Source organism: Winogradskya humida (assembly GCF_016862215.1).
In the GTDB taxonomy this organism is placed as follows: domain Bacteria; phylum Actinomycetota; class Actinomycetes; order Mycobacteriales; family Micromonosporaceae; genus Actinoplanes; species Actinoplanes humidus.
Genome location: NZ_BOMN01000031.1, coordinates 57,286 through 114,956, shown reverse-complemented (window position 1 = coordinate 114,956; position 57,671 = coordinate 57,286). Strand labels below are relative to the sequence as shown.

At 68.9% G+C, this 57,671-nt stretch carries 48 protein-coding genes and 1 pseudogene (2 of these 49 only partly in view); 13 read left to right on the top strand and 36 right to left on the bottom strand.

The genetic code is table 11. From position 1 onward, the window contains the following. Nucleotides 1–22: the 3' end of an amino acid deaminase/aldolase gene (locus tag Ahu01nite_RS13755; protein ID WP_203836877.1), read on the top strand. The gene continues 1,184 nt to the left of window position 1, outside the view; 22 of the gene's 1,206 nt are visible here — the last part of the coding sequence; its start codon lies off the left edge, out of view; the stop codon is at nt 20–22. Between the two features lie 7 nt (nt 23–29). On the opposite strand, the gene Ahu01nite_RS13750 is transcribed toward Ahu01nite_RS13755, so the two are convergent. Then, a complete protein-coding gene (locus Ahu01nite_RS13750; RefSeq protein WP_203836876.1) occupies nt 30–659 on the bottom strand; it encodes a TetR/AcrR family transcriptional regulator in 630 nt (209 codons plus the stop codon). A gap of 161 nt (nt 660–820) precedes the next feature. Here Ahu01nite_RS13750 and Ahu01nite_RS13745 point away from each other — a divergent pair, with 161 nt between their 5' ends. Further along, on the top strand, nt 821–2,110 hold the full coding sequence (locus Ahu01nite_RS13745; RefSeq protein ID WP_203836875.1) for a D-arabinono-1,4-lactone oxidase: 1,290 nt from the start codon (nt 821–823) through the stop codon (nt 2,108–2,110). Here the strand turns inward: Ahu01nite_RS13745 and Ahu01nite_RS13740 are convergent. The 8 genes from Ahu01nite_RS13740 to Ahu01nite_RS13705 form a co-directional block, all read right to left on the bottom strand. Further along, complete coding sequence (locus Ahu01nite_RS13740; protein WP_203836874.1) at nt 2,107–2,757, bottom strand: hypothetical protein; 651 nt, start codon at nt 2,755–2,757, stop codon at nt 2,107–2,109. The genes Ahu01nite_RS13745 and Ahu01nite_RS13740 overlap by 4 nt on opposite strands. Before the next feature lie 3 nt (nt 2,758–2,760). Beyond that, the gene (locus tag Ahu01nite_RS13735; RefSeq protein ID WP_203836873.1) at nt 2,761–3,402 is read right to left on the bottom strand and encodes a Panacea domain-containing protein; all 642 of its coding nucleotides are present in this window, start codon (nt 3,400–3,402) and stop codon (nt 2,761–2,763) included. A gap of 161 nt (nt 3,403–3,563) precedes the next feature. After that, complete coding sequence (topA, locus tag Ahu01nite_RS13730) at nt 3,564–6,416, bottom strand: type I DNA topoisomerase (protein ID WP_203836872.1); 2,853 nt, start codon at nt 6,414–6,416, stop codon at nt 3,564–3,566. Nucleotides 6,417–6,582: 166 nt separating this feature from the next. Further along, nucleotides 6,583–7,368 carry a hypothetical protein gene (locus Ahu01nite_RS13725; RefSeq protein ID WP_239158824.1) on the bottom strand — a complete coding sequence of 262 codons (786 nt, stop codon included), beginning with the start codon at nt 7,366–7,368 and terminating at the stop codon, nt 6,583–6,585. A 16-nt stretch (nt 7,369–7,384) separates the two neighbouring features. Continuing rightward, nucleotides 7,385–7,924, bottom strand: a complete 540-nt coding sequence (locus Ahu01nite_RS13720) for a hypothetical protein (RefSeq protein WP_438874779.1) — start codon at nt 7,922–7,924, stop codon at nt 7,385–7,387. Nucleotides 7,925–7,990: 66 nt separating this feature from the next. Continuing rightward, a complete protein-coding gene (locus tag Ahu01nite_RS13715) occupies nt 7,991–10,357 on the bottom strand; it encodes a sodium-translocating pyrophosphatase (RefSeq protein ID WP_203836870.1) in 2,367 nt (788 codons plus the stop codon). Nucleotides 10,358–10,692: 335 nt separating this feature from the next. Then, nucleotides 10,693–11,133 (bottom strand): ATP-binding protein, encoded by a 441-nt coding sequence (locus Ahu01nite_RS13710; RefSeq protein ID WP_203836869.1) that lies wholly within the window; start codon nt 11,131–11,133, stop codon nt 10,693–10,695. Then, the gene (locus Ahu01nite_RS13705) at nt 11,130–11,501 is read right to left on the bottom strand and encodes an STAS domain-containing protein (RefSeq protein WP_203836868.1); all 372 of its coding nucleotides are present in this window, start codon (nt 11,499–11,501) and stop codon (nt 11,130–11,132) included. The genes Ahu01nite_RS13710 and Ahu01nite_RS13705 overlap by 4 nt, the downstream gene beginning before the upstream one ends. Nucleotides 11,502–11,733: 232 nt before the next feature. Here Ahu01nite_RS13705 and Ahu01nite_RS13700 point away from each other — a divergent pair, with 232 nt between their 5' ends. Continuing rightward, nucleotides 11,734–14,007, top strand: coding sequence for a DEAD/DEAH box helicase (locus Ahu01nite_RS13700; protein ID WP_438874778.1), 2,274 nt, complete (start codon nt 11,734–11,736; stop codon nt 14,005–14,007). Nucleotides 14,008–14,519: 512 nt separating this feature from the next. Here the strand turns inward: Ahu01nite_RS13700 and Ahu01nite_RS13695 are convergent. The 7 genes from Ahu01nite_RS13695 to ssd form a co-directional block, all read right to left on the bottom strand. After that, the gene (locus Ahu01nite_RS13695; RefSeq protein ID WP_203836867.1) at nt 14,520–14,918 is read right to left on the bottom strand and encodes an Rv3654c family TadE-like protein; all 399 of its coding nucleotides are present in this window, start codon (nt 14,916–14,918) and stop codon (nt 14,520–14,522) included. After that, the gene (locus Ahu01nite_RS13690) at nt 14,915–15,274 is read right to left on the bottom strand and encodes a TadE family type IV pilus minor pilin (protein WP_239158823.1); all 360 of its coding nucleotides are present in this window, start codon (nt 15,272–15,274) and stop codon (nt 14,915–14,917) included. The genes Ahu01nite_RS13695 and Ahu01nite_RS13690 overlap by 4 nt, the downstream gene beginning before the upstream one ends. Nucleotides 15,275–15,330: 56 nt before the next feature. Continuing rightward, nucleotides 15,331–15,705 (bottom strand): DUF4244 domain-containing protein, encoded by a 375-nt coding sequence (locus tag Ahu01nite_RS52010; RefSeq protein WP_438874774.1) that lies wholly within the window; start codon nt 15,703–15,705, stop codon nt 15,331–15,333. A 22-nt stretch (nt 15,706–15,727) separates the two neighbouring features. After that, nucleotides 15,728–16,369 (bottom strand): type II secretion system F family protein, encoded by a 642-nt coding sequence (locus Ahu01nite_RS13680; protein ID WP_203836866.1) that lies wholly within the window; start codon nt 16,367–16,369, stop codon nt 15,728–15,730. A gap of 118 nt (nt 16,370–16,487) precedes the next feature. Then, nucleotides 16,488–17,192, bottom strand: a complete 705-nt coding sequence (locus Ahu01nite_RS13675) for a hypothetical protein (RefSeq protein ID WP_239158822.1) — start codon at nt 17,190–17,192, stop codon at nt 16,488–16,490. Beyond that, a complete protein-coding gene (locus tag Ahu01nite_RS13670) occupies nt 17,189–18,358 on the bottom strand; it encodes a TadA family conjugal transfer-associated ATPase (protein ID WP_203836865.1) in 1,170 nt (389 codons plus the stop codon). The genes Ahu01nite_RS13675 and Ahu01nite_RS13670 overlap by 4 nt, the downstream gene beginning before the upstream one ends. Beyond that, nucleotides 18,355–19,401, bottom strand: coding sequence for a septum site-determining protein Ssd (gene ssd / locus Ahu01nite_RS13665; RefSeq protein WP_203836912.1), 1,047 nt, complete (start codon nt 19,399–19,401; stop codon nt 18,355–18,357). The genes Ahu01nite_RS13670 and ssd overlap by 4 nt, the downstream gene beginning before the upstream one ends. A 211-nt stretch (nt 19,402–19,612) precedes the next feature. On the opposite strand from ssd, the gene Ahu01nite_RS13660 reads away from it, so the two are divergent. Next, nucleotides 19,613–19,969 carry an STAS domain-containing protein gene (locus Ahu01nite_RS13660; RefSeq protein WP_203836864.1) on the top strand — a complete coding sequence of 119 codons (357 nt, stop codon included), beginning with the start codon at nt 19,613–19,615 and terminating at the stop codon, nt 19,967–19,969. A 336-nt stretch (nt 19,970–20,305) separates the two neighbouring features. Further along, on the top strand, nt 20,306–21,106 hold the full coding sequence (locus Ahu01nite_RS13655; protein WP_203836863.1) for an HAD family hydrolase: 801 nt from the start codon (nt 20,306–20,308) through the stop codon (nt 21,104–21,106). A gap of 312 nt (nt 21,107–21,418) precedes the next feature. Here Ahu01nite_RS13655 and Ahu01nite_RS13650 read toward each other — a convergent pair whose 3' ends face one another. Both Ahu01nite_RS13650 and Ahu01nite_RS13645 read right to left on the bottom strand, forming a co-directional pair. Continuing rightward, nucleotides 21,419–21,895: a PH domain-containing protein gene (locus Ahu01nite_RS13650; RefSeq protein WP_203836862.1), complete on the bottom strand. Its 477-nt coding sequence runs from the start codon at nt 21,893–21,895 to the stop codon at nt 21,419–21,421. A gap of 57 nt (nt 21,896–21,952) precedes the next feature. Then, nucleotides 21,953–22,696, bottom strand: coding sequence for a Fic family protein (locus Ahu01nite_RS13645; protein ID WP_203836861.1), 744 nt, complete (start codon nt 22,694–22,696; stop codon nt 21,953–21,955). Nucleotides 22,697–22,886: 190 nt separating this feature from the next. Here Ahu01nite_RS13645 and acs point away from each other — a divergent pair, with 190 nt between their 5' ends. The 5 genes from acs (at nt 22,887) to Ahu01nite_RS13620 (ending at nt 31,529) form a co-directional block, all read left to right on the top strand. After that, the gene (acs, locus tag Ahu01nite_RS13640; protein WP_203836860.1) at nt 22,887–24,872 is read left to right on the top strand and encodes an acetate--CoA ligase; all 1,986 of its coding nucleotides are present in this window, start codon (nt 22,887–22,889) and stop codon (nt 24,870–24,872) included. A gap of 187 nt (nt 24,873–25,059) precedes the next feature. After that, nucleotides 25,060–27,426 carry an immune inhibitor A domain-containing protein gene (locus tag Ahu01nite_RS13635; protein ID WP_203836911.1) on the top strand — a complete coding sequence of 789 codons (2,367 nt, stop codon included), beginning with the start codon at nt 25,060–25,062 and terminating at the stop codon, nt 27,424–27,426. A 211-nt stretch (nt 27,427–27,637) separates the two neighbouring features. Continuing rightward, the gene (locus Ahu01nite_RS13630; protein ID WP_438874777.1) at nt 27,638–30,001 is read left to right on the top strand and encodes an immune inhibitor A domain-containing protein; all 2,364 of its coding nucleotides are present in this window, start codon (nt 27,638–27,640) and stop codon (nt 29,999–30,001) included. 105 nt (nt 30,002–30,106) lie between these two features. Further along, nucleotides 30,107–30,565: a hypothetical protein gene (locus Ahu01nite_RS13625; protein WP_203836858.1), complete on the top strand. Its 459-nt coding sequence runs from the start codon at nt 30,107–30,109 to the stop codon at nt 30,563–30,565. A gap of 43 nt (nt 30,566–30,608) precedes the next feature. After that, nucleotides 30,609–31,529 (top strand): alpha/beta fold hydrolase, encoded by a 921-nt coding sequence (locus Ahu01nite_RS13620; RefSeq protein ID WP_203836857.1) that lies wholly within the window; start codon nt 30,609–30,611, stop codon nt 31,527–31,529. Here Ahu01nite_RS13620 and Ahu01nite_RS13615 read toward each other — a convergent pair. The 4 genes from Ahu01nite_RS13615 to Ahu01nite_RS13600 all read right to left on the bottom strand — a co-directional run bounded on the left by Ahu01nite_RS13615 (nt 31,526) and on the right by Ahu01nite_RS13600 (nt 35,995). Beyond that, nucleotides 31,526–31,888: a UCP033725 family protein gene (locus Ahu01nite_RS13615; RefSeq protein ID WP_203836856.1), complete on the bottom strand. Its 363-nt coding sequence runs from the start codon at nt 31,886–31,888 to the stop codon at nt 31,526–31,528. The genes Ahu01nite_RS13620 and Ahu01nite_RS13615 overlap by 4 nt on opposite strands. Then, a complete protein-coding gene (locus Ahu01nite_RS13610) occupies nt 31,881–34,871 on the bottom strand; it encodes an SseB family protein (RefSeq protein ID WP_203836855.1) in 2,991 nt (996 codons plus the stop codon). Before Ahu01nite_RS13610 ends, Ahu01nite_RS13615 begins: the two co-directional genes overlap by 8 nt. A gap of 489 nt (nt 34,872–35,360) precedes the next feature. After that, nucleotides 35,361–35,654 (bottom strand): WXG100 family type VII secretion target, encoded by a 294-nt coding sequence (locus tag Ahu01nite_RS13605; RefSeq protein ID WP_203836854.1) that lies wholly within the window; start codon nt 35,652–35,654, stop codon nt 35,361–35,363. Nucleotides 35,655–35,671: 17 nt separating this feature from the next. Then, nucleotides 35,672–35,995: a WXG100 family type VII secretion target gene (locus Ahu01nite_RS13600; RefSeq protein ID WP_203836853.1), complete on the bottom strand. Its 324-nt coding sequence runs from the start codon at nt 35,993–35,995 to the stop codon at nt 35,672–35,674. A gap of 342 nt (nt 35,996–36,337) precedes the next feature. On the opposite strand from Ahu01nite_RS13600, the gene eccE reads away from it, so the two are divergent. From eccE to rarD, 3 genes are all read left to right on the top strand, one after another. Further along, a complete protein-coding gene (gene eccE / locus Ahu01nite_RS13595) occupies nt 36,338–38,188 on the top strand; it encodes a type VII secretion protein EccE (protein WP_203836852.1) in 1,851 nt (616 codons plus the stop codon). A 1,062-nt stretch (nt 38,189–39,250) separates the two neighbouring features. Then, complete coding sequence (locus Ahu01nite_RS13590; RefSeq protein WP_203836910.1) at nt 39,251–39,634, top strand: phage holin family protein; 384 nt, start codon at nt 39,251–39,253, stop codon at nt 39,632–39,634. Between the two features lie 638 nt (nt 39,635–40,272). Further along, nucleotides 40,273–41,211, top strand: coding sequence for an EamA family transporter RarD (gene rarD / locus Ahu01nite_RS13585; protein ID WP_203836851.1), 939 nt, complete (start codon nt 40,273–40,275; stop codon nt 41,209–41,211). An 18-nt stretch (nt 41,212–41,229) separates the two neighbouring features. On the opposite strand, the gene Ahu01nite_RS13580 is transcribed toward rarD, so the two are convergent. The 14 genes and pseudogenes from Ahu01nite_RS13580 to nuoE form a co-directional block, all read right to left on the bottom strand. Next, entirely contained in the window at nt 41,230–41,931 is a 702-nt protein-coding gene (locus Ahu01nite_RS13580; protein WP_203836850.1) for an anti-sigma factor family protein, read from the bottom strand. Continuing rightward, nucleotides 41,928–42,422: a sigma-70 family RNA polymerase sigma factor gene (locus Ahu01nite_RS13575; protein ID WP_239158829.1), complete on the bottom strand. Its 495-nt coding sequence runs from the start codon at nt 42,420–42,422 to the stop codon at nt 41,928–41,930. The genes Ahu01nite_RS13580 and Ahu01nite_RS13575 overlap by 4 nt, the downstream gene beginning before the upstream one ends. Before the next feature lie 86 nt (nt 42,423–42,508). Next, nucleotides 42,509–43,303: an IclR family transcriptional regulator gene (locus Ahu01nite_RS13570; protein WP_203836848.1), complete on the bottom strand. Its 795-nt coding sequence runs from the start codon at nt 43,301–43,303 to the stop codon at nt 42,509–42,511. Between the two features lie 597 nt (nt 43,304–43,900). Continuing rightward, a complete protein-coding gene (locus tag Ahu01nite_RS13565; RefSeq protein ID WP_438874776.1) occupies nt 43,901–44,893 on the bottom strand; it encodes a polyprenyl synthetase family protein in 993 nt (330 codons plus the stop codon). Between the two features lie 279 nt (nt 44,894–45,172). Beyond that, nucleotides 45,173–46,705, bottom strand: a complete 1,533-nt coding sequence (gene nuoN, locus Ahu01nite_RS13560; protein WP_203836847.1) for an NADH-quinone oxidoreductase subunit NuoN — start codon at nt 46,703–46,705, stop codon at nt 45,173–45,175. A gap of 2 nt (nt 46,706–46,707) precedes the next feature. Beyond that, nucleotides 46,708–48,249, bottom strand: coding sequence for an NADH-quinone oxidoreductase subunit M (locus Ahu01nite_RS13555; protein ID WP_203836846.1), 1,542 nt, complete (start codon nt 48,247–48,249; stop codon nt 46,708–46,710). After that, entirely contained in the window at nt 48,249–50,171 is a 1,923-nt protein-coding gene (gene nuoL / locus Ahu01nite_RS13550; protein ID WP_203836845.1) for an NADH-quinone oxidoreductase subunit L, read from the bottom strand. The genes Ahu01nite_RS13555 and nuoL overlap by 1 nt, the downstream gene beginning before the upstream one ends. A gap of 12 nt (nt 50,172–50,183) precedes the next feature. After that, nucleotides 50,184–50,483 carry an NADH-quinone oxidoreductase subunit NuoK gene (gene nuoK, locus Ahu01nite_RS13545; protein WP_023357573.1) on the bottom strand — a complete coding sequence of 100 codons (300 nt, stop codon included), beginning with the start codon at nt 50,481–50,483 and terminating at the stop codon, nt 50,184–50,186. Beyond that, on the bottom strand, nt 50,480–51,250 hold the full coding sequence (locus Ahu01nite_RS13540) for an NADH-quinone oxidoreductase subunit J (RefSeq protein WP_203836844.1): 771 nt from the start codon (nt 51,248–51,250) through the stop codon (nt 50,480–50,482). Before Ahu01nite_RS13540 ends, nuoK begins: the two co-directional genes overlap by 4 nt. Nucleotides 51,251–51,296: 46 nt before the next feature. Next, nucleotides 51,297–51,852, bottom strand: a pseudogene (gene nuoI, locus Ahu01nite_RS13535) (NADH-quinone oxidoreductase subunit NuoI); the annotation flags it as partial. 1 nt (nt 51,853) lies between these two features. Further along, on the bottom strand, nt 51,854–53,239 hold the full coding sequence (nuoH, locus tag Ahu01nite_RS13530; protein ID WP_203836842.1) for an NADH-quinone oxidoreductase subunit NuoH: 1,386 nt from the start codon (nt 53,237–53,239) through the stop codon (nt 51,854–51,856). Continuing rightward, nucleotides 53,236–55,710 (bottom strand): NADH-quinone oxidoreductase subunit G, encoded by a 2,475-nt coding sequence (locus Ahu01nite_RS13525; protein ID WP_203836841.1) that lies wholly within the window; start codon nt 55,708–55,710, stop codon nt 53,236–53,238. Before Ahu01nite_RS13525 ends, nuoH begins: the two co-directional genes overlap by 4 nt. Next, entirely contained in the window at nt 55,710–57,026 is a 1,317-nt protein-coding gene (nuoF, locus tag Ahu01nite_RS13520; protein ID WP_203836840.1) for an NADH-quinone oxidoreductase subunit NuoF, read from the bottom strand. The genes Ahu01nite_RS13525 and nuoF overlap by 1 nt, the downstream gene beginning before the upstream one ends. Further along, on the bottom strand, nt 57,023–57,671 hold the 3' portion of the coding sequence (gene nuoE / locus Ahu01nite_RS13515; RefSeq protein WP_203836839.1) for an NADH-quinone oxidoreductase subunit NuoE. The gene runs 464 nt beyond the window's last position; 649 of the gene's 1,113 nt are visible here — the last part of the coding sequence; its start codon lies off the right edge, out of view; the stop codon is at nt 57,023–57,025. Before nuoE ends, nuoF begins: the two co-directional genes overlap by 4 nt.

Below are 57,671 nucleotides of genomic sequence, written 5' to 3'. Positions count from 1 at the left end.
GGGGTATGCGTTCCTCGGCTAGCCCGCGCCTAGGCCGGCACGTGGCGGTGCAGATACTCGCGGATCAGCGCCTTGGCCTCGGTAAGGACGGCCTCGTCGCCGGTCACCTCGCGGCGGAACGCGAGCTTGATCAGCGCGTCCGCCGACTCCACCGCGATCAGCAGCGCGAACCGCAGCCGCGCGCGCTCCATCAGCTGGAACTGCTCCACGAGCAGCTCGGCCAGCCGGTCGGCGATGACAGCGTTGTTGTCCCGCTCGGCGTCGAGCAGGTGCAGGTCCACCACATCACCGAAATGCAGCGTCCGGAATCCGGGAACACTGCGGTGCATGTGAATGTAGGCGTCGATCGCCGCGTCGACCCCGTCCCACCAATGGGCGAAGGTCTCGTTGGCGAACCGCGCGGACAGGCTCTGCAGATACGCATCCATGTTGCGCATCGCAAGGGCCTGGACGATGGCCCGCTTGTCCGGGAAGAACTGGTAGACCGAGCCGATGGCTACCTCGGCACGCTCGGCCAGCAAGGTGGTGGTCAGGCCTTCGTACCCGACCTCGTCCACCAGCTCAGCACAGGCGTCGAGCATGCGCTGAACCCGGGCAACGCTTCTGCCCTGCACCGGTACGCGCCGCAGCGGTCCGGTGGTGACGGTTGGTGTCGACACGCGTCGCCACTCCCTCTCAGCAGTGATAATCGGAACGTTACTCGGATCAACGAGCGAGGGGCATCGACGGGACGCCGGGGACACCCGGCATTCCCGGTTTTGTGCGACTGTCCGCTCGTCGGGAGGACAAGGCCGGAATGACCAGTGACATAACGCTCCCTATGACCTCTAGCCGCTGGCAGAACTGGGGCCGCAACCAGCAGTCCCACGCCACCGACGTTCTCACCCCTGGCACCGTGGACGAGGTATCGGCCCTGGTCAAGGAGGCAGCAGCCACTGGCAGGAAGGTCAAAGCGGTAGGAAGCGGTCATTCCTTCACCGCCATCGCCGTAGCGGACGACCAGCGTATGGTCCTGCACCGCCTCAACCGGCTGATCTCGATCGAGGGCAATCTGGTCACGGTGCAGGCCGGCATGCCTCTCTACCGGTTGAACGACCTCCTGGCCCAGAACGGCCTGGCGATGCCCAATCTGGGTGACATCGACCAGCAGACAATCGCAGGAGCAATTTCTACAGGTACGCACGGAGCGGGCGATTCCCACTCAACGCTCGCGTCCTGCGTCGAAGCCGTCACCCTTGTAACCGGCTCCGGCGAGATCCTGCACATCGACTCGACCTCGGAGCTCTTCCCAGCAGCGCGCCTCGGCATCGGCGCCCTCGGCATCCTCGTCGACGTGACCCTGCGCTGCGTCCCGGCCTTCGTCCTGCTCGCCGACGAACGCCCGATGTCAATGCCGGACGTCCTGGCCATGCTCGACGAGGGCATCGCCACCAACGACCACTTCGAGTTCTACTGGTACCCCTACACCGACCGAGCCCAGCTCAAACGCAACAACCGCGTCGACGTGTCCCACACCCCGTTGTCCGGCTTCCGCGGCTGGCTCGACGAAGAATTCCTCTCCAACACGGTCTTCCAGGGCGCCTGCAGCCTCGGCCAGAAAATCCCAGCCATGGTCCCCACCATCAGCGCCGTAGCAGCCCGAGCCCTCACAGCCCGCACCTACACCTCCCGCTCGGACCAGGTCTTCTGCACCTCCCGCCGCGTCCGCTTCGTGGAGATGGAATACGAAATCCCCCGCGAACACGTCGCCGAAGCCCTCGCCGAGCTCCCCAAAATCATCGGCAAGCTCCCCTTCAAAATCCAATTCCCCGTCGAAGTCCGCTTCACCGGCCCCGACGACGTCTGGCTCTCCCACGGCTACGGCCGAGACTCCGCCTACATCGCCATCCACCAGTACGCAGGCTCCCCCCACGAGCCCTACTTCAAAGCCTTCGAAGCCATCTGCGAACCCATGGGCGGCCGCCCCCACTGGGGCAAAATGCACTACCGAAACGCCGAATCCCTCAGCAAGGCCTACCCCAAATTCGACGCCTTCCAAGCCGTCCGCAACCAACTCGACCCCCACCGAGTCTTCACCAACCCCTACCTCCAGCAGGTCCTCGGCAGCTAACCCCGCGGCCTGGGAATCCGGCCCAATCGGGTGCGCAGAGAGGCCAACCTGATCCATCCCACAAATGTCGCGGGTTGGATCACCGCACTATGGCCGCTGAGCGCACCTTTCTCATAAGCGTCCACGAACCCTTTGTCGCGCGTGACGCAGTACACGATTGCCAGCGGGTCTTCACCTGCCAGCAATCGGCATGCCCCATAGATCATCCCGTCCTCATGATCAAGTGGCGGGTTGCCGTCGGGGAAATGGTCTCCCAATATTCCCCCGCGGGACCTCTCGACCAATTCATGGATCAGCAGCTCAACAATCCCGCCCGCCGCTTCCGCGCTCCATCCAAGGCCTTTGTAATCGTTCATGATTTTTGGAAAAGCGGATCGCGCCGCCATATTCCGGACCATCTTATCGATTTGAACAGAGGTCCAGACTTCTAACGGCTCCTCGCCAAACCTTCCCGCATGCGCTGCGACCAGGGACCGGAGCGAGTCGCACTCCCCGTTGCCGGGATGTGGAACGGGAGCCGATACCAGCGTCTTCATCGCCGACTCAACTTTGTCCCAGGTGAAAGGCTCACCGAGAAGCCGGGCCGCGTCGAGGTAGATGTTGCAGTCGAACACCACGACGTATCGAGTGACCTCGTCAGGTTTCAACTGTCAGGCTCCGGGTTCGGCCGGACGGTGCTCCTCTGCGGATTCTTCCTCGTCATATAAGTGAAAATCCAGATTTGCGCTCGGCCACGAGCTTTCCGGCCCCGGCGGGTCATCGAACTCGGGCCCAAGTGACTCGACAAAATCTCGGACCGTAAATGGCCGAGTGTCGCGGTAACCCTTGATGTAGAGACCCGGCAAAGCGAAGTCCGCCGCCGAGAAACCTTGCAGCCGACCGCGCGACTTGACGAATCGGGCCATCGACTCGTCGTCAATGACATCGGCGCTCTGCGAGCCCTCGGAGAGATCTCCCCGCGCTTCCAACCACGGCGTCTCGGTTTTGGCCAACACGGTCAGCTCACCCGGGGACAGGAAACCGTAGGTGCGCACTACAAGCCAGATGAGATCGGAGACCTGGTCGTTCAGGTCGACCTGGACCGGGTCGCGCTGACCGGCGTCCACGAACCCGGAGAGGACTGGGCCGTCTGGCCCGGCCTCGAAGTGCCCCTCAAAGAGGGGCTCACCCTTGATGGCCAGGTGCCAGGCCTGCACGTAATACAGCAGTTTATGCAGACTCATGGGATCGAGGGGGCATTGGCTCTCGACCCGCTCTTCGATCACAGCGGCCACGTCGATGGCCTTCAGCATGTGATCACCTCTTGCGGCTGCACGTACCAACTCGCCAAGCATCGCATACTCCCCAGTTAGACAGGGCTGCCGAGGATCGGCGGCGCCATACTCACTGGGCAAGAGGTTAGTAGTCAGCTTGCGCTATGACTACCCCTGCGGGGTGACAACTTTGCGGATGACTACTCGACTGAGGCCGTTGCCTTGGCCGGGGCGGCCTTCTTCGGGGCTGCCTTCTTGGCGGCCGGAGCAGCGTTGGTGGCCTTGCGAGGAGCTGCTGCCTTCTTGGCCGGCGTCTTCTTCGCGGTGGTCTTCTTGGCCGTCGTCTTCTTCGCGGCAGTCTTCTTGGCAGGCGCGGCACCGTCGGCGGCGGCCTTGGCCGGGGCCTTCTTGGCGGCGGCCTTCTTCTTCGGGGCCGGGCCCTTGGCGCGCTTCTCCGCGAGCATCTCGGAGGCCTGCTCGATCGTCAGCTCTTCCGGCGTCTGACCGCGGCGCAGGGAGGCGTTGTATTCGCCGTCGGTGACGTACGGGCCGAAGCGGCCTTCCTTGATGACCAGGGCGAGCTTGGTGGCCGGGTCCTCGCCCATTTCGCGCAGCGGGGGTGCGGCGGCGCGGCGCTGGCGGGTCTTCGGGGCGGCGAGGAGGGCCAGCGCCTCGTCGAGGGTGACCGTGAAGAGTTTGTCCTCGCTGTCGAGGGAGCGGTAGTCGTCGCCGCGCTTGACGTACGGGCCGTAGCGGCCGTTTGCCGCGAGGATGTCGGCGCCTTCGGGGTCCTTGCCGACCGCGCGGGGGAGGGTGAGGAGCTTGAGGGCTTCCTCCAGCGTGACCGTGTCAGGGGTCTGGGTCTTGAACAGGGACGAGGTGCGCTCGCCGGCCTGGACGTACGGGCCGTAGCGGCCGGACTTGATGTGGACCTCGTCGCCGTTGCCCGGGTCCTTGCCGAGGGTGCGTTCGCCGCCGCCGCCGAGGAACAGCTCGGCGACCTTTTCGCGGGTGAGCTCGTCGGGGGCGACGCCTTCGGGGATCGAGACGCGGTCCTCTTTGGCTTCCTCGGTGGCGTCGGGGAGCTGGCGCTGCAGGTAGGGGCCGTAGCGGCCGACGCGGACGACGACCTGGCGGTTGTCCTCGTCGACGAAGAGCGGGATGGAGTTGACCGAGCGGGCGTCGATGGAGGTGAGGTTCTCGGTGACCATCTTCTTCAGGCCGCCAGCCTTGGCGATGGTGTCGTCCTCGCCCGCGTTCTGGCTGCCGAAGTAGAAGGAGGTGAGGAAGTCCAGGGCGGCGTGGTCGCCGCCGGCGATGTCGTCGAGCTGGGTTTCCATCGCGGCGGTGAAGTTGTAGTCGACCAGGCGGGGGTAGTGGCCCTCGAGCAGCCCGATGACCGCGAACGCGATGAAGGACGGGATCAGCGCCTGACCGCGCTTCTCGACGTACCCGCGGTCCTGGATGGTCCTGATGATCGACTCGTAGGTCGACGGGCGGCCGATGCCCAGCTCTTCGAGGGCCTTGACCAGCGAGGCCTCGGTGTAGCGGGACGGCGCGGAGGTGTGGTGGCCCACGGCGGTGAGCTGCTCGGGGGTGAGCGGCTGGTCCTTGACCAGGGTCGGCAGGCGGCGCTCGGCGTCCTCGGCCTCGGCGTTCTCGTCGTCCGAGGACTCGACGTAGGCCCGCAGGAAGCCGGGGTCGGTGATCGTCTTGCCGGAGGCGCCGAAGTCGGCCTCTTCACCCGCGGTGGAGACGGCGCGGATGCGCACGGAGACGGAGTTCCCGACCGCGTCGGTCATCTGCGACGCGATGGTACGGCGCCAGATGAGCTCGTACAGCTTGAACTCGTCGGCGGAGAGCTCCTTGGCGACCTCGCCGGGCGTACGGAAATTCTCGCCGGCGGGACGGATCGCCTCGTGAGCTTCCTGGGCGTTCTTGACCTTGCTCGTGTAGCGGCGCGGCTGGGTCGGCACGTTGCGCTCGCCGTAGAGCTCGGCGATCTGGCGACGGGCGGCGGTGATCGCGGTCTCGGAGAGGTTCACCGAGTCCGTACGCATGTAGGTGATGTAACCGTTCTCGTACAGCCGCTGGGCCGTACGCATGGTCTGCGACGCGGAGAAGCGCATCTTGCGTGCGGCTTCCTGCTGCAGCGTCGAGGTGATGAACGGCGCGTAGGGCTTGCGCCGGTAGGGCTTCTCCTCGACCCGGGTGACCGTGAAGGGCCGGTCCTCCAGGCGGGCGGCGAGGCCTCGTGCGCCGTCCCCGTCGAGGTGCACGACCCCGGCGTTCGGCCTGACCTGGCCCGTGGTGGGCTCGAAGTCCTTGCCGGTGGCGATGCGGTCGCCGTCGAGGGCGACCAGGGTGGCGCTGAAGTTGCGGGCGCCCTCGACCTTGCCCTGGATCGCCAGCTGGGCGTTGATGTCCCAGTATTCGGCCGAGCGGAACGCCATGCGCTGGCGCTCACGCTCCACCACGATGCGGGTGGCGACGGACTGGACCCGGCCGGCGGAGAGCCGGGGCATGACCTTCTTCCACAGGACCGGGCTGACCTCGTAGCCGTAGAGGCGGTCGAGGATGCGCCGGGCCTCCTGCGCGTCGACCAGGTCGCGGTCGATGTCGCGGAGCTGGGTGACGGCCGCCAGGATCGCCGGCTTGGTGATCTCGTGGAAGACCATCCGCTTGACCGGGACCTTGGGCTTGATCGTCTCGATCAGGTGCCAGGCGATGGCCTCGCCCTCGCGGTCCTCGTCCGTCGCGAGCAGGATCTCGTCGACTTCCTTGGCCAGCTTGGTCAGCTTGGCGAGCTGGGCCTTGCGGTCCTGGGACACGACGTAGAGCGCGTGGAAGCCGTTGTCGACGTCGACACCGAGCCGCGCCCACGGCTCGCCCTTGTACTTGGCGGGCACGTCGGCGGCGTTCTTCGGCAGGTCGCGGACATGGCCGAGGGAGGCCTCGACAAAATAGTCGGGGCCCAGGTAACCGGCGATCGTCTTGGCCTTCGAGGCGGACTCGACGATGACCAGACGGGTCGTCCTGGCGTTACTCGGCACGGCACTCCCAAACTTCAGCTCACGGACGTTCAACGTAACGCGCCAGACAAGCTCGCATTCCCGGGGCAGGCCGAAGTCGGATGGTAACGGCCCGGCCACAGCATGCGTCCGACGGCGACACCGTACACCGGGAACGTAGCCTCTTGCCGCCCACAATCGGGGAAGATCACGCGGCCGCGCCGCCGGGCCACAGCCTTTCGGGGGCTGCTTCGGGGCGTTCACCGACCAGTTCGGCGAGGCGTGCTAAACGTCTGCGACCTGCGATCACGTACGTGCGACCGGCGTGCACGGTGCCTGCCAGACCCACCCGGGTCAACGCGGCATCGACGGCTTTGTCAAGCGACCCGTCGGGATCCAGACCGAGGGCGTACCCATGGAGGCGGGGTGCTCCTGCCGCGGCAACCCACAACCGCAACCGGGGCCCGTTGAGAAAAAGCTTTCCGGCCGGCGGCGGCCAGGCGTGTGCCAGGCCGTTCAACCTGCTGCTGTACGCCGTCCGCACCTCGAAAGCGACGGTCGGCTCGACCTCGTGCACCTCTTTATCTACGCGTTCCGGCTCCGGTGTCGGTGAGTCGTCGTGCTCCTCGTCCACAGGAACCGACGTGAGTTCGGCCACGGGCTCTTCGCGAGGGTTCTCCGAGATCGGGTTCCAATTGACGACAAGACCCCGGCCGACCAATTCCTGGACCATCACATGTACGCGCCAAGCGGCGTCGACGCGCACCGAAACGCGGGCGGTTCCGCCCATTTTGCCCAGCGTCCCCGGCCCCGCGAGCAGCCCCGCCAGATCCGCCAGCGACGGGTCGGACGCCTCGACGCCGAAAACGGACAGCTGTTTGCCGCCGGGAACCGTGGGCGTGGCTGTACGCCGTTTGCGCGGATGGGCGAGCTCGACCGGCGCGGGCAGCACCTCGCGCGGAATCAGCGGCCACCCGGGCTCGGCCACGGCCATGGTCAGCGGCGCCCTTTCATCTACATTCGGGCGCTTCGTCGAACGCGTCCTTGAGCTCCACCGACGCCAGATTGCTGGTGTCGAGCTCGCTGGCCGCGTACTCCGAGTTCAGGGTCTGCACAACCGTGCCCACCTTGGTGTAGAAGTCTTTCGCCGGGCTGATGGCCAGGGCTTCTATGCCGGTCTTGGCACGACCGTAAGAATCGCGCATCGCGCTGAGCGAAGCGAGGAAACTCTCCGAGACGGTCTTGCCGGCGTCGACATCGGGCACGCCTGCCTTCTCAACACCGGCGCGGGCCTTCTCGCTCGCGTCCTCGGCGCCACCGAAGAGCCGGGTCAGGTTTTCCTTCGCCTGTGCGGGGGTCGTCTCCGCGGTCATCTGCTGCTGGGTGCGGGTCGTGAGGGTGCCTATCTCGGATCGCCACGGCGCCAGCACCTGGCAGACCGCGGCGGCCCACGCGCGGGGTGCCGGACCGCTCGAACAGGCACCCAGCGTCACGACGATGGAACAAACGAGGAGTAGGGGGATGGTGCGGGCCGTGCGCATGGTTTGCAGCGTACGGGCAAGAAGTGGCCGAGGGCACCCGGCGAGTGCCGGGTGCCCACATAGACCGCTTTCCGGTCAGGCACTCACCCGCTTGCTCTCGGGCTCGGCCGCGGACGGCTCCTCACCCATCGAGATCGGCTTACGCTTGCTCCACACGACGGCCGCCACGATGATCAGCGCCGCGATGACCGCGATGCTGACCCGCAGCGGGGTGTTCCGGTCGGTGCCGATGCTCCACGCCACGACCGCGGGCGCGATCAGCAGCGAGACCAGGTTCATCACCTTGAGCAGCGGGTTGATGGCCGGGCCGGCGGTGTCCTTGAACGGGTCACCGACGGTGTCGCCGATGACCGTCGCGGCGTGGGCGTCGGAGCCCTTGCCGCCGTACGCGCCGTCCTCGACCAGCTTCTTGGCGTTGTCCCACGCGCCACCGGAGTTGGCCAGGAAGACCGCCATCAGCGTTCCCGCGCCGATGGCTCCGGCTAGGTAGGAGGCCAGCGCGCCGGCGCCCAGGCCGAAGCCCACCGCGATCGGTGCCATGATCGCGAGCAGGCCCGGGGTGAGCAGCTCACGCTGGGCGTCGCGGGTGCAGATGTCGACGACCCGGCCGTACTCGGGGCGTTGCGAATAGTCCATGATGCCGGGGAATTCGCGGAACTGGCGGCGTACCTCCATGACAACCGCGCCCGCCGAGCGGGAGACGGCGTTGATGGCCAGGCCTGAGAAGAGGAAGACCACCGCGGCGCCGATCAGCAGGCCGACCAGGTTGCGCGGGTTGGAGATGTTGAGCAGGTTGAGGATCTCCAGCCCGATCTGGTCGGGCTGGAGCCCGGCGTCGGCCAGCGAGCTCGAGAGCGTGTTCGTGTACGACCCGAAGAGCGCGGTCGCGGCTAGTACGGCGGTCGCGATCGCGATGCCCTTGGTGATCGCCTTCGTGGTGTTGCCGACCGCGTCGAGCTCGGTCAGGATCTGCGCCCCGCGCTCGTCGACGTCGCCGGACATCTCCGCGATGCCCTGAGCGTTGTCGGAGATCGGCCCGAACGTGTCCATGGCCACGATCACGCCGACCGTGGTCAGCAGGCCGGTGCCGGCGAGCGCGACCGCGAAGAGCGACAACGTGATGGACGAGCCGCCCAGCAGGAACGCACCGTACACACCGGCACCGATCAGCAGCGCCGAGTAGACGGCTGATTCGAGCCCGATGCTGATGCCTGCCAGCACGACGGTGGCCGCGCCGGTCTGCGAGGACTTGCCGATGTCCTGGACCGGACGCCGCTCGACCTCGGTGAAGTATCCGGTCAGCGCCTGGATCGCGGCGGCGAGCACGATGCCGATGACGACCGCGCCGATCGCCACGAGCTGCGGGTTGCGGCCGCTGGCGACCACCCCGGCGTCCAGTGACGAGTCGTTGAAGCCGGCGAAGCTGTCCGGCAGGTACAGGAAGCTGATGATCGCCACGATGACCGCGCTCAGCACCGCGGAGATGTAGAACGCCCGGTTGATAGCGGTCAGTCCGTTGCGGTCCGACGCTCGCAGCCGGGTGATGAAGACACCCACGATCGCGATGACCACGCCGACCGTCGAGATGATCAGCGGGAAGATCAGGCCGTCCTGGCCGAACGCCGCCTGGCCCAGGATCAGGGCCGCCACCAGGGTGACCGCGTACGACTCGAAGAGGTCGGCAGCCATACCGGCACAGTCACCGACGTTGTCGCCCACGTTGTCGGCGATCGTCGCCGCGTTGCGCGGGTCGTCCTCGGGAATGCCCTTCTCCACCTTGCCCACCAGGTCCGCGCCCACGTCAGCGGCCTTGGTGAAGATGCCGCCGCCGACCCGCATGAACATCGCGAGCAGCGCGGCACCGAAGCCGAAGCCCTCGAGCACCGTCGGGGCATCACCGCGGTAGATCAGCACGACCAGCGCGCCACCGGCCAGCCCGAGGCCGACGGTGAGGAAGCCGACCACGCCGCCGGTGCGGAACGCGATACCCATCGCCTTCTCGCGGCCGCCCGTCTCGCTGGCGGCTGCTGCCACCCGTACGTTCGCCCGCGTCGCCAGCGCCATGCCGGCACCACCGATGAACGAGCTGAAGACGGCGCCGACGATGAAGAACAGCGACCGGCCGATCTTGACCATGGTCTCGTTGTCGCCGGAACCGTGCACCGGCAGCAGGAACAGCAGCACCACCGCGATGACGACGAAGATCGCCAGCGTCCTGAACTGCCGGAGAAGGTACGCGGACGCGCCCTCCTGCACGGCACCGGCGATCTCCTGCATGGAGGTGGTGCCGCGACCGGCCTTGAGCACCGATTGCACGAAAATCGCGGCGAATGCGAGCGCTACGAGCGCGAACACAAGCGCGACGATGACGAATGTGACGTTAGAACCGGAGAGAGAGACCGCACCGCTTTCCGCGGCGAGAATAGTGGAGCTTCCGGACATCAATGTCCTCCTGTGCACCGTACGCACCGAACAGCGGACGAGACTGCTCGGCGCATCCCCTGGACGGGGAGACGACGAACCAGGTCCCGCGGGGTGCGGCACCCAGGGAGCAGTAGCTGATTACTGGCGTACTGTAACGGGAGAACGTGGTGATGGTCACATATCTTAGGCCCACGGCGTGGTGATGTTCTTCGCTGTGTCAGCGGTTGGCGTCCAGGTCAGACAGCCTTTAAGCTCCCGGCCCCGGGCAGCGTTTACCCACCGCTTGCGCCGGACGGTGTCCTTTTTGCGCTGAGCGGTTCGCTTTAGCTTTTTCGACGAGCTTTGGCGGGCCTTCAGCGACGGTGGACGGGCCAGACCATGCGGACCTCGGTGCCGGCGCCCTCATCAACCGGGCGGACCTGGAGATCGTCGACAAATCCGGCGAGCAGGGCAAAGCCGACACCGGTGGTCAGCGCCTCGTCCGTGAGCGACTCGGCGGCCAGCTCGTCGGGCGGCAACTTGGTCAGGCCGATGCTCGCCTCGATCGGGGCACGATCGATCACCCGCACCATGTACGAGTCCGAGTCCGACATCTCCACCATGACCAGATCCGGGATGCGGTACTGGTTGTGCAGCGCGACGGCCCTGGTGCAGGCCTCACCGATCGCGAGGCGCACCTCGTCCAGCAATTCCTCGGCCACCCCCGCGCGCCGGGCCACCGCGACACCGACCAGACGGGCAGTGCGCACGTGCACAGGAGCCGGCGAGAAGGACAGCCGTACCGTCGCCATCACGCCGTCGGAGGGTTGTCGTCGCGTTCGCCGGACGACGTCGAGATAGCCGCTTCGACGGAGGAATAGATCGGGAACACCTGGTCGAGCGCGGTGATCCGGAAAATCTTCAGCAACGGTTCCTTGGCGCAGACCAGGCCGAACGTGCCATTGGCGGCACGCAACCGCTTGAGCGCGCCGACCAGCACGCCCAGGCCGGTGGAATCCAGGAAATCGACGCGCGCGAGGTCCACCACGACATGCCGCGAACCGCCGTCGACCAGCTCCACGAGCCGTTCACGCAGGCGCGGTGCCGTGTAAACATCCACCTCACCGCCGACGTCGAGCACCGTGTGCTCGCCGACTGTCCGGGTCGTCAGCGACAGCTCCATCGGTCCTCCTCCCTCCGTGCCACATGCTCTCGGGGGGCCGATCTCCCCAGCGAATCTAACCACCGGCCGTCATTGCCCGGCGCGTCGCACCCTCCGTCGTACCCGTTTGGGGTTCCCGCCATACCGGTGTCAGAGTTCACGCGTGACCACGACCGTCCCCGGCATCCCCGCCGCACGCAGCGGATCGGCCACCCCCGGACCGTCTCTCGCGCCGCCTCTCGACGCCGCTGATCTGTTGCATCGGCTGCGGGCCGGACGCTCGTCACGCGACGAATCACCGGTCACGCATGTCGAGCGGGTCGCGGCCCGGACCGGGCGAACGGCACCCTGGCCCGAGTGGGTGCCCGCTGCCCTGCGGGAGGCTTACGGCTTCGAGCCCTGGGAGCATCAGGCCACAGCTGCCGCGTACGCCCACAGCGGTCACAACGTCGTCATCGCCACGGGGACGGCGTCCGGCAAGTCTCTCGCGTACCAGATGCCTGCTTTGAGCAGACTCCTGAACGATCCCCGGGCGACCGTGCTGTACCTCTCCCCCACCAAGGCCCTCGCCGCCGACCAGCTACGAGCCGTCGCCCGGCTGGACCTCGACGGTGTCCGGCCGGCCACATACGACGGTGACACCCAGCGCGAGGAGCGCGAGTGGATCCGCGAGCACTCACGCTTCGTGCTCACCAACCCCGACATGCTCCACCACGCCCTGCTGCCGGCCCACGCCAAATGGGCCGTCTTCCTGCGCCGCCTCTCGTACGTCGTGATCGACGAGTGCCACACCTACCGGGGAGTCTTCGGCTCGCACGTCTCCCACGTCCTGCGCCGTCTGCGCCGCCTGGCCGCCCAGTACGGCGGCAACCCGACCTTCGTGCTGGCCTCGGCCACCTCGGGCGACCCGGCCGGCGCGGCGTCCCGGCTGACCGGCCTGCCCGTAACCGCGGTGACCGAGGACGCGTCGCCGCGCGGGGCCGTGACGTTCGCCCTCTGGGAGCCCCCGCTGGTGCCCCACGAAGATCCCGACCTGCCCCCGACCCGCCGGTCGGCACTGAGCGAGACGGCGGACCTCCTGACCGACGCGGTCGTGTCGGGCACCCGCACGCTCGCCTTCGTCCGCTCCCGCCGCGGCGCCGAGGTCGTCGCGTCGATGACCCACCGCTCGCTCGACGAGGCGGTGCCGGGCCTGGGCAAACGCGTCGCGGCATACCGGGCCGGTTACCTCAGGGAGGACCGCCGCGCCATCGAACGGGCCCTGCTCTCGGGCGAACTGCTCGCCCTCGCGTCCACGAACGCCCTCGAACTCGGCGTCGACCTCGTCGGGCTGGACGCCGTACTCATCTGCGGCTACCCCGGCACCCGCGCCTCCCTGTGGCAGCAGGCGGGCCGCGCGGGCCGGGCCGGCGGCGAGGCCCTCGCGGTCCTGATAGCCCGGGACGACCCCCTCGACACCTACCTCGTGCACCACCCCGAGGCACTCTTCGGCCGTCCCGTCGAGGCAACGGTCTTCGACCCCACCAACCCGTACGTCCTCGGCCCGCAACTCTGCTCCGCGGCATCCGAGGCCCCCCTGCGCCCCGCAGACCTCGACCTCTTCGGCGGCGAACCGGCCCGCCTGGCAGTCGAAGCGCTGACCGCCTCCGGCGCCCTGCGCAAACGCCCGTCCGGCTGGTACTGGACCCACCAGGGCCGCCCCGACGTCGACCTGCGCGGCACCGGCGGCGGCCCCATCGCCGTGGTCGAGAGGTCCACGGGCCGCCTGCTGGGCACGGTCGACGAGGGCTCCTCGCACGTCATGCTCCACACCGGCGCGGTCTACCTGCACCAGGGCGTCACCTACGTGGTGGACAACCTCGACCTGGACGACGCCGTAGCCCTGGTCCACCCCGCCAACCCCGACTGGTCCACCCACGCCCGCGACGTCACCGACCTGTCCGTCGTCGCGATCAGGGAACGGGTCGACGCCGGCCCGGTCAGCCTCTTCGTCGGCGACGTCGACGTCACCAACCAGGTCGTCTCCTACCAACGCCGCCGCATAGCCACCGGCGAGATCATCGACACCCGCCCCCTCAACCTCCCCACCCGCCAACTCCGCACGGTCGCCGTCTGGTTCACCATCACCCCCGACGCCCTCCTCAAAGCAGGCGTCGAACCCCCGGACATCCCCGGCGCCCTCCACGCCGCGGAACACGCCGCCATCGGCCTCCTCCCCCTCATGGCCACCTGCGACCGCTGGGACATCGGCGGCCTCTCCACCGCCAACCACCAGGACACCGAAAGCCCCACCGTCTTCGTCTACGACGGCCACCCGGGCGGCGCCGGCTTCGCCGAACGCGCCTACGCCACAGCCACAGCCTGGCTGAGCGCCACCCGCGAGGCCATCGCCTCCTGCACCTGCGAAACCGGCTGCCCCTCCTGCGTCCAATCCCCCAAATGCGGCAACGGCAACAACCCCCTGGACAAACCAAAAGCCGTCCACGTCCTGGACACAGTCCTCACCCACCTCCCACCCCGCCACTAGCCCCACCACCCAAACCAGCGCCCCTCACCCACCACCCACCCCGCCCCAGCCCAACAGCCACCGCGAGCCCGAGCACCAGCTCGACCGCCACCCCCAGCCGCAGCCCGAGCCAGACCGCGAGCCCCAGACCCAGCCCCGGCGATAGCCCGACCTCCAGCCCCAGCCAGGCCGCCAGCCCCAGCCAGGCCGCCAGCCCCAGCCAGGCCGCGAGCGCGAGCCGCAGCCCGAGTGTCAGCGCCAGCGCCAGTCCCGGCCCGTAGCCCGCAGTTCACCCCCAGGTCGGGGCGACTTCCTCCCGGCCCAGATCGGTTCCGCGGGCATGGGGCGGGTTCAAGGCACGGGCACGGGCACCAGGCGGGCACGGGCACCAGGCGGGCACGGGCACCAGGCGGGTCGGGGCACCAGACGGGTCGGGGCACCAGACCGATCGGGGCACCAGACCGATCGGGGCACCAGACCGATCGGGGCACCAGACCGATCGGGGCACCAGGCCGATCGGGGCACCAGGCCGGTTATGAGCCGTAGATCGGGCCCGCCCGGGCGGTCGCGGTCGCGGGGTGGGTCATGCCGGGGAGGGGGCTCACCTTCACTTCGGCCGTGACGAGGATGGTGAGCCCGTCCACGTGGCAGGCGGTGAGGGCGGCGTTGTTGGCGGTGACGATTTCGGCGGCTCGGGTGCAGGCGGGGGCCGGGCCTTCGTCGGCGCGCATGGCTCCGGCCAGGGCGCCGAGGTCGGCTGCGGCTCGGGCTTGGTGACGGGCGACGCGAACCGCGCTGACAGTCGCGCCCGCGGAGCCGCCCATGAGCAATACCAGCCCGATGGCCAGGACGAAGATCGTTGCCGCCCCGCGGTCGTCGTCGAATCCGAGACGCCGCCCGGGCTTCTCGACGAGCACCAGCGCATCCGTCATGCGTAGATCACCGGCTCTCGGGCCGCCACGGCTCGCGCCCGCACGGTGAGCCGCGGCAGGCTTCCGCCGAGCACGGGGATGGGCGCTTCCACGGTGACCGTGACCGAGTTCGCGGGGTCGGCAGCGTCAGGGGCGATCGTGACGGTCGCGCCCGGCGGGGCGATGCCGGCCGCACGGTCAGCTCCGGGGCCTCCTCTGGCCTCGATGATGGCGCCTTCGCGGGCCGCGTCGACGCATCGGCCGCGGGCTGTCACCGCGCTGATCGCCGTGAGGCCGAAGAGCAGGAGAAGCACGAGCGCCGGCAGCCCACCCGCCAGCTCCACGGTGAACGAGCCCCGATCCTGCCGTACGGACAACAGGCCACGACAACGCCCACGCCATCCGCTGCGTGGGGCGGGCTGCCGGCGCCCGGTCACTTCAGTGCCTCGAGGATCATGTCCGTCAGGCGCTGCTTGATCGCGTCGCTGGTCAGAACCTCGTAGAGGACCACCGCCAGACCGGCCGCGGCGAGCGTCCCCAGCGCGTACTCGACCGTGGACATGCCGTCGTCCTTACGAAAACCGGCCGGACCAAAACCGGTCTGGCGGAAACCGGCCGGACGCAGGGCGGCGAAGCGCGCGTTGAACTGCCGCAGCCCGACGGCAAGACGCAAGCCGGCGAGACGCAAGCCGGCCCAGCACAGGGCGGCAAACCGAACGGCCGCGGGGCCCGAGCCCGGGAAGCAAGGGCCTGGGGATTGCGGGCCGGGCCGCACCGGCCCGGGGAAGCCGACGATCAGTTGGTGCACGTGGAGCTCCTTCTTCTTGGGATTACAGGACGTCGCCGAGGACTGCGACGAGGACCGGCACGAGGCCGGCGAGCATGAATGCCGGGAGGAAACACAGGCCGAGGGGGATGACGATCAGGACGCCGGCGCGGCGGGCAGCCGCTTCGGTGGCGATCGCGCGGTCGGTGCGGAGGTCGTCCGCGAGGCGGGTGAGGGCTCCGGCGAGGGCGGCGCCACTGGCGCTGGTTCGCACGGCTGCCGCGGTGAGGCGTTCGGCACCGGTCAGGTCCGCGAGGTGGGCCCAGGCTTCGAGCGGCTCGGCGCCGAGCGTCAATGAGCGGGCCACCCGGTCGAGCCGTTCCCCCAGCGGGCCGCCGAGGGCCTGGGCAACAGCGGTTACCGCGCGGTCGATCGGGAGCCCGGCGCGGAGCACGGCTGCCAGCAGGTCGGCGCCGATGGGCAGGTCGGCGATCGCACGGTCGCGCCCCGCTCGAACGGCGGCGGGCACCTGACGCTTGAGCAGCCGGTTGGCTCCGTAGGCGACCACGACCGCCGGCACCAGGCCCCACCAGTGCCCGACGAGGTAGCCCACGGAGGCACCGCTCAGCACCGCCATGAGGACCCTGCGTCTCACCGAGAACCCTCCATGATCAGGGTGGGAACCAGAAGCTCCTGGAACGGGCATCGCACCCACTCGGACGTGCGCGCGGCTCGCAGGAGGGCGGCGACGCAGCACGGCTGGAGCGGGACCTGAACCGGGCCGCCCCGGCGTTGGATCGCTTCGGCACCGCAGCGGAAAGCGGTCATGCGAACGGGCTCCTGATCAGGTGGTTGGACCACAACAGACCCACGGTCTGGAGCAGGGCCGCCGCGATCGCACAGACGGCGCCGACCGGGGTGTGCAGGAGCACCTGGAGCGGATCAGCCCCGAGGCCGTAGCCGACGCCGAGGCCACCGAGCGGCAGAACTGCGAGCAGTAGGGCCGTCATCTGGGTGCCGGCGGCCTCCGCGGTGGCTCGCGCACGGGCCCGGTCAGCGGTGCGGGCGTCTGCCTCGATGCGGTCAACCAGGTCTGCTGTGGGTGCCCCGGTTTCGTTGGCCAGGCGTTCCGCGGCGGCTGTCAGCTCGCCCAGCCGCCCCCGGATCGGCGCGTGCGACGGTGTGGCGCCCGCGCGCAGGTCCGCTGCGAGCGAACTCAGAGCGTCGAGGTTCCGGGTGTGCTCGGCAGCGGCCCGCTTACGGGCAACGGAGTGGGCGAACTCCCGCGCGCCCGAGACCGCGTAGACGAGCCCGAGAGTCGCGGCCACCGGACCGCCGAACAACAGCCCCAGCAACGCTGCGCCCGCACCCACGACCACTGTCAACCGCTTGGGAGACGAGACGGTGAGGGACATCCGGAATCGGGGCTGCTGACCCAGGCGGGCCAGCCCGGACGGCACGGGCAGGATCACGACCCAGGCTGCCAGTGTCAGCAGCGAGGCGGCGAGAAGCCAGGACAGTCCGTTCATCGCTGCGAACCCAGGACCGGTGGCACCGTCATGCCGCGCTCGGACAGCAGGCGGGCGAGCGTGACCGAACCGGGCCCCGCACCACGCCCACGCTGCCAGGCGGGGACCACGGTGGTGAGGCGCTGTTCGCTGGACGGCAGCAGCACGCCGATCGAGTCGAGGACCCGGCCGCGTGGGATCCTGCGGACCTGCAGGATGACCTGGAGGGCGGCGTTGAGCTGTGCGTGCAGGGCCGCCCGGGGCAGGCCGGAGAGCATTCCCAGCGCCTCGAGCCGAGCCGGCACGTCCGCCGGGGCATTCGCGTGCAGCGTGCCCGCGCCGCCGTCGTGCCCCGTGTTCAGAGCGGTGAGCAGGTCGGCGACCTCCGCGCCGCGGCACTCCCCGATCACCAGCCGGTCGGGCCGCATGCGCAGCGCCTGGCGTACGAGCTCGGTGAGGCTGACAGCCCCGGCACCCTCGGTGTTGGAGGTGCGCGCCTGCAACGCGACGACGTGGGGGTGCACGGGGCGCAGCTCGGCCGCGTCCTCGACCAGCACGATCCGCTCGCTCGGGGGCACGAGGCCGAGCAGTGTCGCGAGCAGCGTCGTCTTGCCGGAGCCCGTGCCACCCGTCACCAGATATGCCAGGCGCCCCGCCACGATCGCCGAGAGCACCTCGGCAAGCGCGGGCGGCACGGTGCCCTGCTCGACCAGATCGTCGAGGGTGAACGGGCGCTGGCGGAACGTCCGCAGCGAAAGATACGGCCCCGTGGTCGCCACGGGTGGAAGCACCGCGTGCAGGCGGGTGCCGTCGGGGAGGCGGGCGTCCGCGTAGGGCAGGCCGTCGTCGAGCCGGCGCCCGCAGGCGGCGGCGAGGCGCTGGGCCAGCCGGCGAACGTCGTCGGGGCCACCGACGTTGACGGCCACCCGTTCCAGGCCCCGCCCCCGGTCGACCCAGACCTCCTGGCGGTTGACCAGAACGTCGGTGACCGAGGCGTCCGCCAGCAGGGGTGTCAACGGGCCGGCGCCGACGAGCTGGTCGCGGACCTGGCCTGCCAGGCGCAGCACGGTGGTGTCGCCGAGCACGGCAGCGTCGGCCTCGTGACGCACTGCGGTGACAAGAGCCTCCGGCGTCGCCTCGCCGTGCTCCTCGGCGATGTAGCGCCGCACCCTCGCAGCCAGGGTCATGCCACGGCCTCGCTCTTCGCGACGAGCAGGCGTGCGATCAGCCGGCCGCAGAGCTCGGCCAGCGGACCGCGCCCGTCCTGGGTGGGGGCGTCACCGCGCTCCAGTCCGTTGCGCAGCGACTCCTCGGGACGCAGAGCGCCGGCCAGCGGGAGCCCGAGGGAGCGCGCCACCTCGCGCGGTTTGAGGCGCCCGGGGGCCGGGCCCCGCACCACCACCGATAGGTCGGGACAGTGCAGGCGCGCCACCGCAGCCACCCGGGCAGCCGCAGCGGCCGCCCGCAGCTCGGCCGGGACGACCAGGACTGCTTGATCGGCTGCCTGCAGGGCGAGGGTCGCCGCGTCGTCGAGGTGGCGGGGCAGGTCCATCACGGTCACGTCGCGGCGGGTGTGCGCGGCCGCCAGAGCGCCGGCCATGACGTCGCTCGGGACCGCGGTCAGGCCGTCGCGGGCGAACGAGAGCAGCACCAGGTCGCCGCGCTGGGGCAGGGCACCGAGCAACGCCGGCGGGTCGATGTGGCCACCGGCCTCGGCGAGGGCCGGCCAGCGCAGGCCGGAGAGCCGCTCCCAGCCGAGCACGAGGTCCAGGCCGCCACCGAGCGGGTCGGCGTCGAGCAGCAGCGTGCGCAGGCCGCGGCGCACGGCGGTGACCGCCAGCCCGCCGGCCAGGGTGCTCGCGCCGGCACCGCCGCGGCCGCCGATCACCGCGATGGCCCGACCCGCGGCGGGTGGCTGGATCGCGGCGGTGATGCGGTCGACAACCCAGGGCTCCGCCTCGGGCAGCAGGGCGAGGTGCTCGGCGCCCAGGCTCTCGGCGAGGTCCCAGACGTCGTCGTCGATCGGGTTGAGGCCCACGACGAGCACGCCGTAGCGGCGGGGCAAACCCGCTCGCAGGCAGTCCTCGGCCTGGTCGGAGCCGATCAGGATCAGGGGCGCGGAGAGATAGCGAGCCCGGGCCGCGGCGGGGTCGGCGGCCAGCTCGACCTCGGTGCCACCGGCGGCGGCGAGGCGCAGCAGGTCATCGAGGAGGTCAGGGTCTTCGGTGATCACGAGCGGGAGAGGCATGACGCCACCGTGGCCGGACCGGCAATGATCGTTCAACCGGCGATCACCGAGCCTGTGGATAACTCAACAGCCTGTGGATAACTCGGTCCGGGGACATTGATCTGCTAAAGGAATACCTACAAAAAGGACACCCTGAGAGTGAAATCGGTGTCGATTGGGTATGTTGTCGGCCGACCCGATCAAGGGAGTTGGCATGGAGTTCCCGATCCGCAGCGCGCACGGTGACGACGGCACCGCGGTCGTGAGCGTGCTGGGCGAGATCGACTTCTCCAACTCCGACGAGGTCGCCCAGGGCATCCGGGACGCGGTCTCGCAGGATTCCCCGGAGCAGATCCGGATCGATCTGAGCGACGCGACGTTCATCGACTCGACCGGGCTCGGCGCACTGATCGAGGGCTACCGCGCCGCCACCGAGGCAGGATGCCGGTTCGTGGTGACAAATCCGAGCGACAACTTCCGGCGGGTGCTCGCCGTTACCGGGCTGACCGAACTGTTCGGGATGGCCGACGACGCCCAAGCCGTGAATCTCAACCGGGCGACGGGCTCCTGACACCCCAGAAACCCTGAACAGGGAACGACCCCCGTCGGGGGTGACGGGGGCCGTCCTGGGATTCGGCTCAGGGGGGGTCGAGCCGAATCGGACCCGGTGATCGCGGGGGGCGCAACCACCGAGAATCCATACCACCGTGAATGCACGAAAACACGGGGTCGGGAACACGGGGTCGGGTTATGGGTAAAGCAGCGGCAGCCGGGTGCAACGTGAATCCCAGTCGCAACACAAGCATGCCTCAGTACCGCGCAACCGTCGAGTACCCACCGTCACCAGAAATGGCACCACCGCCACCGCGGCAGTATTCCGGGACGGGTACGGCTACACTTTCGGGCCGTGGGCCAGAGCGCCGCATTCTTCGACCTCGACAAGACCGTCATCGCCAAGTCCAGTGCGCTGGCCTTCGGACGGCCGCTCTATCGTGATGGGCTGATCAGCCGGCGTGACGTCGTCAAGTCCGCCTACGCCCAGCTCATGTTCCGCCTGGGCGGCACCGACGAGCAGACCATGGCACGCACGCGCGACTACCTCGCCACCCTCTGCAAGGGCTGGAAGGTCGAGCAGGTCCAGCAGATCGTCGGCGAGGCCCTGCAAGAGCTGATCAACCCTTATGTGTACGCCGAAGCCGCCGCCCTCATCGCCGAGCACCAGGGCGCCGGGCGCGATGTCGTGCTGGTTTCAGCATCCGGTGACGAGATGGTGCGCCCGATCGGCGCGCTGCTCGGAGTCACGGACATCATCGCGACGCGGATGGGCATCGTGGACGGCCGCTACAGCGGTGAGATCGAGTTCTACGCCGCCGGGCCGAGCAAGGTCATCGGCGTGCAGGAGCTCGCGGACGAGCGCGGCTACGACCTTGCGGAGTGTTACGCCTACTCCGACTCGAGCAGCGATCTTCCTCTGCTGGAGGCGGTCGGGCACCCGAGCGCCGTGAACCCGGATCGCGCACTGCGCCGGGTCGCGCTGGAGAACCAGTGGCCGGTGCTGGAGTTCCGGCACCCCATCCCGCTGGGCCGCCGGCTGAGGGAACGCCCCGCCGTCCCGGTCGCGGCCGCAGCGCTGGGGGTCGGCGTGGGAGTCGCGATCGGCTTCGCGATCTACGGCCGCCACCGCCGCACCAAGGCCGCCCTGAGCTGACATCAAGCGTCTGACTAATTACTTTAAGTGGCATTTGCCCTGGTGATCAAGGCGACAGAGGCGTAGAAAGAAACCGCGGACCCGTTCATCGGATTCCGTGCACGGCCACCGGGAACCCACGCGCGATCAGCCACGGCAGGCACGTTGCGGCGGGACCCACCGGGAAACCGGCGGGACTGCCGACAACAGAACCCCAGGTGCACGCCTGATAGCCCGGTAGGACGCGCAAGCGACGCCGCCTCACCCGTGAGGCGGCGTCCTTTATGCCCCCCATCAGCCCGCCCGATCAGCCGACCCGATCAGCTCGCCCGATCAGCCCCGCGCCGACTGCAGGTGCCGGTTGCGCAGCTCGTGGTAGACGTCGCGGAAGGCCTGCGGCCGGCGATGGAAGTCCACACCCTGGGCCCACAACTCGGTGTTGACCGTCGGCCCGTCCCGCCGCTCGATCAGCACGGTCATGCCGCCCTGGATCTCCCACCGGCCCACCTTGTTGGTGTGCTTGTGGAGCCGCACGTGGGCGATCTCCTCCCACCGCAGCGTGCGCGACCGCAGCAACCCCCGGATCCGTAGACCTGCGGGCCGCACGTAGACGCCCATCTCCAGGATCCGCCAGCCGGCGAGCACCCACACCGCGGCGATGACCATCGCGAGGATGTGCACACCCGCGCCGGTCAGGTCGAAGAGGCCGATGCTCGCCCAGCCGAGGAGGCCGAAGGCCACAGCTTCCCAGCCGATGACCAGCCAGCGGCCGGGGCCGGGAGAGTATGGCCGGACCCAATCGTCGTCCATCAACCGAGTATGGCAACCGCCAACGGCCGCAAATCGGGTAATTCGAACTTCGACGCATCACCCGCCCGAAGGTGCCAACACCTCATCGCCGATCCGGGGGATCTCATCCGCACCCTCGATCACCGCGGCTGCGTAGTGCCGCAGCCACGATCGGACACCGTCCGGCGTGCCGGTCGCGTACGCCCCGGCCGATCCCACATATTCGGGCTCGCGGGTGAGATGGCCCTCCTCGACCCCGACCAGACCGCGGGCGTCGAAGCCGCGGGAGACCAGGGTGAGCCGCGCGGCCGCCCGCGCGACGACACCCGCGGGCCCGGCGAAGGGGCGCAAGGTGATCAACTCGGCGTGCACGATCGCGGCGAGCAGCAGCGGGGGCGTCCGCTCATTGCCGGCGACCAGCCCGGCGAGGGCGTCGATCCGGTCGGCGCCGGAGGCCAGCCGGCCGAGGTCGGCCTCGGCCACCGAGCCGCGGGCCGCCAGCATGTGGAGCCGGGCGAGCACCTGGCGGGGCGCTCGGGGCCAGAGGTCGGTCAGGCCGCCGAGGGACTCGGAGACGCGCAGAGCGCCCTGCACGATCGGGTCGGTGACCGTGCCACCGCGGACGTCGGCGAGGTCGTAGCGATGGTCTTCCAGGGCCGCACTGGCCACGGCGGCGCGCAGGCCGACCTCGGCGGCGACCTGGCCACCGTTGCGGCGCAGCGCCCGGTGCCGCAGCGCGGCATCGACGCGCTCGCGGGCCTCGGTGAAAGCGTCCTCGACCCCGGTCAGGGCGAGCAGCGGAGCCAGCGGATCGTTCGTCACCGGCATACCGTAACCGGAAAACCCTACGAAACACTTGCTGCGCATTAGGGCTCAGAAGTGGCAAGATTCGCGCAGCATCGATCATGATCTGCCCGGTCGGCGCGCACTCTCCGCCACTCAGCGCGCGGGACGAGCACGGGCCGCCCGAGCGCAACTAGTGTGCACACAACAGAGCAGAGGAGCCGCCCTCATGAGCGAGACGCTGGAGAACCTGTATTCGGAGACGCGGCAGTTCCCGCCGCCCGCCGACCTCGCCGCCAATGCCAACGTCAAGGCCGAGGCCTACGACGAAGCCGACGAGAACCGCCAGTGGTTCTGGGAGCAACAGGCGAAACGACTCAGCTGGGCCAAGCCGTGGGAACAGGTCCTCGACTGGTCCAACCCGCCCTTCGCCAAGTGGTTCGTCGGCGGCGAGCTGAACATCGCGTACAACTGCGTGGACCGTCATGTCGAGGCCGGGCACGGCGACAAGGTCGCGATCCACTGGGAGGGCGAGCCCGGGGACACCCGCTCGATCACCTACGCCGACCTGCTCAAGAGCGTCAGCCAGGCCGCCAACACGCTCACCGAGCTGGGCATCACGGCCGGCGACCGGGTCGCCATCTACCTGCCGATGATCCCCGAGGCCGCGGTGGCGATGCTGGCCTGCGCGCGGATCGGCGCGACCCACAGCGTCGTGTTCGGCGGGTTCTCGGTGGACGCCCTCTCCACCCGCATCCAGGACGCGGACGCGAAGCTCGTGATCACTGCGGACGGCGGATACCGGCGAGGCAAGCCGTCCGCGCTCAAGCCGACGGTCGACGACGCTGTCGCGCAGTGTCCGAGCATCGAGCACGTGCTCGTCGTACGCCGCACCGGTGAAGATGTCGCGTGGGGCGAGAAGGACCTCTGGTGGCACGAGACGGTCGAACAGGCCGGAGACAAGCACGAGCCGCAGGCGTTCGACTCCGAGCACCCGCTGTTCATCCTCTACACCTCGGGCACGACGGGTAAACCGAAGGGCATCCTGCACACCACGGGCGGATACCTGACGCAGACGTCGTACACGCATAACGCCGTCTTTGATCTGAAGCCCGAAAGCGACGTCTACTGGTGCACCGCCGACATCGGCTGGGTCACCGGGCACTCGTACATCGTCTACGGGCCGCTCTCCAACGGCGCCACCCAGGTCATGTACGAGGGGACGCCGGACACCCCGAACCGCGGCCGGTTCTGGGAGATCGTCGACAAGTACAAGGTCACCATCCTCTACACCGCGCCCACGCTCATCCGCACGATGATGAAGTGGGGCGACGACATCCCGGCGAAGTACGACCTGTCGTCACTGCGTGTGCTCGGCAGCGTCGGCGAGCCGATCAACCCCGAAGCCTGGATGTGGTACAGGGCGAACGTCGGCCACGACAACTGCCCCATTGTGGACACCTGGTGGCAGACCGAGACCGGCTCGGTCATGATCTCTCCGCTGCCCGGCGTCACCAGCACCAAGCCCGGCTCCGCGATGACCGCACTCCCCGGCATCTCCGCGGACGTGGTCGACGACGAGGCCCGCTCGGTGCCGAACGGCGGCGGCGGGTTCCTGGTACTGCGCGAGCCGTGGCCGTCGATGCTGCGCACGATCTGGGGTGACGACCAGCGCTTCATCGACACGTACTGGTCGCGCTTCGGCAAGGGCGCCGGCGTCGGTGAGGACTGGATCTACTTCGCCGGGGACGGCGCGAAAAAGGACGACGACGGCGCGCTCTGGCTGCTCGGCCGGGTCGACGACGTCATGCTGATCTCCGGGCACAACATCTCGACCACCGAGGTCGAGTCGGCCCTGGTCTCGCACCCGTCCGTGGCCGAGGCCGCGGTCGTCGGCGCCACCGACCCGACAACCGGTCAGGCCATCGTGGCGTTCACGATCCCCCGGGGCAACGTCGACACCAGCGGCGAGGCCGGCGAGAAGCTGATCCAGGAGCTGCGCCTGCACGTCGCCAAGAAGCTGGGCCCGATCGCCAAGCCCCGGCAGATCATGCTCGTCGCCGAGCTGCCCAAGACCCGGTCCGGAAAAATTATGCGTCGACTGCTGAAGGACGTCGCGGAGAACAGGTCGCTGGGCGATGTCACGACGTTGCAGGACTCCACGGTCATGGATCTGATCTCGTCAGGTATGACTTCGACCAAGTCCGAGGACTGACCGCACACGCATCGACGGCAGTGGGTAACAATCCACTGCCGTCGATGTTATGACCAAACTGGACCTTGCCAGGCATCGCTATATCTGCATACGTTCTCTCCAGCCCCGGATCCGGGGCCTGCTAGGCCGCCGCCGAACCACGGTGTGCGGTCCTGTCAACGGAGGTAACGTAGTGCGCAAGGTAGTCGTGGGACTGCTGGGCGCCGCAATGGTGACCAGCGTCGGGATCTCGCTCCCGACCGTCGCCAGCGCTGCTCCACCTGCCGACCCGGCACCGGCCAGTCAGGCCGGCACCGCCACCGTCGACGACATCCCCAACCCGTTCAACGACAAGACCCGGGCGCTGCGCCAGCAGGCCATCACCGATGTGCTCACCGGCCGCGCCAAGCCGATCGAGCGCAACGGCAGCACCGTGGTCAAGGTCGGCAAGAACCAGGGCGTGTCCGCACTCAACAAGACGGCGACCACGAACGACGACGGCGTCGACCAGTACGTCGAGCTCGAGCGTGAGAACACCGACCGGATCTTCGTGATCCTCGCGGAGTTCGGCAACGACCGGCACCCCAGCTACCCCGACGTGGACAGCGACCCGGCGACCGCCGGGCCCGCGACGTTCGAGGGTCCGCTGCACAACTCGATCCCGGAGCCCGACCGCGGCGTGGACAACTCCACGATCTGGCGGTCCGACTACAGCTCCGACTACTTCCGCAACCTCTACTTCGGCGACGGTGCGGGCACCGAGTCGCTGAAGACCTATATGCAGACGCAGTCGTCCGGCCGCTACAGCGTCGACGGCGAGGTCACCGACTGGGTCAAGGTCAAGTACAACGAGGCCCGGTACGGTCGCGACCTCTGCGGCAGCCACGTCTGCAGCAACGTCCAGCAGCTCGTCCGTGACGCCGCCAACCAGTGGGTCATCGACCAGCGGGCCGCCGGGCGTACCGAGGATCAGATCGTCGCGGACCTGCAGTCGTTCGACCAGCACGACCGGTACGACTACGACAACGACGGCGACTTCAACGAGCCCGACGGCTACATCGACCACTTCCAGATCGTGCACGCCGGTGGCGACCAGGCCGACGGTGACCCGCAGCAGGGTGAGGACGCCATCTGGAGCCACCGCTCGTACGTGAGCTCGGGCGACGCCGGTTCCACCGGCCCGTCGGGCAACCTGCGCGGCGGCACCCAGGTCGGCGACACCGGCCTCTGGATCGGTGACTACACGATGCAGCCGGAGAACGGTGGCCTCGCCGTCTTCGCCCACGAGTACACGCACGACCTCACGCTGCCGGACGACTACGACACCACCGGCCGCGGCGACAACGCCAACGAGTACTGGACGCTCATGGCGCAGAACCGCCTCAGCGCCACGGGCGACCAGGGCATCGGCACCCGCCCCGGCGACATGGGCGCGTGGAACAAGCTGCAGCTCGGCTGGCTCGACTACGAGGTCCTGGTCAAGGGTCAGCAGAAGACCCTCGAGCTCGGCCCGGAGGAGTACAACACCGCCAAGGCGCAGGCCGCGGTCGTGGTGCTGCCCGACAAGCAGGTCGTCACGCCGCTGGGCGCGCCGTACGCCGGAACCAAGCAGTACTTCTCCGGCAACCAGGACGACCTCGAGACCGCGCTGACCAAGGACGTCGACCTCACCGGTAAGACCACCGGCTCGGTCACGCTCAAGGGCCGCTACGCCATCGAGGTCGACTACGACTACCTCTACTTCGAGGCGTCGACGGACAACGGCAGCACCTGGACCCGGCTCAACGGCACGGTCAACGGCGCCGCCTTCCCGACCGACGGCAGTGGCAACCCGGCGCTGACCGGCAGCACTGGCGGCGCCTGGGCGGACATCGCTGTGCCGCTCAACGCGTACGCGGGCCAGAAGGTCAAGTTCCGCCTGCACTACCTGACCGACGGCGGCGTCTCCGAGGGCGGGTTCTTCGGCGACAACCTGACGGTCACCACCGACGGCACCGTGGTGTCGACGGACGGCGCCGAGACCACCCCGACCTGGACCCCCGCGGGCTTCAGCGTCGTCGGTTCCTCGACCACCGCGGCGTACGACAACTTCTACATCGTCGGCAACCGCTCGTACGTCGGCTACGACCAGTACCTCAAGACGGGCCCGTACTTCTTCGGCTACCCGGCGAAGCCCGACTTCGTGGATCACTTCTCGTACCAGCAGGGCGTGCTGATCTCGTACTGGGACACCTCGGTCTCGGACAACAACGTCAGCACCCACCCCGGCACCGGCCGCAACCTGTACGTCGACGCGCACCCGGAGCCGGTCTACAACCTGGAGGGTGTGCCGTGGCGCGCCCGGGTGCAGATCTACGACGCACCGTTCGGGTTGAAGAAGGCCGATTCGTTCACGCTGCACATCAACGGCAAGGCCAGCTACATTCGTGGCCAGGCCGCGCAGCCGACGTTCGATGACACGCAGAAGTACTTCTACGACGAGACCCCGGCCGCAGGCGTCAAGCTGCCCGCCGCCGGCGTCAAGATCCAGGTCACCGCACAGTCCGGCACCTCGGCGACGGTGAAGTTCAGCTAAAGCACCATCATGGAGGCGGCGCTGGGAAAACTTTCCCGGCGCCGCCTTTCACGTGTGTAAAGATCTTGATTAATTTCACTACATCACTTCCACGTATCTAATTTTTTGCATACGTTCACCTGGGTCCCGAACCCGGGACCTCTGCATGCCGAGCCGCTGCACCCCAGCGATTCGGGCACGTCGACGGAGGTACGTAGTGCGCAAAGTAGTCGTGGGACTACTCAGCGCCGCCATGGTCACCAGTGTCGGGATCGCTCTCCCGACCGTGGCTCAGGCGGCGCCTCCGGTGGAGCCCGTCCCGGCGGCCGCGAAGGCCCCCAAGAAGGACGATCTCCCCAACCCCCTTGAGGACAAGCGCCGCGAACTGCGCCAGACCGCCATTCAGGGTGTCCTGAAGGGCAAGATCAAAACGCAGAAGCGGAACGGCAGCATCGTTGCGAAGGTCGGCAAGACCCAGGGCGGCGGCCTCGCCGACCGCACGGTCGCGGCCACCGGCCAGGACCAGTACGTCGAGCTCGACAACGAGCGCACCGACAAGATCTTCGTGATCCTGGCGGAGTTCGGCAACCAGCGGCACCCGAACTACCCGGACGTCGACAGCGACCCGGCCACGCCGGGCCCGACCACGTTCGAGGGTCCGCTGCACAACGCGATCCCGTCGCCCGACCGGGCCCAGGACAACACCACGGTCTGGCAGGCGGACTACAACAAGGAGCACTACGAGTCGCTGTACTTCGGCGACGGCTCCGACGCCGAGTCGCTCAAGACGTACTACGAGACCCAGTCCTCGGGTCGCTACAGCGTCGAGGGCGAGGTGTCCGACTGGGTGAAGGTGCCCTACAACGAGGCCCGCTACGGCCGCGACTGCGACATCAACGGTCTCTGCACCGACACCAACGCCTGGGCGCTCATCAAGGACGCCGTGGCGCAGTGGGTCGCGACCCGTAAGGCCGCCGGCAAGACCGACGCCGAGATCGCCACTGAGATCAAGCAGTTCGACCAGTGGGACCGTAACGACTACGACGGCGACGGCGACTTCAACGAGCCCGACGGTTACATCGACCACTTCCAGATCGTCCACGCCGGCGGCGACCAGTCCGACGGCGACCCGCAGCAGGGTGAGGACGCCATCTGGGCGCACCGCTGGAACGCCTACCTGAACACCGTCGGCAGCGACGGCCCCTCGTACAACAAGTACGGCGGCACCCAGGTCGGCAACACCGGCGTCTGGATCTCCGACTACACCATGCAGCCGGAGAACGGCGGCCTCTCGGTCTTCGCCCACGAGTACGGGCACGACCTCGGCCTGCCGGACGACTACGACACCAGCGGCGGCACGAACAACAACAGCGAGTTCTGGACCCTGATGGCGCAGAGCCGTCTCTCCGGGGCCGGCGAGCCGCTCGGCACGCGCCCGGGCGACATCGGCGCCTGGAACAAGCTGCAGCTCGGCTGGCTGGACTACGAGGTCGTGGTCAAGGGCCAGCAGAAGACCCTCGAGCTCGGCCCGCAGGAGTACAACACGGACAAGGCACAGGGCGCCGTGGTCGTTCTGCCGGACAAGCAGCTCACCACACAGCTCGGTGCGCCGTACGCCGGTACGAAGCAGTACTTCTCCGGCAACGACGACGGCCTCAACACCACGCTGACCAAGGCGGTCGACCTGACCGGCAAGACCAGCGCGGCGCTCGACCTCAAGGGCCGCTACAGCATCGAAGAGGGTTATGACTACCTCTACTTCGAGGCCTCCGAGGACGGCACCAACTGGACCGCCCTCGACGGCACTGTGGACGGTCAGCCGCTCGGCAACGACGGCGGAGAGCCGGGTCGTCCCGCGGTCTCCGGCACGAGCAACGGCGCGTGGCAGAGCTTCCACATCCCGCTCGACGCGTACGCCGGCAAGAAGATCTCGCTCCGTCTGCACTACCTGACCGACGGTGGCGTCTCCGAGGGTGGTTTCTTCGGTGACGACCTGGCGATCACGGCGAACGGTGCCGTTGTCTCCACCGACGGTGCCGAGACCACCCCGACCTGGACCGCCAAGGGCTTCAGCGTCGTCGGTGCCTCGACCAGCGCGGCGTACGACAACTTCTACATCGTGGGCAACCGCAGCTACGTCGCCTATGACAAGTACCTCAAGACGGGCCCGTACAACTTCGGTTACCCGGCCCGGCCGGACTACGCGGAGCACTTCGCGTACCAGCAGGGCGTGCTCATCTCGTACTGGGACACCTCGGTGGCGGACAACAACGTCAACGTCCACCCGGGCTCCGGCCGTAACCTGATCATCGACGCGCACCCCGAGCCGATCTACAACCTCGAGGGCGTGCCGTGGCGGTCGCGGATCCAGCTGTACGACGCTCCGTTCAGCACCACCAAGGCGGACTCGTTCACGCTGCACGTCAACGGCAAGGCCAGCTACATCCGTGGCCAGGCCGCGGCGACGACGTTCGACGACACCAAGAAGTACTTCTACGACGAGACCCCGTGGGCGGGCGTCAAGCTTCCCGCCGCCGGTGTCAAGATCCAGGTCACCGCGCAGTCCGGAACCTCGGCGACGGTCAAGTTCTCCTGACCTCCAGCGTTGGCTGAGCTGCCCGGGGACCTCACGGTCCCCGGGCAGTTCCGTTTTTCAGGACCATGCGGGAACCTGCCAGGCCGATTGGTGGTCCCACTTCCCATGACCCCTATCGGTACGCGCACAGCGGCCGCACTGGCAGCGATAACCCTCTCGGGCTGCGCCGCAACTACCTCTCCCTCGGCCAGCCCCACGTCTTCCGCCCCCGCCGGGACCGCCGCCCCCACAGCCGCCGTTCCCGCCGAGACCCCCTCGGGGCCCTTCAACTCGGTCCCCACCGGTCCGCCCCCGGGGCTCACCAAGCCCGTCAAGCCCCCGAAAACCCCCACGGACGTCGTCCAGAGCCCCGGCTGGACCGAGGGCTACATCATGCGCGGCGGCACCGGCCCGTGTTACGGCCTGCTCGACATGGACGGTTTTCCCTATGCGATGTACTCCGACACGGGCACGGCGCTGCAGAAAGGCGATCACGTCCGGGTCCGGGTCGTGCCCGCCACGCTGCGTATCTACTGCGGTGAAGGCACTCCGGTACGCATGGAGGCCGTCGAACACGTCTCGTAACCGTAATGTCCGAACCCTGTGTGTTGCCCGTACGCTGGACTTCATGAGTTCGCAGGTGGACGAGGCAGCCGTGCTGACCGAGGGACCCTGGACCCACCGTTTCGTCGGGGCCAACGGCAGCCGGTTCCACGTCGTCGAGGCGGGCACCGGGCCGCTCGTGTTGCTGCTGCACGGTTTCCCCGAGTTCTGGTGGGCCTGGCACGAGGTGCTGCCCCGGATCGCCGACGCGGGATTCCGGGCCGTCGCGATCGACCTGCGCGGTTACGGTGCCAGCGACAAGCCCCCGCGCGGCTACGACGGCTACACCATGGCCGCCGACGTCACCGGCCTGATCCGCGCGCTCGGCGAGCGCTCGGCGATGATCGTGGGCGCCGGCGCGGGCGGCATGATCGGCTGGGCCGCCGCCGCGTTCCACCCCAAGATGGTCAGCCGGCTGGTGGTGCTCGGCGCCGCCCACCCGCTGCGCTTGCGTGCGGCACTGTTCGCCGACCCCCGCGGCCAGCTCGCCGCGACGTCCTCGATCCTCAAGTTCCAGGTCCCCCGCTACGAGCACGTCCTGACCAAGGGCGACGCCGCGATGGTCGGCGAGCTGATCGAGCACTGGAGCGGTCCGGAATGGACCGAGACCCCCGAGTTCGCCGAGTACGCCGCCCGGTGCCGGGAAGCCATCCAGATCCCGCAGGCGGCGTTCTGCGCGCTCGAGGCGTACCGATGGGTGTTCCGCTCGGCACTGCGGCTGCAGGGCTACCGCTTCGTCAAACTGATGCAGGCACCCCTGGTCACCCCGACCCTGCAGATGCACGGCGCCCTGGACACCGCGGTCCTGCCCCGCACGGCCCAGGGCTCGGGCCGGTACGTCATCGCACCCTACGAGTGGCGACTGATCGAAAACGCGGGCCATTTCCTGCACCAGGAGGCCCCCGACCTCGTCACCGGCGAGATCCTGCGCTGGATCAAGAGTTAGATGCGGTGCTCGTAGAGCTCGGTGACCTCGCCGGCCGGTGCCCAGCCCTGGTAGACGCCGAAGTCGAATTCCTCGAGGCCCAGCGCCTGCGCGACCGGTGAGCGACCGCCGGTGTATTCCACCCGCAGCCACGCGTCGGCCTCGGCCAGCACGATGAACGGCTGCCCCCGCCACGTGCAGGTGGTCCGCACGTAGGTGAGGTCGGAGAATTCCCCCTGCCGCAGCACGCGCACGAAACGTCCCGGGCGGGACTCCTCGAAACCGGCGCCGGGCTCGGGCGCGTAGATGCGCACGTTCTCCCCGTCGGGCGAGGCGTCGTATTCGCGCCCCTGCCACGTCACGACATAGCCGTCACGCATCCTGCTCACCCACCCTGCGCCACGCCGGTGCGTCACTGTCGAACATCGCGATGATCCGCTCGTTGCCATCCGCGTCGATGCGCCACAGCTGCGCCCCGTGCGGCAGCCGGACGCTGTCCACCTTGAACTCGGCGATCACGGCGCTGCCCTCACCGGGAGCGAACCCGTTGCCCCGGAACGGCGGGCGTTCGATGACCCAGCCGTCCATGGCACGCAGCGCCTGCTCGTTCTGCCCGCCGTACGGAATCCGGTAGAGGCTCGGGCGGTGTGCCGGCCACCGGAGCAGGAAGGCTTCCTTGGCGTCGGCCTGGAACGGTGAGCCCTCGTAGGCCAGCCCCAGCGCGGCGAAGAGCTCGACCGGGTTGTTCAGGTGCTCCACCTCGGCCACCCGGTGCACGAACCCGGCGATCCGGTCGTAGCCCCGGTCCAGATAGAAGTCCACCTGATCCTGCGGCACGGCCTTCTGCATCATCGTCGGCTGAACGTCGGCCTCGGTGTCCTGCTGCTGCACGCTGTCATCGGCCGGGGTCTCGTCGTAGTCCCCGCCCAGCCCGGCCTCGGCAGCCCAGCTCGCGAGCGCGATGACCTGCGGACCCGGATACTTCGCACCGATCACGGAACCGGGGTTGACGGCGAACGCCCACGCCGGGTCGGGCCAGTTGTGGATCAGCTCGACGAACCGCACGCCGGCCGTACGGATCGGCTCGTCGAAGTGGTCACCCAGCCGGTCCTCGCTGCTGAAGACGACCAGGAACCGCTCGCCCTCGACATCCTCGGTCCGGTAGACGAACCCGGCCTCACCCGGAGCGCTGCCGGGACGCGAGTTGTCCGCTACCGGCACCAGAACGGTGGCGAGCAGCAGGGTCGAGAGGAAGGAATCCGTGCTGTGCTCGAGCGAGGCCTGGTAGAGGTCGCGCTCGACGTCGTTGGCCGGCACGAACTCGGTCGCGTAGGGGTGCGGGGCCATCGCGGCGCTGCTGAGCGCGGCCGCACCCATGCCACCCTGGTCCATCTGGCTGCTCACGGGCGGAATGCCCGGCCGGGAAGCCGGCGCGGGAACGCCCGCCCCGGGGATCACCGGCGGCGCGACGCTGCCGGCGAGCCCGGCCTGCGCTCCAAAACCAGCCTGCGCTCCGAGACCCTGTTGCGCGCCGAAACCGCCCTGGGCTCCGACACCGCCCTGGGATCCGAGACCGGGCTGGCCGCTGAACGCGGTCGGCTGTGCGGGGCGCGGGGCGGATGTCTGCATGGTCGGGCCCGGCAGGATGAGCTTGGACGTGACGGCGGGGTCGGCGGAGGTCGGGGGCACCTCGGTGGCGTTGCCGGGGGTGGCACCTGCCGCGCCCATCGCGGTGAGCGCCTGCGCGGCGGCCGCCATGGAGGATGGCTGGTCGGCGGAGGTCGGAGCCTGCCTGCGGGGCAGCCCGTTCGCGGTCGTCTGCGGTGCCTCGGCACCCGCCTCACCCGGGACCGGCGTGGGGAGGTGGCCGGGAACGGGCGGCGTCTGCGCCATGGGCGTACGCGTCGGAAGTGGCCCGTCCAGAGGCTGGAGCGGCGGCAGATCGCGTGATCCACTCGCCGGGACCGACGGGGTCTCCGCCGGCCGGTTGCCGCGGCTACCGAGGGCGTCGAGCGCGCTCGGGCCGCTCGCCGGGGCTGTGGTGCCGGACCTGCTGGCCAACGCGTCCAGCGCACTGCCGCTGGGCAACGCCGAGCTGGTGAAGCCGCTGGGGCTCGTCGGGATCGCGCTCACGCTGCTCGCGGCAGGCTGCGCGAAGCTCGGCGGCGTCGGCGGTGCCTGGAAGCTCGGCGGCGCCAGCGGTGCCTGGAAGCTCGGCGGCACCGGCGGTGCCTGGGGAGCCGGCTCGGGCGGGCTCATCGGGGCGCTCTGGCCGCCGCCACCCGTCTTGAACCCGCTGAACGACGTGGTCGGGCCGCCCCCACCCATGCCGGGCGGGGTCGACGGGACGCGCGAGGGCAGACCGCTGGGCAGGACAGCTCCGGGCGTACGTAAAGGGAGTCCGCCTGGACCCACCGAGGAGCCGGAACCCTCTGCAGCGGTCTTTTCGGTTGTGCCGAGGCTGGGCGGTGGGCTGAATCGGTCTGCCGCCGAGCCGCCGGTGGCTGGAGCGCCCGTGGACGGGGCACGGAGCGTTGAGAGGCTGGTGGTCGGGGCATTCGTCGCCGAAGCGCCGTAGCCACCATCCGGTGCTACGCCCCCGCCGAAGCTCGTGGGCGCGGCGGGCGGTGTGGCTGTGTCGGGGCCGTAGCCGGAAGGGCCCGCGTAGTTGGCCGGTGCGGCGCTCGTGGGCGCGTAGTCGTACCCAGCGGCCTGCGCTGCTTGCGCCCCCGCTTGTGCGGCGCGGTAACCGGAACCCAGATCCTGGGATGGCGTGCTCGCAGCCGTCGCGCCTGCCATCGCACCCACGCCCAGGTCAGCGGGCATGCCGCCGACGGTCGCGCCCGAAACGGGACCACCGGATGCCGGGTTTGCGTAGCCCTGCGCTGCGGCGGCGCTGGCCGCCATGGCCGCTGCCTGCAGATCCGGGATGCGGCTGGGCGCGTTGCTGCCGTCGCGGCCGGGGCCACGGGTCGGCATGCGCAGATCGCCGCGGCTCAGCTGGGCGACGAACCACGCGGGGAGGTAACCCTCGATCGGCAGACCGGGATTGACCGCCATCCACCACTCGTAGTTCGGCCAGGTTTCGGCGAGCTCCTGATAAGCGACCCGTCGCGCCGAGCCGGTGTAGTCGGCCAGACAGGACTGGAGCGCGGACGGAGATGTGAATGCCAGCACGTGCGTACGCCCGCCGGTGCTCCATGTTCCCCAGCCCAGCGGCTCAAGGCCGGCCAGGGCATCCGCGGAAACAGGCAGCAGCAGGTCGACGCCGGCGAGAATGCGGAAGTACGACTCCTGGTCGTCGGTGCGCAGGGCATTGCGCATGGCGACTTCGGCATCAGTACCCGGTTCCCACTCGGTCACGTCCACCTCTCCCTTCGCGGCGAACGGGCCACCTCAACGCGTACAACCTACAAGGTCAGGCCCCGATCACAATGGGCGGCAGCACGCCTACACCAAACCGAACCCGTATCGGTCCGAATAGTTGCTCAGCGGCACTGGCTGATGACTTTTAGTAGCCGCATTTCGGATCAGCGCCGCCAAAGCCGACGGCGGGCTCGGGAAACCGCACTACGGGTGGTCGTTGACCATCGCGGGTCTCCCGACTGCTGCAATACCTTAATTGCCACATTTCGGATATCACCCGGGTTGCCGACGCTCATGCCTCAGCCATCACCTGCGAATTCAGGCGCAAGGTCGCGTTCCCCACCAACAGACTGCCCTCTTCACCTTCGCCGGTTGCCCTTTACTCCCCGACTCACCCCACCCACAACAGTGCGGCCCAAACAGAGCGGCCGGGACACCCGTGGGGTGGCCCGGCCGCTCCGTGCTGTGAATGCTGATCCTGACAGGTCAGGAGAAGCGCTTCGTCGCGTTGTTCTCGGTCGTGGTGTAGTCCTGTGCGGCCTGGTCCACCGCGACCTTGACGTTGTGCAGGATGTTCTTCAGGTCAGTGGACGCCGACGTCCACTTCTTCTGACGCTCGGCATACGCCTGCTGAGCGGCACCGTCCCAGGTCGCCACGAGCGGGCGGGCGGAGGCGTCGAGATCAGCGAGCTTCTGCTCCATCTCGCTGACGGCCTTCTGGATGTCGGCGCCGGCCTGGGCCAGCGTGCCGAAATTAACCTTGAGCAGACCATCGGTCATAGCGTGATCCCCCGCCTTCAGTTCTCGAGCGGCAGGTAACCGCCGCCGCCGGCCTTGGTCATCGAGTCAGCGGCCGACTCGTCCGTGGTGTCGTAGCTGACACCCGACTCCTTGATGGCCACCGCAGTTTCGGCCAGAGCCTTGTTGAGCTGGCTCAGGTCCTGCTGGTACTGAGCCCGAACGTTCTCGAACGCCCTGGCACCCCGGCCCGCCCATGCCGTCTGGAGCACCGAGAGCTCCGACATGAGCCGGTTGAGCATGCTCGTCAGGTCCTGGTTGACCTGGTCGAACTTCGCGGCGGTCTGCGCCATCACCGCGGATTCAGCCTGCGTTGACGCCACCCGGACGTCACCCCGCTTTCTCTTCTAGTCTGTCGCGCCGTGTCCTGAATGGACGAGCCGTGTTGCGTTTTTCCGGCTATCGGTGCATTGACGTTCCATCAGGTTAACCCGTACCGCGCAACCGTGGGGGGCGCCCCTGACCTGGCCTTTGTCCGGCTACATCGCCGACAGTAGCGCCCTACACACGTACGCGGTAAGTCAGCGGTTCAACCTGTGGATATCTATGTCCGGTCCGGGCGGTTATCCACAGGGCCGCCCCCCGCTGAACGCCACGACCTCCTACGATGAGCGTCGCAGGAAAAATCCCGGACATTTGAAGGGCGGCGCAGGGTGACGGCTCAGATGGCGAGTGGCCGCAGCTTCCCGGAGCTCAGCGGCGCCGGCCAGCAGCTGCCGAAACTACGCACCAATCGCGTCCGACATGGACGAATTTTCGGCATTCGTATCGGTCAGCTCGTCAGCACCCAGGTTGCCGCAGCGGTCCTGCTCATCGGCGCGATCAACGGGCCCATCGCCCTGGCCGCCGCGGCATTTGTCGCAATCATTATGCTTTCTGTCACCTGGCTGCGTCTGCGCCGCCGATGGGCATTCGAGTGGATCGGCACGGCCATGCGCTTCTCCGGCCGCCGGCACGCCGCGACGGTCAACACCTCGCCCACCGCGCTGCTCGAGTTCGTGTCCCCGGGATCACGGATCGAGCAGACCGAGCTGGCCGGTGACCCCGCCGCCATCATCGTCGACGCGCTCGGCCTCACCGCGGTCCTGGAGCTGGGCGACCCGACCGGCATGCTCGCCGAGGAAGTCAGCGCGGTCCCGTCCCCGGCGAGCCTGCTTCCACCGGCCGGCACCGAGCACCCCCCGTGCCGCATCCAGCTCCTCCTGACCGGCGCGCCTGCGCCGTCACTGCGCGCCGGCGGTGGCACCCCCGCAAACTCCTACCGCCAGCTCACCGAGGGACGGCTGCTCGGTTACAGCCGGGCCTTCCTCGCGGTCCGGGTGCTGCAGGCCGAGGGCTGGTCCGAGGAAGACCTGCGCCGCGCCCTGTCCGGCCTGGTCCGCAAACTGCTGCGCCGCCTCTCCCCGACACCGGCCCGCCCGCTCGGCGAGACGGCCGCGCTCAGGGTCATCGCCGAGCTCGCCCACGACGACGGTGTCGGTCAGGCCCAGGAAAGCTGGCCGGGTCTGCGCGTGGGCACCATGACCCAGGCGACGTTCCGGCTGTCACGCTGGCCCGACATGCGCATCGAGACCTCCCGCCGGCTCGTGGCCCGGATGCTCGGCCTTCCCGCCGCGGCGACCACGGTCTCGCTGGGCGCCGGCCCCCGCTCCTTCAACGGCGCCGACACCGCGATCGACCTGACGATCCGCCTCGCCGCCCCCGACTCGGCCAGCCTCTCCGTGGCGTCCCAGGCGCTGCGCAAGCTCCTCGCCAACGAGCGGGCCACCGCCCGCCGCCTCGACGGTGAACACCTCGACGGCCTGACGACAACACTCCCCCTGGGCATGCCCACCACGGCCGCCCTCCCCGGCCGCGCCGCCTCGGCGACCATCGAGGAAAGCCAGCTCGAAGGCCTGGACCTCCCCGTCGGCAACGCCGGCCTGATGCTCGGCCAGAACAGGCACAAGGACCCGGTCATCGCCCGCCTGTTCCGCCCGGAGCAGACCCGCGCCCTGCTGGTCGGTGGCGTCCGCTGTGCCCAGCTCATGGCCCTGCGAGCCATGGCCGTCGGCGCCCGCGTCGTGGTCCAGACCGCCCGCCCCCAAGCCTGGGAGCCCTTCGTCCGAGGCGCCGCGGTCCCCGGCGAGGCCATCGCCGTGATCCCCCCGGGCCGAGCCGTCGACATCCCACCCGGCTCCGCCCTGAACCCCCTCCTCGTCCTGGTCGACATCGGCCCCGTCGGCGCCGACAACCGCCCCGGCGCAGGCTGGCAGGCAACAATGGTCATCCGCGACGACTTCAGCCCCGCCGACGCCGACGTCGCCTCCCGAGCCGACCTCCTCCTGGTCCAACCCCTCCGCCCCCAAGAAGCCCAACTGGTCGGCGCCGCCCTCGGCCTGGGCGAAACCGCAGACTGGCTAACCAAAATCCGCCCCGACATGCTCGGCGTCATCAACCGCCGCGCCGTCCGCTGGGCCGTCCTCTCCCAAACCCCCATCGAATCCCAACTGATCGGCCCCCCGGTCCGAGGCTGACCCCCAGCCGACCGGTTCTTGCCCGTTCGGCGCGGGCAGTCATGAACAAGGCTGCGGGGTTTGGGGCGCTCTGAGGCCGCCCTCTCCTGCCACACCTCACCGCGGCGCTTGCGGCCGCAGACTGAGACTGCGGTTGCAGACGGCGGCTGAGACTGCGGCCACGGCTCCGGGTTGCGGCTGCCTGCCACTGGTGACTGCTGCCTACTGCCTGCCTGGTGACTGCTGGCTGCTGGCTGCTGGCTGCCTACCTGCTGACTGCTGCTGACTGCTGTGAGCTGCCGGCTGCTGCGGGCTGCCTACCTGCTGACTGCGTGCCTGCCTGCCTGCCTGCCTGCCGGCCGGCCGGCTGAATCTTGCGGGCTACCTGCCGCTGCGGAATGCCGCTGTGATCAACGGCGGTTGCTGCGGGCGGCTGCCGGGCCATCGGCGACAGGCCCCAACGGACTGCCGGCTGCGGCTGCGGCTGCGGCTGCGGCTGCGGCTGGAACATGCCGAGCGACTCGGTGGTGCGCATCTTGCCCTTACCGGTGACCACGAACGCGAGTTTGCGGTAGAAGGCCGCGGACTGTGGGCCGCGGACTGCAAGGTGCGGCGCACTACGTGGGCGGCGCACCGCGCAGCGCGGTGGCCCCCGTTCGACCGCAGCCCTACCGAAGTCCTCGTGGTTCAGCGACAGACCGGCCGATGCCGCGCCGTTCGATCACAGCCCGGCCAAGGCTCGGACCGTTCAACCACAGCGCTACCGAGGCCCTCAGCGTTTAGCGACAGCGCTACCGAGGCCCTCACCGTCAGCGACAGCGCTACCAAGGCCTTCGCCGTTCGGTCACAGCGCGGACGTTCGCCCGCGTTTGTCTCCGTTGCGCTGTCTCACCTGCTCTGGAGGCCCGCCGAGCTGAGCCGGCCCCACAGGCTGGGGTTGTGACAGTGGGTGGGATGGGGGTTCGGTTTCTGTTACGCGGGGGCGGGGGCGGAGGGCTGGAAGTGCGGGGATGTCGATTCGTGTGGGGTTGATCGTGGAGTGTCGCCGTGTGTGGTGGCTTGGGCGTGGCACCATCGCGTGGCATGGGCATCATCATTCGGCTGGTTATCACTGCTGTTTCGTTGTGGATAGCTACCCTGGTCGTTGACGGGATCCGGCTTGATACCGACTCGGTTTCCGGGAAGGCCGGGACGCTGCTGGCCGTTGCGGTGATCTTCGGGATCATCAATGCGGTGCTGCGACCGATCATCAAGACGGTGGGGTGCGGGCTCTATGTTCTGACCCTTGGTCTGATCTCGCTGGTCGTGAACGGGCTGCTGTTCATGCTCACCAGCTGGATCGCGGGGCAGCTCGATCTGCCGTTCCACGTCGATGATTTCTGGCCCAGCGCCGTGCTGGGTGCGCTCATCGTCGGCATCGTCAGCTGGGTGCTCAACATGCTCGTCCCCGATGGTGGCGACGACTGAGCGATCCGCGTGCTGCGCGGCTCTCCCCTGGCCCGAGGGTCAGTTCGGAAAGGCTTGCGGTTCGTCCGGGACAGGCTTACCGCGCGCCCGAGACGGACTCGGCGTCGGCCCATGTGAGCCGGAACGGGCGGGGTGAGCCACCAGGCCGACGCCGTCGAGCTCGGTAACGTGCTCAGGGACGCGTGGGCTTCGGACCGGTCAACATGCCGAACTCGAGGCAAGGCGCATTCGGTATCGAGGCCACGTGCAGATGCAGACGAACTCGGGCCAGGCCGACGAACTCGGGCCAAGCAGACGAACTCGGGCCAAGCAGACGGGCTCAGGGTCAGGCAGGCGAACTCGGGGTCAGGCAGACAGGCACGGGTCAGGTGCTGACGGGTTCAGGTGTGGTCAGACCTGCAGCGCGCCAACGGGTTCGGGGCAGGGCGGCCTCGGACCTATGACCGGCGGCGGGCGGGTAAGTGGCGGTCAAGGACGGGGCGGTGAGTTCACGCGCGCCGGACGGTCGGCCGACGCGGGGGATGGACGCGGGCCGTAGACGGGCTCGGTGTGTGCTCCGGCAGGGGGCGGCTGCCGGCTGTCGTGAGGTTTGACATAGGCAAGGACCGGTGGGGGTTTTGGCCCTTACGGTGTGGGCTATGGGTGAAGAGCGGCGTGGATATCTTTACGGGCTCACGGCGTATGTGCTCTGGGGATTTTTCCCGATCTATTTCAAGTTGCTGCAGCCTTCGCCGCCGCTGGAGATTCTGGCGCACCGGATCGTGTGGTCGGTGGTGTTCATCAGTCTGATTTTGGCGGGTATGCGGAACTGGCGGTTCCTGCCGAGGCTGGTACGGGACAGGAAGCTCCTGGGTGGGGTGAGCCTGGCGGCGCTGTTGATCGCGGTGAACTGGGCGACCTACATTTACGGTGTTAATTCTGATCGGGTCGTGGAGACCGCGCTCGGCTACTTCATTACGCCGTTGCTGCTTGTTGTGCTCGGGGTGACCGTGCAGCGGGAACGGTTGACGGTATGGCAGTGGACGGCTGTGGGGATCGGGGCCGTGGCGGTGGGTGTGCTGACCGTGGACTACGGGCATCTGCCTTATATAGCGCTGACTCTGGCGGCCAGCTTCGGGTCGTACAGTTTGGTGAAGAAGCGGTTGAAGTTGCCTCCGGCGGAAGGGTTGTTCGTCGAGTCGGCGGTGCTTGCGGTGCCCGCGCTGGGTTATCTCGTGTGGCTGAACGTTGCCGGCAAGGCGGAGTTCGGGCATGTGAGCGCCGGGCACACCGTGCTGATGGTGCTTTCCGGCATCGCGACCGCCGTGCCGCTGCTGCTGTTCGCCGCGGCGGCCAATCGGGTGCCGCTGGTCGGGATCGGAATTCTGCAGTACGTTGCGCCGATTCTGCAGTTGGCGTGTGGCGTGCTGATCTTCCATGAGCCGTTGCCGGGTCCGCGGCTGGCCGGGTTCGCGCTGGTCTGGGTGGCCCTGATCATCTTTACGGTCGACGGGTTGAACGGCGCTCGAAAGAGAAGGACAGTGGCCGACCCCGCGGCCGCCACCGCAGAGCCGGCCACCACCCTTCCGCCGCGCTGACCCGCCTCAGAAAAGGGGTCAGGGGACGTCGTATGCCAGCAGTTCCCGTCCGTCGTTGCGCACCAGCGCCAGGCGGGAGAGGACCCCGTCGGTGAAGTGCGTGAAGCCGGACATGCTGACTTCTTTACCGGGGGCCGCGGTCCACGAGCCGAGCTGTTCGCTCTCCTCGTCCGGGCCGTAGGCCATGAGCCGGATCGTGTACGGCTCAGAGTCCGCGTCACCCCGGTTGTACGCGCAGATGAGGTTGACCCGCGTCCCGCCCTGCGCCCCGGCGAGGTTGAGCTGGGCGGAGACCTGCACCCGCTCGTTGTCGGGGGTCATGGCGATGGTCGGGCCCGGGGCGTCGCCGTCCGGTGTGCCGCTGCGACCCATGACGAACACCGCACCGATGCCGACGACCAGGGCGAGACAGGCCGCGGCGAGCGCGGTGCCCATCACTCGCCAGCGGATTCGTTTGCGTTCCTGGCGGCGGGTGGTCTGCACGGCGGAGACCAGGTCCGGCGAGGTCGTGCGGCGCCGGGGGATCGGGGGTGGCGCGGTCAGCCGTTCGAAGTCGGCCGGGTCGAGGCGGCCGAGCAGACCGGGCAGGACCGCGATCTCGGCGACCGCCTCGCGGCAGAAGGAGCAGGTCGCGAGGTGCCGCTCGTAGGCCATGCGCTCGGCCGGGGCGAGGGCGCCCAGGACGTACGCTCCGTCGTCATGTTCGTGGTCGCATCTCATCCCGTCACCCCCATCTCGTCCAGAACCATGCGCAGCGAGCGCAGGGCATAGTGCGTGCGTGATTTGACCGTGCCCGCCGGCACGCCCAGCAGCGCGGCTGTCTCAGCGACCGAGCGCCCCTGGTAGAAGCACTCGACGAGAACCTCGCGGTGGGTTTCCGAGAGCCGTCCCAGCGCTTCGGCGACCGTCCAGGCCTCCACCGCCCGGTCCGCCTCGTCCGCACTGGGCGGAGGCTCGGGAATCATGTCCGTGACCACCTCGCCGACCCGTACCGACCGGCGTCGCCAGGCGTCGATAGCCAGGTTCCGCGCGGTGGTGAACAGCCATGACCGCACCGTGCCCCGCTCGAGGTCCAGCGATTCCGGATTTCGCCAGGCTCTCAGCAGGGTTTCCTGGACGAGGTCCTCAGCGCGTTGCCGGTCGCCGCCGGAAAGGCGTACGGCGTGGGCGTAAAGGGCATCCCCGTGCTCGTCCTGAAGCGCGCGCAGCAGCTCGGCGTCCTGATCTTCCAAGCCTGCCGACCTCCCTCGCGTCTCCCATCCAGTCTTACGGCCGGGGGACGCGGGTGGTTCAACGGTCAGGCTGTCGCAGCGTCACCAGTTGACAACGCCTCAGCCACATTCCGGGCAGCCGCCGTCAGCTTGGCACGTACCACGCGCGCGGAAGTGAGCATTTCGGCTGCTGGGAGCGAGCACGAGAGCACGAGCCTGCGTTCCATGTCACGGTCGGAGATGACGTTGACGGCGGCGCCGGCGAGGCCTTGGCGCCACTGGCCCATCTCCAGCTGCATGCCGCGCCGCTCACCGGCGGCCAGGTCGGCCTCCAGCGCCTCGGGGGTGATCAGCGTTGCCGGGGTGAAGGCACGCATGCCCCAGTCGCGCAGGTATCGGGCGCGCTGGTCGGCGGTGAGGGTCGCGAGCAGTGCCTTGCCCAGAGCGGTGGCGTGGCCGCCCTCGTCGAAGCCGGGGACCATGTCGTCCATGAACGGCGAGCGCGGGCCCTCGGCGGAGGCGGTCACGGCGATGCGCCCGCCGACGAACCGGCCGAGGAAGTGGCTGTAGCCGGTGTCGACCGCCGCGCGGCGCAGCGCTTCGCCGACCGTGGGCGGGCCGCGGAAAGCGGAGACCAGCTCGCGATAACGGTCCGCGATCTCCAGGCCGACTATGTACGTGCCGTCCTCACGGCGGATCACGTAGCCCTCATAGGCGAGAGTGCGGACAAGGTGATACGTCGTCGCTACGGTCAATTCACACCGTCGAGCGATCTGTTTCACAGTTAGTCCGCGCGGAGCCCGCCCCACCGATTCGAGTACGCGCAAAGCGCGTGACACGCTCCGGATGAGATCTGACGGCTCCGCCAGGGGGTCGCGCACAGCTACCTCCGACGCCGGGGACTTACACCATATGAATAATCTTCCCCGGAAGGAATGCCTGACGCCTGTCGATCATGCTCGATCTCTACGGCACGTGTGGTTGTTGACACTCACCGTCCAGGAAGACCGGGGGCGGACATACCCTCGCCGGTGATGACCGACTTCGCCATCTGACCCCCTGACAAGGCTGCGACCAGCGTTAACAGGATCCGGCCGATGCGGGCTGCCAGCAGCGCCCTTACCACGACCATCGTCTGCTCCGTCCCGGCGTTTCTTGTCGGGGGACTCGCGGTGCAGATCGGCGACGAATTGAAATTCTCGCCGATGGGGCTCGGACTCGCGGTTTCCGCGTGCTTCAGCCGCGGTCTCGCTGATCACGATCGCGGTCGCGGCACGGTCACTGTGGACACTCATCGCGATCCTGACCCTGGCGGCGACCTCCAACACCCAGACCGGCGGCTGCATCGGCCCGCTGAGCCTCGGAGCGGTCGCATCCGGCGCCGGGTAACCCGCTATGTGGACAGTCGCGGCAGCGACGATGCTAGGGGCCGCAGCGCTGATGGTGGTCGGCAGCCGGATGCTGCGAAACCACAGGCTCTAGCTGGTGCGGTCCGCGATGAAGTTGCAGAGGGCTTCCATCGCGCGGCGGGGCGGGCTGTCCGGCAGCGGCGCGAGGCAGGCGCGGGCCTCCTCGGCGTAACTGCGGACCGTCTCGCGGGCTCGCTTCATCGCCGCGGACTCTCGCAGCAGCCCGAGGGCCTCGGCGTGCAGCGCGTCGTCGACCAGCGGCCCGGAGCCGAGGAGCTCGCGCAGGCGCACCGCGGAGGCGTCGGCATCCTCGTCGGCGAGCGCATAGAGCACCGGCAGGGTCGGCACGCCCTCGCGCAGGTCGGTGCCGGGGGTCTTGCCCGACTGCACCGACTCCGACGCGATGTCGAGCAGGTCGTCGGAGAGCTGGAACGCGACGCCGATCGTCTCGCCATAACCCGCGAGGGCCTCGACGTGCTCGGTGGACGCCCCGGAGAACATGCCGCCGTAGCGCGCGGACGTCGACATCAGCGAGGCGGTCTTCTCGGCGATGACGTACAGGTAGTGCTCGATGGGGTCGGTGCCGCGCGGCCCCACCGTCTCGGCGATCTGCCCGTGCACGAGCCGTGAGAACGTCTGCGCCTGCAGCCGGACCGCTTCCAGGCCCAGCGTGGCGGCGATGTCCGCGGCGCGGGCGAACAGGAAGTCGCCGACGAGGATCGCCACGGAGTTGTCCCAGCGGGCGTTCGCGCTGGGCGCCCCGCGCCGCACGTCGGCCTCGTCCATGACGTCGTCGTGGTACAGCGTGGCGAGGTGGGTGAGCTCCACAACCAGCGCGGCGGGCACGATCTCGGCCCGCGACGGGTCACCGAACTGCGCCGACAGCGCCAGGATCAGCGGCCGGAACCGCTTCCCGCCGGCATCCATCAGGTGCCGCGCCGCCTCGGCGATCAGCGGATCGGCGGAGGTCACGTTCTTACGCAGCGCTTCCTCCACCACGGCCAGCGTCGCGGTGACCGACGCGTCGACCTGCGGGTCGATGTCGATGCCGAACGACGTCAGCGCTGTGTCAGGGGTGCTCACCACACTTTCACGATGCCATACCGGTCCGGCATCAGCAGGGTCAGGGGGGTGAAGATCAAAATCAGTCTTAAAGTACGCCCGACCCCAAGCTGGCCGCCCTCCCCCGCGAGGTTCTGCCGGGTTGCGCCTTTGCCGCGTCCGCCGGGCTCAGCTGCCGTCCCGGCTGCCCGTGATGGAAAACGGACAGGCCCCGGCGCAACGCCGGGGCCTGTCCAAACAAAACGCCATATGACAGTTATCTGACGAACAGCGTCGGCCCTATCGCACGAACTGCGCCGCGTCGTTGGTGAGATCCAGCAGCGGCGCCGGCACCACACCCAGGGCGAAGGTCGCGATCACGCCGATGGCCAGGGCCGCCGCCGTGAGGAAGCCCGGGATCGACACCGCCGGAGTGGTCTCGCTCGGCTCGGAGAGCCACATCAGCACGACCACCCGCAGGTACGGGAAGGCCAGCAGCATGCTGGTGATCACACCGAAGATGACCAGCCAGGTCTGCCCGCCCTCGACAGCCGCCCCGAAGACCGCGAACTTGCTGGTGAAGCCGCTCGTCAACGGGATGCCGGCGAAGGCGAGCAGGATGAACGAGAAGACCGCGGCGAAGACCGGGCTCTTGCGGCCCAGCCCCGCCCAGCGCGACAGGTGCGTGGCCTCGCCGTCCGCGTCCCGGACCAGCGAGACGATGCCGAACGCCGCCAGCACCGAGAAGCCATATGCCACCAGGTAGAACATCGTGCTGGACAGCCCGCTCTTGTTGAGCGCCAGCACGCCCACCAGCAGGTAGCCCGCGTTCGCGATCGACGAATACGCCAGCAGCCGCTTCATGTCGGTCTGGGTGACCGCCAGCACCGCGCCGGTGAGCATCGTCAGCACCGCGATGACGCCCAGCACCGGCTGGAAGTCCCACTGGACGCCGTCGAACGCCACGTAGAGCACACGCAGCAGCCCGCCGAACGCCGCGACCTTCGTGCAGGCCGCCATCAGCGCCGTGATCGGCGTCGGCGCACCCTGGTAGACGTCCGGCGTCCAGACGTGGAACGGGACCGCCGCGCTCTTGAAGAGCAGGCCGATCGAGACCAGCGCCAGGCCGCCGAAGAGCAGCACCTCGCTGCGCGCCGGGTCGGCGACCGCGGCGTGGATCGACGCGAAGTCGACGGCGCCGCTGAAGCCGTAGATCAGCGCGACCCCGAACAGGAAGAACGCGGAGGCGTACGAGCCCAGCAGGAAGTACTTCATCGCGGCCTCCTGGCTCAGCAGACGCCGGCGGCGGGCCAGCGCGCAGAGCAGGTAGAGCGGCAACGAGAAGACCTCGAGCGCGACGAACATGGTCAGGAGGTCGTTCGCGGCGACGAAGAGCAGCATGCCACCGAGCGCGAACAGCGTCAGCGGGTAGACCTCGGTCGCGCCGGGCTGACTGCCGGCCTGCTTGATGTCCTTCTGCGAGCCGACGGTGATCGCCGCCTGGGAGACGAACGCGCCGCCCGGCTCGAGCGAGCGCTCGCCGATGAGTAGCAGCGACACGATGCCGAGCAGCAGGATCGAGCCCCACAGGAACACCGCGGGACCGTCGACGGCGACCGCGCCGCCGATGGTGACGACCCGGGTGTTGCGCTCCACGATCACTGTGACCAGCGCGGCGACCAGGGCGAGCAACCCGAGGCCGAGCTGGATGCCGTGACGCCGGTTACGCGGCAGCAGCGCCTCGAACAGGACGCCGACGCAGGCCGCCCCGAAGAGGATCAACATCGGCGCGAGCGCGCCGTAGTCGATGTCGGGCAGTTTGAGGTCGTCCATGGCTACCGCGCCACCCTTCCATTCGCGACCGCCGTGGGACCGGGATCGGTGGTACCGACGTCCTGCATGGTCTGCTCGACCGCCGGGTTGATCACATCGGTGACCGGCTTCGGGTAGAAGCCGAGGAGCAGCAGCAGGAGCACCAGCGGCGCGACGACGATCTTCTCGCGCAGGGTGATGTCCTTCCGCATCGCCGGCACCTCGGTCAGCACGGGGTTGAGCGTGCCCTGCGTGGTGCGCTGCACCATCCAGAGCACGTACGCCGCCGCGAGGATGATGCCGAACGTGGCGATGACCGCGTAGACCTTGTGCGTGGTGAACGTGCCGATCAGCACCAGGAACTCGCTGATGAACGGCGCGGTGCCGGGCAGCGCCAGGGAGGCGAGACCGGCGAAGAAGAGCACCCCGGCGAGGACCGGGATCAGCTTGCCCGCGCCGCCGAAGTCGCTGACCAGCGACGACCCGCGACGGGACACGAACATGCCGACGACCAGGAAGAGCAGGCCGGTGGCGAGGCCGTGGTTGACCATGTAGAGCACCGAGCCGGTGCCCGCCTGGGTGGTGAAGGCGAAGATGCCGATGCCGATGAAACCGAAGTGCGCGATCGATGTGTACGACACCAGCCGCTTGAGATCGTTCTGCCCCACCGCCAGCAGCGCGGCGTAGAGGATCCCGATCACGCCGAGGACCAGCGCCGCCGGGGCGAACCAGCGCGACGCCTCCGGGAACAGCGGCAGGCAGTAGCGCAGGATGCCGAACGTGCCCACCTTGTCGAGCACGCCGACGAGCAGCGCGGCAGCGGGTGCCGGAGCGGCGACACCGGCGTCCGGCAGCCACGTGTGGAACGGGAAGAACGGCGCCTTGACCGCGAACGCGATGAAGAAGCCGAGGAACAGCCAGCGCGCGGTGTTCGTGTCGAACGCCGCCGAGGCGCCCTTGAGCGTCTCCCAGTCGAACGTGTGGTGCCCGCCGACCACCCAGAGCCCGATCACGGCGGCCAGCATGAACAGACCGCCGACCAGCGAGTACAGGAAGAACTTCACCGCGGCGTACTGACGGCGCTGGCCGCCGTACGAGCCGATGATGAAGTACATCGGCACGAGCATGACCTCGAACAGCACGTAGAACAGGAAGACGTCGGCGGCCGCGAAGACGCCGATCATCGTGCATTCCAGCGTCAGCAGCAGCGCGAAATACGTCGGCACCGACCGCTGGGTCTCGTCGACGTCGTTCCACGAGGCCAGGATCACCAGCGGCACGAGCAGCGCGATCAGCACCAGCATGACCAGCGCGATGCCGTCCGTGGCGAAGGTGAACCGGGCGCCCCACGTGGGGATCCACTGGTAGGACTCGCGGAACTGGAAGCGCTCGCCACCGGCCTGGAACGCGATCCACATGACCACGCTCAGCGCGAGCACCACGAGCGACCAGGCCAGCGCGATCGTCTTGGCCAGGTTGCCCCTGGCCCGCGGGATGAAGGCCACCACTGCCGCGCCCACCAGGGGGAGCAACGTCAGGATGGACAGGAACGGGAAGTCCTTCATTACGCCAACCACCCCAGCTGGATCGCGAGGAACGCGCCGACGACCAGCACGGCGCCGGTGAGCATGGACAACGCGTACGAGCGGACGAAGCCGGTCTGGAGCCGGCGCAGGCGACCGGAGCCGCCCCCGACCGCGGCGGCGAGGCCGTTGACCGCGCCGTCGATGCCCCGGTTGTCGAGGTAGACGAGGGCGCGGGTCAGGTAGATGCCGGGCCGCTCGAACACCGCCTCGTTGAACGCGTCGGTGTAGAGGTTGCGGCGGGCCGCGGTGACGACCACACCGGCGGGTTCGGGCGCGAGCGCCGTGCCCCTGCGGAACATCGCCCACGCCAGACCCGCGCCGAGCACCGTGACGACCAGCGACAGGACCGTGATCAGCCAGTGCGCCAGGACCGGTTCGTGCTCGACACCCTCGGCGCCGAGGACCGGCTCGAGCCAGTGCGCCAGGTCGCCCCAGACGAGCAGGCCACCCGCAACGATCGAGCCGAGGGCCAGCAGCATCAGCGGCACCGTCATGATCAGCGGCGACTCGTGCGGATGCTTGTTCTCCTCGGTGTAGCGCTCCGGGCCGTGGAACGTCAGCACGAAGAGCCGGGTCATGTAGAAGGCCGTGAGGCCCGCGCCCAGCAGCGCCGCCATGCCGTAGAGCCAGGACGTCCAGTCACCGCGCTCGAAGGCCGCCGCGATGATCGGCTCCTTGGAGAAGTAGCCGGACAGCGGCGGGATGCCGATGATCGCGAGCCAGCCCATCATGAACGTGAGCCAGGTCCAGGTCATGTATTTGCGCAGCCCGCCGAAGCGGCGGATGTCGACCTGGTCGTGCATGCCGTGCATGACCGAGCCGGCGCCGAGGAACATGTTGGCCTTGAAGAAGCCGTGCGCCAGCAGGTGGATGATCGCCAGCGCGTACGCCCCGCCGCCGAGCCCGACGCCGAGGAACATGTAGCCGATCTGGCTCACCGTCGACCAGGCCAGGACGCGCTTGATGTCGTCCTTGGCCGCGCCGATGATGCAGCCGATGAGCAGCGTGAGCGCGCCGACACTGACCACGATGGTCTGCAGCGTGTGGTTCGCCGAGAAGATCGGGTTGGAGCGGGCGATCAGGTAGACGCCGGCGGTGACCATCGTCGCCGCGTGGATCAGGGCCGAGACCGGGGTCGGGCCCTCCATCGCGTCCGGGAGCCAGGCCTGCAGCGGGAACTGCCCGGACTTACCGGCCGCACCGAGCAGCAGCAGGATGCCCAGGATCAGCACTGTGCCGCCGGACAGCGCGGAGACCTTGCTGAAGACCTCGTCGTACTGGGTCGTGCCCAGCGTGGCGAAGAGCAGGAAGATGCCGATCGCCAGGCCGGTGTCGCCGACCCGGTTCATCAGGAACGCCTTCTTGCCGGCCGTGGCCGCCGAGGGACGCGTGTACCAGAAGGAGATCAGCAGGTACGACGCCAGACCGACGCCCTCCCAGCCGAAGTAGAGCATCACGTAGTTGTTGCCGAGAACGAGCAGCAACATCGCCGCGACGAAGAGGTTGAAGTAGGCGAAGAACCTGCGGCGCCCCGGGTCGTGTTCCATGTAGCCCACGGCGTACAGATGGATCAGCGAACCGACACCCGTGATCAGCAGGACGAAGACGCCGGAGAGCGGGTCGAACAGCAGCCCGAAGTCTACGTGCAGGTTGCCGACGACGATGAAGTCCCACAGGCTCTGCTGGGCCGACCGGGCGTCGTCGTCCAGGCCGCGGAGGCTGAGGAACATCGACAGGCCGAGCACGAAAGTCGCCGCTACCGAGAGGACGCCGAGCCAATGTCCCCACTTGTCGGCCCGCTTACCAAGCAGCAACAGGACCGCCGCGCTGGCCAGCGGAATGGCGACAAGTAACCAGATACCACTCAAAAGGCCCGTAGCGTGGGCATACGTCTGTTCCACGTGACGGCCCCTTTAGTACTTGAGGAGGTTGGCGTCGTCGACACTCGCGGACCGCCGGGTCCGGAAGATCGACATGATGATCGCCAGCCCGACCACAACCTCGGCAGCCGCCACGACCATCACGAAGAACGAGATGATCTGGCCGTCGAGGGTGCCGTTGATCCGGCTGAAGGTGACCAGCGCGAGGTTCGCCGCGTTCAGCATCAGCTCGATGCACATGAACAGGACGATCGCGTTGCGGCGCACGAGCACACCGGCGGCGCCGATGGTGAAAAGTATCGCCGCCAGTACGAGGTAATAATCTGGTGTCACTTCTCTGTCCTCTTCGGTGCGGCCTCGTCAGCCGTCAGCTCACGAACCGGAAGGATCGGCGAGAGGGTGCGCTCGGAGCCGTTGCCGTCCGGCAGGCGGCCCGGCGCGGCGACCGACATGGTGTTGGCGTAGACGCCCGGGCCCGCCTTGGGACCGGGGTAGTTACCGGGCCGGAAGCGCGCCTTCATGCGCGTGACCTGGTCCGCGACATCCGCCTTGGCCCGCTCCACGTGCGCGAGCACCATCGCGCCGACCGCCGCCGTGATGAGCAGCGCGGACGTGACCTCGAAGGCGAAGACGTACTTGGTGAACAGCAGCTTGGCGATGCCCTGCACGTTGCCGGCCGAGTTGGCGTCGGCGAGCCCGGCCACGGCGGTGTCACCCAGCGAACGGGCGAGCCCGGTCGCGATCAGGATGCCGAAACCGGCGCCGAGCAGGACCGCCGCGACCCGCTGGCCCCGCAGGGTCTCGATCAGCGAGTCGGAGGCGTCCCGGCCGACGAGCATGAGCACGAAGAGGAACAGCATCATGATCGCGCCGGTGTAGACGATGATCTGCACCGCGCCGAGGAAAGGCGCGCCGTTGATCACGTAGATGAAGCCCAGGTTGAGCATCGTCACGACGAGCCAGAGCGCCGAGTGCACCGCGTTGCGCGACAGCACCGTGCCGAGGCCGCCGATGACCGCGAGCGTACCGAGGATCCAGAACGCCCAGGCCTCACCCGTGGAGACCTGCGCGCCTGCCGCGGCGGCGACGACCTCGTTCATCGGGCCGCCTCCTTCGCGGCCTCACCCGTGGAGTCGGCGGCGTCGTGCGTACCCGTGTCGGACCAGGTGGCCCGCTCGGCGCCGGCCGATGTGCCGGGGTTGGTCAGCGCACCGAGGTAGTAGTCCTTGTCGGTGTCGCCGAGACGCATCGGGTGCGGCGGCTGCTCCATGCCCTCGAGCAGCGGCGCCAGCAGCTCCTTCTTGGTGAAGATGAGGTCCTGGCGGTTGTCGCGGGCCAGCTCGTACTCGTTGCTCATGGTCAGCGAACGGGTCGGGCAGGCCTCGATGCAGAGCCCGCAGAAGATGCAGCGGGCGTAGTTGATCTGGTAGATGCTCGCGTAGCGCTCACCGGGCGAGAAGCGCTCCTCGTCGGTGTTGTTGCCGCCCTCGACGTAGATCGCGTCGGCCGGGCAGGCCCAGGCGCACAGCTCGCAGCCGATGCACTTCTCCAGGCCGTCCGGGTGCCGGTTGAGGATGTGCCGCCCGTGGAAACGCGGGGCCGGCGTCGGCGGTGTGAACGGGTAGTCGGTGGTGATGACCTTGCGGAACATGTGCGCGAAGGTCACCCCGAAGCCCTTGAACGAGCCGGTGAACGTACCCACGTCACACCTCCTTCTCTGCATCGGGGGCGCCGTCGTCGTCGCCCGCGGCGCCGACCGTTGCCGGCTGGCGTTCGGCGACCGCGCGGCGGGCGCGTGGGCTGGGTGGGACCTGCAGATCCATCGGGGGCACCGGGAAGCTGCCCGGTGGCCGCGCCGCGAGCTGCTCCTCGATGGAGTAGACCCGTTCCTTCTTGCTCGCCGGCCAGAGCAGCGCGATGCCGAGCACGATCACCGCGGCCACGATGTAGACCAGGTAGCGCTGGCCACCGTCGATCTTGTCCTGGGTGACCCGCACCCCGGCCAGGAAGAGGATCCAGATCAGGCTGGCGGGGATGAGCCCCTTCCAGCCGAACCGCATGAACTGGTCGTAGCGCATCCGGGGCAGCGTCGCCCGCAGCCAGATGAAGCCGAAGAGCAGGATGAGGATCTTGCCGAACCACCAGAGCAGCGGCCACCAGCCGGAGTTGGCGCCCTCCCAGAACGTGGTGATCGGGGCCGGGGCACGCCATCCGCCGAGGAACAGCGTGGTCGCGAACGCCGAGACGGTGATCATGTTGATGTACTCGGCGAGGAAGAACAGCGCGAACTTGAACGACGAGTACTCCGTGTGGAAACCACCGACCAGCTCCGACTCCGCCTCGGGCAGGTCGAACGGGGCGCGGTTGGTCTCGCCGACCGCCGCGATGCAGTAGATGACGAAGCTGGGGAGCAGCAGGACGGCGTACCAGCTGGGTGCCGTCGGGTTCCAGCCCAGGATGTCGAAGCTGGTCGAACCGTTGCCGGCCTGCGCCTTGACGATCTGCGACGTCGACATCGTCCCGGCCGTCATGAAGACCGCCACGATCGACAGCCCCATCGCAACCTCGTACGAGATCATCTGCGCACTCGACCGCAGCCCGCCGAGCAGCGGGTACGTCGACCCGGACGCCCATCCGGCGAGCACCACGCCGTACACGCTCATCGAGGAGCAGGCGAGCAGCACGAGCACCGAGACCGGCACGTCCGTGAGCTGCAGCGCCGTGTGATGGCCGAAGATCGACACGACCGGGCCGAACGGGATGACCGCGAAAGCCGTGAACGCGCAGGTCGCGGAGATCACCGGGGCGATGAAGTAGACCACCTTGTCGGCGGTCTTCGGGATGATCTCCTCCTTGAACGGCAGCTTGACGCCGTCCGTGAGGCTCTGCAACCAGCCCTTGGGCCCGACCTGGTTGGGGCCCGGCCGGACCGCCATCCGGGCCACGACCTTGCGCTCGTAGACGATGGTGAACAGCGTCAGCAGCAGCAGGACGACGAAGACGGCGAACAGCTTGATCAGCGTGATCCACCAGACGTCGTTCTCGAACGTCTGCAGCGTCGGATCCTGCGCCGCGGCGAGGATGTTCATCGGTTGGCCCCCTGCGCCAGGATCGGACCGGGCTTGACGACCGAGAGCCGCACGACGGCTCCGGACGTGACCCCGAGGCTGCGCCGCAGCGTGGAGCCCGGCGAGTTCGTCGGCAGCCACACGACCTGCGGCGGCAGTTCGGTGATCGCCACCGGCAGGGTGATCGCGCCGCGGTCGGTGCCGACCGTGACGGCGTCGCCGTCGGCCACCGCGAGCGACTCGGCCAGGTCCTTGCCGATCCGCACCACCGGCGGGCGGGCCGTCCCGGCGAGCACCTCGTCGCCGTCGAGCAGCGACCCGTTGTCGATCAGGTGGTGCCAGGAGGCGAGCACGGCCTCGTCCTTGCCCGGCTTGGGCAGGCTGCCCGCACCGAGCGCGGGCTGTGCCGGGCGGGCCGACCCGCTGGCCGGCATCGCGCCGAGCTCGCGGCGGATCGCCCCGACATCGCCGGTGCCGAGCGTGACGTCCATCAGGGCGCCGATCGCCTCGAGCACCCGGCCGTCGGTCATCGCGCCGGTCGGCAGCACGGTCTCGAAGGTGCGCAGGCGCCCCTCCCAGTCCATGAAGGTGCCGGACTTCTCCGCGGCCGGTGCGATCGGCAGCACCACGTCAGCGCGCCGGGTCACGGCGCTGTGCCGCAGCTCGACGCTGACCAGGAACGGCACCGCGTCGAGGGCCTGCTCGGCCAGCCGCGGGTCGGCGAGGTCGGCGGGGTCGACACCCGCCAGCAGCAGTGCGCCGAGCGTGCCGTCCGCGGCAGCCGCGACGATCGCGTCCGTGTCGCGGCCGACCGTCGCCGGCAGCGAGCCGGTCTCGAGATCCCAGGCCGTCGTGAGCTCCGCCCGGGCGCCCGCGTCGGTGACCGGGCGGCCACCGGGCAGCAGGTTGGGCAGGCAGCCCGCGTCGACAGCGCCGCGGTCACCCGCGCGCCGCGGCACCCAGGCGAGCCGTGCACCGGTCCTCGCGGCGAGCGACGCGGCGGCGGAGAGCCCACCGGGCACGCTCGCGAGCCGCTCCCCCACGATCAGGAGCGATCCCGGCTCGGAAAGCGCGGCGGCTACCGTCGCGTCGGTGCCAAGCAGTCGTGCCTCGTCACCGGGCACGGCGGCGACCAGGGTCGCGGCGAGCTTCTCGAAGCCGCGGCTCAGGAACGGCGCCACCGCCGTCACCTTGAGCGACTTCTTCCCGTGCCCCTTGCGCAGGCGCAGGAAGAGGATCGGGCACTCCTCCTCGGGCTCGAGCCCGACGATGACCGCCGAGGGCGCGTCCTCGACGTCCTCGTAAGTGACGTCGGTGACCCCGGCGACCGAGGCTGCCAGGAAGTCGGCCTCCTCGACGGAGAGCGGACGGGCCCGGAAATCGATGTCATTGGTGCCGAGCGCGACACGGGCGAATTTCGCGTACGCGTACGCGTCCTCCACCGTGAGCCGCCCGCCCGTGAGCACCCCGACGCCCCGGCCCTTCGCCGCGGTCAGCCCCTCGGCCGCGGCGAGCAGCGCCTCGGACCAGGAAGCGTCGCGCAGCTCGCCGGTGTCGGCGTCGCGGATCAGCGGCGTGGTGATGCGGTCGTTGGCGGTGGTGTAGCGGAAGCCCCACCGGCCCTTGTCGCAGTTCCACTCCTCGTTGACCGCCGCGTCGTCACCGGCCAGCCGGCGCAGCACCTTGCCGCGGCGGTGGTCGGCACGGATCGCGCAGCCCGCGGAGCAGTGCTCGCACGCCGTCGGCGAGGAGACCAGGTCGAACGGGCGGGCCCGGAACCTGTACTGCTCGCCGGTCAGCGCGCCGACCGGGCAGATCTGGATCGTGTTGCCGGAGAAGTACGAGTTGAACGCGACGTCACCCGGACCGTCACCGACCTGCCCGTCCCCGGTGCCGTCGCCGCCGAAGAAGTCATCGCGGTAGACGTTGATCTGCTCGCCGGACGAGCGGTCCATCAGGTCGATGAACTTGTCGCCGGCGATCTCCTCGGAGAAGCGGGTGCAGCGCTGGCAGAGGATGCACCGCTCGCGGTCCAGCAGCACCTGGCTGGAGATGTGGATCGGCTTCTCGTACTCGCGCTTGTGCTCGTGGAACCGCGACTCCGTGCGCCCGCTGCTCATCGCCTGGTTCTGCAGCGGGCACTCACCGCCCTTGTCGCAGGTCGGGCAGTCGAGCGGGTGGTTGGCCAGCAGCAGCTCCATCACGCCGCCCTGCGCCTTCGCGGCGACCGGCGAGCTGAGCTGGGTCTTGACCACCATGCCCTCGGCGACCGTCTGCGTGCAGGAGGCGACCGGCTTGCGCTGTCCCTCCACCTCCACCAGGCACTGCCGGCAGGCACCGGCCGGGGCCAGCAGCGGGTGGTCGCAGAACCGCGGGATCGCGATGCCCATCCGCTCGGCGACGCGGATGACGAGCTCGCCCTTGGCAGCCGTCACCTCCACGCCGTCGATGGAGAGCGTGACCTCATCGGTCTTCTTGGCGACGTCGGTCATCAGTGAGCACCTACCAAGGTCTTCGCGGACAGCCGCGGGGCCGTCCGCCCCTCGATGTAGCCGAGGTAGTCGTCCCGGAAGAACTTCAGCGTGGACATGACCGGGGTCGCCGCGCCGTCACCCAGACCGCAGAACGAGCGGCCGAAGATGTTGTCCGCGGTGTCCTGGAGGGTGTCCAGGTCCTGGACGGTGCCCTCGCCGGAGAGGATCCGGCGGTACGTGCGCACCATCCAGTAGTTGCCCTCGCGGCACGGAGTGCACTTGCCGCAGGACTCGTGGTGATAGAACTCCAGCCAGCGCCAGGTGGCGTACACCGGGCAGTCCTGGTCGGAGAAGATCTGCATCGCGGTCGTGCCGAGGATCGACCCGGCCGCGGCGACCCCCTCGAAGTCCATCGCCGTGTCGATGTGGTCGGCGGTGAGCAACGGGGTGGACGAGCCGCCCGGGGTCCAGAACTTGAGTTCGTGACCCTCCTGCATGCCGCCCGCGAGCTCGATCAGCTCCCGCAGCGTGATGCCGAGGCCGCACTCGTACTGACCCGGGTTCTTCACCCGGCCGGAGAGCGAGTAGATCATCGGGCCGGCCGACTTCTCGGTGCCCATGCTCTTCCACCAGGCCGCACCGCCGAGCACGATGTACGGCACCGAGGCGATGGTCCCGACGTTGTTGACCACCGTCGGGCTCGCGTACAGGCCGGCCACCGCGGGGAAGGGCGGGCGCAGCCGGGGCTGGCCGCGGAACCCCTCGAGCGAGTCGAGCAGCGCCGTCTCCTCGCCGCAGATGTACGCCCCGGCACCGCTGTGGATCACGAGGTCCAGGTCGAACCCGGAGCCGAGGATGTTCTCGCCGAGGTAACCCTTGGCGTACGCCTCGTTGACCGCGTGCCGCAGCCGCCGTGCCGCGTGCACCGCCTCGCCCCGGATGTAGATGAACGCCCGGCTCGCACGGATCGCGTAAGCGGCGATGATCGCGCCCTCGATCAGCGAGTGCGGGTCGTACGTCATCAGCGGGACGTCCTTGCAGGTGCCCGGCTCGCCCTCGTCGGCGTTGATGACGAGGTAGTGCGGCTTGCCGTCGCCCTGCGGGATGAAGCTCCACTTGAGGCCGGTGGGGAAGCCCGCGCCGCCCCGGCCGCGCAGCCCGGAGTCCTTGATCAGCGCGATCAGATCGTCGGGGTGCACCTCGAGCGCCTTGCGCACCGCGGCGTACCCATCAAGTTGTTCGTAGTTCTCGATCTTCCAGGCGTCGGGCGAGAGCCAGCGCTTGGTGAGGACAGGGGTTAGTTTTTGGAGAACCTCACGCCTGGGCTGAGTCACTTTGTCTCCTCGTCCGAGCCTTTTCGGCTTGGGTTTTCCGCCGCGGGTGAGGCACTGCTGTCACCGGCTGGCTTGCCATCGCCGGCGGGCTGGTTGGCCGCCACCCCCGCCGACTCGGCCGGGTTCTGCGGCGCGGCGCCGGATTCGGGGAGCCCCGTCTTCGCGGTTCCCGTCGCGGGCGTCGATGCGGTGGTGTTGCGCTGCTCGGCCGTGCGTACCTCGGGGTCCTTGACGTCCCCCGCCTTGCGGTGCTCGACCCGCTCCTCGACCTTGCCCACAACGGCCTTGACCGCGTGAGCCGCCTTCGCGACGAAGCCCTCTTTGGCCGGAGTCGCGGGTGCGTTCGGTCCGGGGTCCTTAACGGCCTTGGCGGACTCGTCACGGGCGGGCTTGGTCGTCGGGATCGCGGTGTCGATATTGAAGTCGGCGACCGCGACGCCGTGCTCCTGCGCCAGGCTCACACCCCGCAGCGACGGCGCACCGGCCCGGCCGTCGGCGACCGCGCCCTCCCGCTCGTCGGCGAAACCGGCGAGCTGGATCTGCATCTCCTTGAGCGTGCAGATCCGGGAACCGCGGGCCGGCGTGGGACGCTCACCGCGACGCAGCTGCTCGGCCAGCTCCACCGCCGCGGCGGGTGTGGCCTGG

Excerpts from the sequence above, each read along its gene's own strand:
- Ahu01nite_RS13745 (WP_203836875.1), top strand. The coding sequence starts at position 821 with ATGACCTCTAGCCGCTGGCAGAACTGGGGCCGCAACCAGCAGTCCCAC.
- Ahu01nite_RS13735 (WP_203836873.1), bottom strand. The coding sequence starts at position 3,402 with ATGCTGAAGGCCATCGACGTGGCCGCTGTGATCGAAGAGCGGGTCGAG.
- Ahu01nite_RS13725 (WP_239158824.1), bottom strand. The coding sequence starts at position 7,368 with ATGGCCGTGGCCGAGCCCGGGTGGCCGCTGATTCCGCGCGAGGTGCTG.
- Ahu01nite_RS13715 (WP_203836870.1), bottom strand. The coding sequence starts at position 10,357 with ATGTCCGGAAGCTCCACTATTCTCGCCGCGGAAAGCGGTGCGGTCTCT.
- Ahu01nite_RS13705 (WP_203836868.1), bottom strand. The coding sequence starts at position 11,501 with ATGGAGCTGTCGCTGACGACCCGGACAGTCGGCGAGCACACGGTGCTC.
- Ahu01nite_RS13695 (WP_203836867.1), bottom strand. The coding sequence starts at position 14,918 with ATGACGGATGCGCTGGTGCTCGTCGAGAAGCCCGGGCGGCGTCTCGGA.
- Ahu01nite_RS13680 (WP_203836866.1), bottom strand. The coding sequence starts at position 16,369 with ATGCCCGTTCCAGGAGCTTCTGGTTCCCACCCTGATCATGGAGGGTTC.
- Ahu01nite_RS13675 (WP_239158822.1), bottom strand. The coding sequence starts at position 17,192 with ATGAACGGACTGTCCTGGCTTCTCGCCGCCTCGCTGCTGACACTGGCA.
- Ahu01nite_RS13670 (WP_203836865.1), bottom strand. The coding sequence starts at position 18,358 with ATGACCCTGGCTGCGAGGGTGCGGCGCTACATCGCCGAGGAGCACGGC.
- Ahu01nite_RS13660 (WP_203836864.1), top strand. The coding sequence starts at position 19,613 with ATGGAGTTCCCGATCCGCAGCGCGCACGGTGACGACGGCACCGCGGTC.
- Ahu01nite_RS13650 (WP_203836862.1), bottom strand. The coding sequence starts at position 21,895 with ATGGACGACGATTGGGTCCGGCCATACTCTCCCGGCCCCGGCCGCTGG.
- acs (WP_203836860.1), top strand. The coding sequence starts at position 22,887 with ATGAGCGAGACGCTGGAGAACCTGTATTCGGAGACGCGGCAGTTCCCG.
- Ahu01nite_RS13625 (WP_203836858.1), top strand. The coding sequence starts at position 30,107 with ATGACCCCTATCGGTACGCGCACAGCGGCCGCACTGGCAGCGATAACC.
- Ahu01nite_RS13620 (WP_203836857.1), top strand. The coding sequence starts at position 30,609 with ATGAGTTCGCAGGTGGACGAGGCAGCCGTGCTGACCGAGGGACCCTGG.
- Ahu01nite_RS13615 (WP_203836856.1), bottom strand. The coding sequence starts at position 31,888 with ATGCGTGACGGCTATGTCGTGACGTGGCAGGGGCGCGAATACGACGCC.
- Ahu01nite_RS13605 (WP_203836854.1), bottom strand. The coding sequence starts at position 35,654 with ATGACCGATGGTCTGCTCAAGGTTAATTTCGGCACGCTGGCCCAGGCC.
- eccE (WP_203836852.1), top strand. The coding sequence starts at position 36,338 with ATGGCGAGTGGCCGCAGCTTCCCGGAGCTCAGCGGCGCCGGCCAGCAG.
- Ahu01nite_RS13590 (WP_203836910.1), top strand. The coding sequence starts at position 39,251 with ATGGGCATCATCATTCGGCTGGTTATCACTGCTGTTTCGTTGTGGATA.
- rarD (WP_203836851.1), top strand. The coding sequence starts at position 40,273 with ATGGGTGAAGAGCGGCGTGGATATCTTTACGGGCTCACGGCGTATGTG.
- Ahu01nite_RS13580 (WP_203836850.1), bottom strand. The coding sequence starts at position 41,931 with ATGAGATGCGACCACGAACATGACGACGGAGCGTACGTCCTGGGCGCC.
- nuoN (WP_203836847.1), bottom strand. The coding sequence starts at position 46,705 with ATGGACGACCTCAAACTGCCCGACATCGACTACGGCGCGCTCGCGCCG.
- Ahu01nite_RS13555 (WP_203836846.1), bottom strand. The coding sequence starts at position 48,249 with ATGAAGGACTTCCCGTTCCTGTCCATCCTGACGTTGCTCCCCCTGGTG.
- Ahu01nite_RS13540 (WP_203836844.1), bottom strand. The coding sequence starts at position 51,250 with ATGAACGAGGTCGTCGCCGCCGCGGCAGGCGCGCAGGTCTCCACGGGT.
- nuoH (WP_203836842.1), bottom strand. The coding sequence starts at position 53,239 with ATGAACATCCTCGCCGCGGCGCAGGATCCGACGCTGCAGACGTTCGAG.
- Ahu01nite_RS13525 (WP_203836841.1), bottom strand. The coding sequence starts at position 55,710 with ATGACCGACGTCGCCAAGAAGACCGATGAGGTCACGCTCTCCATCGAC.